We start from the raw sequence: 57,258 nt of genomic DNA, 5'->3' as shown, positions 1-57,258 counted from the left end.
CGAACTTCTGCGAGCCGGATTGGTCGGCACTGTAGGCCTCGCACGGCTGGCCCTCCAGCATCAGGGTGGCGGTCTGCCATGCGCCGACCTTCAGCAGGTCGTGCCAGGCGTTGAGATCGCCGTTGCCGGCCTTGTCGGCCTGAAACTGTGACCAGATGTTCCACAGGCTCCACTCGACCGCGACCGTCGTCTTCTTACCAGGAACCGCGACACCATCTTCTTGGTCCACCGTGAACTGCATGCGTTCCGGTGCGCCTGGGGCCTTCGTCAGCGGCACCCAGCTGTCATCGGCCGCCGCGACCCCTGGAGCGATGACCCCGCCGGCCAGGGCTGCGCCGAGCGTGGTGACCGCAGCCACACGCATGAGGGACTTCAGGCCCCCGCGCTTCCGTTTCCCGTTACTCATGGAGTGAATCTCCCACTTTTATCTCGACAGCCCCCTTACCTCGGGGATCGAGAATTACTATGACTAAATCGAGTAGCCACAACAAGCGGACACGAAAAGGATCGCCCTAGTGGGGTGTATTCGAATTCACGGTCGCAGAGTGAAAAAATAAACACCAACGCAGGTGGGGCCGATTTTCCCGAATGGCCGGTCGGGCAGGCATTACGGACAGCGGACGGGATGGTCAGGACAACGGACGATCGGGCTCCGACGCACCGGCGGTCCGGATCTGGTCACTCAGGGTCACCGAGTCGGCGATCAGGCGGGTGAGGTCCGCGACCGGAACTCCGGCAACCGCCGACAGGTTGCCGCCCCAGAAGCGAGCAGCGCGTGATGCGGCCAGTACCGCCGCCCGTTCCGTGCACACCACGTCACTCTCGATTCCCCAGGACCGCATCAACACGGAGATCCCCGCCGCCGGGTCCTCCGGCAGATCCACGGACCCCGCAGCCCGAATCCGTTCCCATGCCTCCCGAAGCCGCTCCCGGTCACCGAATCGCCGGTCACCGTCCTCGATCCGCCGCCAGAGCGACGGCACCACAGCGGCCAGCGCGGTCACCGGGCGGACGTCCAGCACCCCCATCAACTCGGCCGCGATGACCCAGGTCATACTCACATAAGGGTGTCGTCCGGCGAAAACCAGACCGCTCTGCGCGGCGTTCAGATAACAGGCGAGCAAGCGATCGGACGCCGAGAGCTCGGCGTCCTTCGCGCGGAAGCCGAGTGAGGCCAGTATGCTCGCGGCGGCCCTGACGGCCGCCGTCATCAGCACGCCACGGTCGCCACCCTCCACATGTGGTTCCACGAATCGCGTCAGGGACAACAGCAGCCCGTCCAGAATCGACTGCCTCGCCAAGGACTCGGTGAAACCGCTGTCGATGATCGCGTGCGGAGGCGGGAGTGCGGGGCCGTACACGAGGCGTTGATGCCCGCGAAGCCGCACCGCGGCATAGGGACGTATCTCCGCGGCGGGACCGATCGTGGTGGGCACCAGTACCTGCCTGACTCGCTCGGGCGCCTCGAAGGGTAATGCGATCACACCCCGGCGCGCTCCACGGGCGCGCACGATCGGCAGTGTTCGCTCGTCTGCGAACTGGTGACAGGCGAGCTTCGTCACGTCCAGTACGGAGCTGCCTCCGATCGCCACCACGTTCTCCGCGGAACCACGGGCCAGCACCGCGGCGAGGGACTCGACCTGATCCACGGTGGCAGGCGCCTTGACCAGATGGACCAGCTCGGACGGCACGTCGAGCGTGCGCCGGATGTCCTCTACGAGACCGAAGTTCGCCGCCGCGAATCCGGCACCGAGGACCAGCACGCTCCGCGGCCGGAGAATGCCCCCGGATGCCGCCAGGTTCCAGGCGTCCTCACCGGCATGAACCCGCGTCCGGCACTCCCACTGCACGACGGCACTCGCCTTTCCCATCACGATGACGCCTACCTCCGCACACACGACCGGGAACCATTCCCCTGGAAGCCCGGCACAGAGAGAAGGGCTGGTGCTCCGCGGGAAGCACTCCGCGTCCCGAAAAGCACCAGCCCAATGTCACTGTTCTAACTCTCGACGCCCTGATACCAGGCTATCCGGCCCCAACCGTCTCCTCGGCCGGCACATCGCCGATCTGCTGCCGCAGCAACGGCGAGTATCTGGACACGTCGGCATAGATCCCGGCGGTACCCGCGGCTGCGCAATCGTGTCCCCACGACACCACACCGGCGAGCTTTCCGTCGACGATCAACGGCCCACCCGAGTCGCCCTGGCAGGTGTCGACACCCCCCTCGGGGAACCCCGCGCAGAACTGCCCGTTCCTCGGCTTGTCGTCGGGATAGTCGTTGCTGCACATCTCCTCCGAGTAGACCGAGACCTGGGCAGCACGCAGCTCGCCCGAACCACGCCCTTCATGGCGGACTGCTCCCCAACCGGCGACGGTCGCATGCTGTCCCTCGGTGTACAGATCCCTGTCCTCAGCTGAGGCGATCGGCAGGTAGGGCCCAGGCAGCGACTCTCGCAGGGTCAGCACGGCGACGTCGTACCCGTGTTGGGTGAGTCCGTCGAACTTCGGATGGGACCAGATGCTGTCCACCTTCACGGTCTTACCCTCACGCGACGAGGTCTTGTCACGGCCCTGGACGACACGTGCCTGGTCCGGGGCCAGCCCCGGCACACAGTGCGCGGCCGTGACCGCCTTGTTGGGGCCCACCAGCGTCGCACCGCACCCGTGACGCCAGCTGGCCACGGTGTCGATGGAAGTCTTAATGATCTGTTCGAAGCTGAGCAACCACGGGTAGTCCTTGGTGGACGCGGGGTTCCCGCCCACGATCGCCTGCGCGGTGCCTGTCGTGGTCGTGAGGCCATCGCGGCCGTGGCCGCTGCGACGGCCAGAGCATGCATCCGCCACTTTCGATTACGCATTACCTACTCATCTCGTTCTCGGTCCGCGGCACCGTCGGGTACCGCGAAGGCAGACAACCGAAGAAACACTTCTCGTACGGAAACGTGCCCGAAGAAGCCGGGGCATGGATTGACTTTCCGCGAACGGAAAGTATTCCCACCCTTACGTGCCGTCAAGGGCCCGAGAAGACAACTACCTCCAAGCGGGGAATACGAAAGTTGGACCCGAGGCCTAACTCACCCGGTGAGCGTCCAGAACACCGCGCGCATAGGCCACCGTGACCGCATGCGCCCTGTTCTTCACGTCGAGAATCCGGTAGAGGTTCTTCACGTGCGTGCGAACCGTCTCCGGCGAGATGGTCAACGTAGCGGCGATTTCGTTGTTACTGAGACCGAAGCTGATCAGCTGCAGGATTCGCAGCTGCCGGCCGGTCAGTGCCGCGTCGGACCGATCGCCCTGCCTGCCCCACTCTTGATTGGCCTGGTGGTCCCGAATCTGGCGGGGAACAAGGGGAACAAGGGCGCCACCGTAATGTGCCCGCCTGAGCAGGTCTGCGAAGTCGGTCGGATGAACCGCTCGGGAGATCATGTAACGGATTCCGAGTTTCAGCAGCTTCTGCACGTGGTGCGCTTCGCTCACCAGGGCGACCACAGTGTCGGCCAGCCGATCCGCTGTCTTGGGCTTGAAATACGCACTTCCGACCAGAATGTCCGATTCAACAGCCACGACGTCGGGCCGACGAGCCATTGACTGCCGTATCGCCGAATCGAGATCCGCACACGACCAGGCCCAGCAGAGATCGTCAGCACCGTCCAGCAGGACCTTCACCGACATGTGCACGAGGGGCACCCGGTCCAGCAGCGCGACCGTGATAGGCCGGGTCGCCAACCGGACGGACTGGGACACAGACGTGTTGACCGAGCTACGCATTGGTAGAACTCCAAGAATAGAGCGTTCACATACGTTCCCGACGGACATCGGTTCGTCGGCCTGCACCGGACGGGAGCCGGCGCCGGGCGCCGGCTCCCGTCCGGTCCTAACCTCGGGGCTGGGCCTGCTTGTTGATCGTTCCGGCCAGCACACCCGGGCGCGCGGATCCGACCGTCACGGTGCCGTCGGCATGGGTACCGGCGTCTGCCGTCCTGGTCGATACCCGCACTACGACCGTCCGGTGGTCGGCGGAGCTTCGGTTGCCCTCGTCGACGTTCAGCCGGATCGGATCGAGTACGACCAGCACCCGGCCGTCGTCTTCCACCCGGGTCCTCAGGGCGCTTCCCTGGCCGCCACCGTCGAGCACGTGCGTGGCCACCCCGGTGAACCGGAACCCGGTCGGCGCGACGAACCGTTGCTCAGCCGAGGCCAGCACCGGCATCCCGGCCGGCGCGGAGAACGTCACCGTCATCGTGGCGTCCTGCCCTGGCGTCGCGTTCGGCGTGTGCGTCTGCTTGATCTCGAGGGCGGAGGCATCCGCCGCTTCGATCGTGAACTCGACCGGTGCCGACTCCGCGGCCCGTCCGCCCGCCGAGTCCGTGAACGACGCCGACAGCTTGTGTCGTCCGACGGCGAGATTCTCCGGGAGCTTCGCCCGCCACTTGCCGTCCGCGGATGTCTTGACGGTCTGCACCTGCTGCCCGTCGACGAGCATCGAAACGGTCCGAGTTTCGGCGACCGGCGCGACATCCCCTTCCCGTCGCAGCTCACCGGTGACCTCGGCACCTGGTTTCACCGTCGCGTCCGGCTGTGGCGACAGCAACACCGGGGCGGCAGGGACCTCGGTCGCCTCCTGCCACTTCGTGATCATCTCCCCGGGATAAACCTTGTCGTCGCCCGGCAACGGGACGCCGGGGCACACGACGTGCGCCAAGGGGCGCTCCCCTCGCTGCAGGTACCGGTACGCGATCACGTCCGAACACGGATTGTTTCCACGGAACACCCCGTGCGTGCCGGACCCCTGGATCGCGACCAGCTTCGAGTTCGGCAGCAACTCCAGCGTGGCCAGTCCCTCCTCCCAGGTCGTGGCGGGGTCATACTCGGCCTGCAGCATCAACGCGAAGGGGAAGTTGTCGCTGTTCCTGATGTCGCTGATCCCCGGGACCATCCGAAGCTCGCCGTCGCCGAATGGCGTGATATCCGCCAGGCTGCCGGCGGACATCAGTGCGCGTCTCCATTTCCCTTGACTGTTCTCTTTCCTGCTGTCGGCGAACACCTGGGGGAGCATCCAGTCGGAGTTGACGGCAAGCTCTCCCCAATCCGCCATCCGCACCAGGATTCCTCCGGCGCCGTCCTCATAGAAGCTGTGGATATCCCTCTGGGCGGAGGCGGAAAAGAGCTTGTCACGAACCTGGATCAACGTGACGTTCCGATCGCCGGCCAGGTAACGCTTGGCGTCGGCAAGCCCTTCGGCGAACCCGGAGAAAGCCAAGTCGGCGTAGGAGGCAGATTCCCACGCTTCGTCGATGTCATCCTTCGACAGTCCTCCCAGCCTGCCCGCGGCGGCTCCCGCGAGGATCGCGGCGTAGGACTCCTCGACCGACTTCTGGGACTCGCCCAGGCCGTACTTGTCGTCGTGCCTCGCCAACCAGGCCTTCAGCTGTTCTGCTCGCCGGGGGAAATTGTGGGCCTGGCTATCCCTGGCGCCCTGCACCGCCGAGTTGCTGTCCAGGATGAACCGCCCCGACCTCGTCGGGAAGAGTGCCTGATAGACCCGGCCGAGCTCGGTACCATAGGAGGCCCCGTAGTAGTCGATCGCCGGCTCACCGAGCAGGTGACGCACCAGGTCGAAGTCCCGCGCGACGTTCTCCGTCCCGAGGAAAGCAGCCTGTCGGTACTTGATCACACACGACCAGTCGGTTCCGTCGTCAACCCGCGCGCTGGGCCGGTAGTTCTCCGGATCGAGCTTCTTGCTGCTGCAGGGGACCGGACTGGACTGGCCGATTCCCCGTGGATCGATTCCGATGATGTCGTGCGTTTCCGACAGCGCGGGCAACCTGTCGGCGACTTGCATGGCATAGTCGGATGCCGTTCCGCCAGGGCCGCCCCGGTTCACGAACAGCGGCCGTGCCCGCTCCCCCTCCGACATGGCCGCACGCACCCGCAACGCGTAGAGTTCGAGCGTGTAGCGATCCGGCTCCAGATAGTTGAGCGGAACGGTGATCTTCGCGCACTCCACTTTCCGGTAGGCGATCTCGGCGAAGGCCGGATCCTTACGCCTGTCCTTGTCCGCTTCGCTGCAGTTGTCCTCACTCCATTTCAGCTCCTGCCCCAGATACTTCTTCGAGAGCTTCTCCGTACCGACGAAAGTCAGCTTCTCCGTCGACGGTTCCCGCTCCTCGGCCGCACCCGGCAGCGCCACTCCACTGATGACAAGCACGAAAGACGACACCGTCACCAGGCGTTTCAGCGTACGCGACTTCATGGTTTCTCCAGATACACTCGCCGATCCCGGCCGAACTATCTCACAACAATCCCCCGCCAAAAAGGGATGCAAAAATTCACGAAACGGCCGTGAAAGTCGCCGCGAAGAAAGGTGAGTTTTTCGTCCTGCCCGGCCGGCATGATCACCGTTACCATCGAGGTTCACGCGGAATCCGGCCGACAGCGACGACAGCTGGAAGGGACTCTTGCCAACATATACGTTGCGCGGTGAGAGTGTCTCGTGGCCGATGGCACCAGGAATCTCGGTGGCACGACCGGCACCGCGGGCACCACACTCGGTCACCCCCTTACGACCGGGGGTCCGCCCGGAGGAGAAGGACCGGCCACGTCCCGTCACGCGCCCCGCCCCGGCGCGGATGTGGCCACATGAGCCGGTCGTGTCGGAGCTTCCCAACCCGAGCACTCCGACACGACCGGCTTCCTGGCTGGGCTGACCATCGGACCTCGCCCCATGGCGTCACCGGCCTTCATGATCCGAGCTACTCGCGCCGCCGTGTCTGAACGGTCTTGCCTCATTCTCTCTTCGGTCGCGGCTGACCCGAATCAGGAGACCGGAAATGCCCATACCGAAGAGACGGATCGTGGTTGCGTCCGTGGCGGCGGTTGCCGCGATCGTGGGGACAGCGGCCATTCCAGCGACCGCGGAGCCACACCGGCCGGCTGTGACCTGGGAACCCTGCCGACGCGACGACGTGGCCGACGGTGTGGAGTGCGGAAGAATCACCGTGCCGGTGAACTGGTCTCGGCCGCACGGTGAGACGACGACGGTACGGGTGTACCGGCGCAAGGCGGTCGGTCACACGACGGCCGGGACGATAGCGAGCCTTCCATCCGGCCCCGGCAACACCGGCGACATCAGTCTCACCGGGCTGCCCGCTGTCGCGCCCGAATTCGACCTGATCTCGCTGGATCCGCGGGGCGTGGGCGAGTCCGGTCCACTGACCTGCGACGTTCAGGGCTTCATCCTGCCTCCGCGGATCCCGCCGACCAGTCAGGCCGGGCTGCACCAGCTCAAGGCCGACCAGAAGCTGTCGCGCGCGGCATGCGCGACCGCTCCGGCCGACCTGCTCGACCACCTGAGCGCCACCGACACCGCCCGCGACCTGGACTATCTCCGCGAAGCCCTGGGCCTCGACCAGATCAACATCTACGGATTCTCCTACGGCACCCTGATCGCCCATCGGTATCTGGCACGGTTCGGCCAGCACGTGCGCGCATCGGTGCTGGAAGGGACGATGGACCCTGCGGCAGACCGCAGGCAGTTTGTCACCGCCGCGGCCGCGACCGGCGAGGCCGTGTTCGAAACGTTCACCCGTTGGTGTGCCTCCACCAGCTCCTGCGCGCTCCATGGCCAAGACCCGGTCGAGGTGCTGCGCCGGGCCCAGGCCAACGCCGACTCCGGCCGGATCCCCGGCGACTACTTCGGCAATAAATGGGACTCAGCCTCTGTTGTCGGCGCGTTCGAGACCACGGCTGGACAGAACCGGATGCACCAAGTCGCCCAGCAGCTGAACGAACTCGCCCACGGGCGCAATCCCTTCGGCACCTCCGGTGACACCACCACGGGCCCGGCCGCTCCACAGACGTTCAAATTTGCTGACCCGATCGTCTGCCAGGATTTCGACCTGGCCATCCGCACAGTGGACGACGCCGTCGGTGACCTGGCGGCCGCCCGCCGTGTCGCACCGACGGTGGGCTACAACACCAACGCGAGTGTGTACACGTCCTCGTGCGTCGGCTGGCCGGGCCCGGCTCCAGGATCCGGGGGGCCCGCCGCGTCCCGCAGCGCCCATCCCACCCTGCTGGTGAGCAACACTCTGGATATAGCGACTCCGCTCGCGTGGGCCCAGTCCGTGCAGCGTCAGCTCGGTGACAGAGCCACCCTGCTGGTCATCGACAAGATCGGACACGGCGGCGCCCTGAGCACCCCAGGACACGACAGAGACGCCATCGTCGACTACCTACGGACACTCAGGACGCCGGCGACACCCCCGTACCGCACGACGACGCAGCCCCACGCGACCACGAAGACCGACAAGACCTCGGTGACCGCTGCCCCAGCCACGACAGGCGAGCCCGGCCTTACCGCCGACGCGGAGGTGGTGGCCGCCGGCCAGCACCGATCGCTGGCCGCAACCGGATTCGCGCCGGCGAGCCTGATCGCGCTGGGGCTTGGCCTGCTCGTGCTAGGGGTCAGCCTGGTACTCATGCCACGGATCGCCCCTCGCGGCCGAGAGTGACCAAGCCCGGCGGCACCCCCGCGGCCGGAAGCGCGGGTGGGCCGCCGAGGTTCCTCGGCGGCCCACCCGTCGGTGAAATCCGGTCAGGTCGCGGCTTGGCCGCGAGCTGTCACCTGGCCACGGGCAGGTCGAGCAGCTGCCTCGGCTGGACGCCGTCCCGCTGCGCCACGCGGGCGACGACCGCGGTGTTCGCCGGCGCCTCGGCGTTCACCTGGCCGCCGACAATCGGAACCCGCAATGAGGTCTGCCCGAGCGAGACCGTGTACCGGCCGGCGCCTCCTGGGACGTCATCGTCCGATCCCGCGATGACGATCCCAAGCCGATGGCCGGCCGGGACGATGTGATCGACGGTGTAGAGCGGAATGTTCACGGTGTAGGTCTCCCCCGCCTTGACCGTGCCGCCCTTGGTACGGTCGTTCGCGTGGCGCAGGTCGCCATGTCCGCCCGAGAACACCGTGGCGTCGGTATCCTGGCTGGTCGCGGTCGCGTCCTCGAAACATCCGGTGTCGTACGAGGTGTAGGCACCCCAGCAACTGGTAGTCGTCGAGCTGCCGAGTTCGTTGATTCCGCCCGCGTTGGTGGGGCCGGTACGAATCGTGGCCGGGCCATAGTCGACCAGGTAGGCGCTCACCGGCGCCGCATCCTCCTTGGCGATGTCCTTCGACGGGCGCACGGTGACGGTCACGCTCGGCGTGCCGGACACCCGCAGATCGCTGGTCAGTTTGCCGGTGGCGTACACCAGCCGGTTCAGCTGCCCGTTCTCGTTCTTCAGCTCGGTCTCGGGGCCCGGCTTCGCCAAGCCGACAAGCCCGCTACCGGAGGCGGCTTCGATCGTCACGCTCTCCTGGGGTGCGGAGTTCTCGCCGAGTCCGCCGATCCCAGGGGTCTCCGACAATGTCGGAGACAGGATTCGAGTCTGCACACGCGGGTCACGAATCGCGGCGTAGTCGGCCCAGCGATCCGGTGCCTGCTCCACGCTGAGGGCAGGCTCGTTGTCGATGCCGTTGTCGATGTCGTACAGGTACCTGTCGAACCAGCGGTTGAGGGTCGTAACCCACTCCGCCCTGCGGAAGTCGAACGGGTCGACGTGACCGGCCTGGGACAACCACATCTTCTTCGGCACGTCGGCCGGAAGCTGGTCGAACCAGGTCCCGTAGTGCAGCGGTGTCACGTTCCAGTCGGCTTGACCATGCACGATGAAAACGCTCGCCCGCACGTTCTTCGCGGTCGGGTTGGCATCCTGTTCGGCCCACCCCGGCGAGTAGTCCCCGGAGACGTAACCCGGGGGTTCGATCCGCCTTTTCAGGTCCGCCAGGAACTCGCGGCATTTCGGCAGCTGCGCCGGGCTGGAGAAATCGCGAGCGTACTCGTAGGGTGTCCGCTTCCTCGGCTGGTGAGCGCCGGTGTTCTCGTAGGTCCAGGTGTATTGCGAGCTGACAGCCGCGATCGGCACCACGGTCTTGAGCCCTTCGACGCCGCTGCCCGCGGCTCGGATGGCCGCCGCGCCGTCCCAGGACTTGCCGATCATGCCCACCGCCCCCGAGGACCATTCGGCTGTCCGTTCGATGTCTCCGTCCACACTGGCATAGCCCTTGGTGCGCCCGTTCAGCCAGTCGATGACAGCGGTGCTGCTCGCCGTGTTGTTCGGGCCGTTGTTATCGTTGCAGCCGGTGGATCGGTTGGTACCGGCCATGTCGACCTGCGCCACCGCATATCCGCGTGGAACGAAGTAGTTGTCGTAGTACAACGGCGACAGCAGCATGTTTCCGTGGCTGTCGTAGGTCTTCAACTGCGACTCGCGCCCCCTGCCAAGGTTGCCGTAGTAGCCGCTGGTGTCCATGATGATCGGAATCTTCTGGCTTCGAGTGGACGGCTCGTGTGGCCGGACGATATCCACCGCTACCCGGTCCGTCCTGCCATCCCGGTCGTCGTCCCGTCCGATCGGCACCCACACCGACTCCCGGATGGCGTCGCTGTAGGAGTAGATCGGCGCGGTCATTCCGCCGTTGAGCTGATACGGCACGGGCGAGGCCGCGGCGACGCCGGGGGCGAGCCCGAGCACCACCACCGCGCCCATACCCGTGCTCACTGCACGAAGGGCACCGTTGATCATTTATTCACCTCCGCTACTGGTTGATTACGCTGGATCATCGGCGCGGAGATGTGCGTTCGCCAGCCGTCGGGAATCGATTGCGCCGCGAAACACGTCTCGACAGGGGAGAAGTTCAATTTTTCACAATCAAGCAGTTAATTACTATATACCCCGACCGGGGGGTTGGCGTCGAGTTTTCTTGCCGTTCCGCAATTCGTTGACCATAGTGACCCGAAACGTATGCCTATCGTAACGATCAAGGAAGTGGGTGGTTCTCGCCGATCCTTTGATGAGAAAATTCATTCCGATAACATGATCTCCTGCATGAGGCTATTGTCACACTTGCCTGTCTGCGCCTACTCTCCCACCAGAGTTTACGAAAACTCGAATTTCATGTCGGTCGCACAGCGTCGTGGGAGTGGCAAATGTCTTTCAGGAAATGCGCCCGGTTCACCCTGGTGATGTCAATTTTGCTGACAAGCTGGAACACGTCAGCGACGGAAGCAAGTGCAGATTCAACACCTGCTCAGGTCTGCTCTGAACCCGGGGACACGTGGGAGCGCGTCCCCGCCGCGAGTGCGGGAATGAATCAAGACAAGGTCGACGAGGCGACCACGTACGCGATGGAGAACGATTCGGAGGCGGTTCTCATTTTTCGGAACGGATGCCTTGTCGCCGGGAACGCCGAAGATTCGAAAGACACCTACCAGAGCTGGTCGATCGCGAAATCGGTGACCTCCCTTGCCTTCGGCCGGGCTTGGGCGCTGGGCCTGATCAGCCCCGACGATCCCGTCGGGGCATTCTTCGGGAAAGCCGACGCCGAGCATGGGGCCGTGACCATGCGACACCTGCTCACGATGACGGCCGGTAACGAGGTGCAACACCTGCGCGATTTGAACATCGTGGCCGATGTCGATCGGGTCCACGACGCCCTGGCCGTCGACTTGGTCGATGAGCCGGGAAAGACGTGGAAATACTGGCAGTCCGGTGTGGCACTCCTCGCCGAGGCGATCGGCATCGCGGCCGACATGGATTTCCAGCAGTTCGTGCAGGAAAAATTGTTCACTCCGATCGGAATCGCCCCGGAAACCTGGCAGTGGGGGCGCGACTACGAAGGTCGTACTCAGGGATTCTACGACCTGCACCTGACCGCCGAGGCATACGGCCGACTCGGCGAACTGATGCGCCGTGGGGGAATGTGGAAAGGCGAGCAACTTCTGTCGAAGGAATACGTGGAAAACGCTTTGCGACCGGTGGATGTCTATCCTTGTTACGGCTTCCTCATCTGGCGATCGGCCGTGAAGGCCTGCAACGACAAGGACAAGCTCGGTCTTCCGGAAGACATGTTCCAGTACGCGGGACGGATGGGGCAACTGGTGACCGTCTTCCCCACTCAGGGGCTGGTTACGGTGCGCACCGGCAGCGGTTTCGGCTCCAACAGCAGCGATGGCAGCGTCAGCAACGACTTCGCGATCGAACGAAGGTTTCACGATCTCGTCCTCGACGCGATCGAGGACGAGCCTGTCGAGTCTCCGCACCTCCCCGCCGATCCAACCTTCGAGTACGCCGTGTACGCGCCCTGGGAGTTCACTGCGGAGGCCAGGGGTGTTGCGCGCCCCTGGTTCCCCGCGGGCCTCGGGCCTGCTGGACCATGGCGTTCCCGCGCAGTGATCATCGGGCCCGCCGAGGTGACGCCGAACGGTCTCAACGTCTATCTCGAGCTCAAATGTCCACCGGTGGGCCATGGGCCGGTGGCTTCGTGCAAAGGGACCGCAAGCCTGGATCACGGCACGGAACAGCATTTTGAGATCGCACGCGGCGAGAAAGCTGACGTCTGGTTCCCGCTCGACCAACCGGTGACCGACGAGCGTCGGTTCACGGCTCGTGCACGCACTCACGACCATACCGACGAAGGAACGGTATCCACGAAGGAAGTCGCGGTGACGCGGTCGTGAGAAGTTCGTTCCCGCGCAGGCGCGCGATCGCATTCGCGGTGGCGGCTGTTCTCGGTGTAGCCGGAACCGGTTTCGGAAGTGGCTGGTATTACAGCGGTGAAATCCTGAGCGCGTCTGATGGCGGCCGCGTATCGTACGACGAGAAGGTGCTCGGCTCCACCGCCGAGACGATCACTCTGACGCCGTCCTCGGAGACCGTCCGCCCCGGCAGATTCAAGTTGCTGTGGGAGGGAGGTCATCACCTGGAGATGGGGGCGATCGTCCGGAACGACCCGGACCGGGTCGAGCGGGTCGTGCTGTCGGGTACCCCTCCACCGGCCGGGACCCAGGTCGCCGTGGCCAACCGGGCACCGACGGATGACCCGAGCACGATCGGGCTCGAGTTCGACGAGGTACAGGTACCGACCGAGCTCGGCGAGGCGCCGGCCTGGCATGTGCCAGGCCGGGGCGACACCTGGGTCATCAAGGTACATGGTCGCATTCATGTTCCGGGTGCCCGAAGCGAAGGGCTTCGCGTGATGCCTGCCGTGCATCGGCTGTCGTTACCTATCCTGGCCATCACCTACCGGAACGACCACGGTGCGCCGGCCTCACCCGACAGCTTCGGTCATCTCGGAGAGTCGGAATGGCGCGATCTGGAAGCTGCCATGGAGTTCGCCAGGACCAAGGGGGCTCGTCGGTTCATCCTGATCGGCTGGTCCATGGGCGGGATGATCATCACCCAGCTGCTCACGAAGTCGAAGCTGGCTGATGCCGTGGACGCGGTGGTGCTCGACTCGCCCGCTCTCGATCTGCGTGCCGCGGTCGACCTGGAGGCGAATCACCGCGGAGTACCTACGTTCCTCACCCCTCTCGCGGAGATGTTCGTCGACGCACGCGCGGGGGTCGACTTCGATCGGATGAAGCCGGTCGATCACCCGCCGCGGGTGCGGCCGCCGACGTTGCTGATACACGGCGACGAGGACACGGTCGTGCCCGTGGAAAGCTCCCGGGCCCTCGCCAACGCGGCAGGCCGATTGAACTGGCCCGTTCAGTACGAGGAATTCGCGGGTGCGGAGCACACCGGCTCGTGGAATGTCGACCCAACCCGTTACGAGGACCTGCTGGTGACCTTTTTGACCGGATCGGTCCGACGGTGAGCGGCGCGACAGCCGACCCGGGAGGCCGGACCGGGCCGAGCGGAAAGGTCAGATCGGCGCGAGTTGGCGTACGACTCGCAGTCGAAACCCGACCAACCCGGTCCGGGTCAGATCCAGCCCTGCCTGACCGCAACGCGTACGGATTCGGTGACGTTTCGCGCAGCGAGCTTACCGATGATCCGGGTGATGTGGTTGCGTACCGTTCCCTCGGCCAGATACAGCTGGCGTGCGATGTCCGGAGGCGGCGTGCCGTCGGCGACGAGCTGGAGAATCTGTCGCTCCCGAGCGGTCAACGGGTTGTCACCGACCGACAGCGCATCGGACATCAGCTCAGAGGAGATGACGCGGCGTCCGGCATGTATCTGACGTATCGCCGTGATCAGCTCCTGACTCGAAACACCCTTCGGCAGGAAGCCGTTCACCCCCAGGGTCAGCGCCTCGCGCACGGTTCCCGGTTTGTCCAACGAGGTCAGGAGGAGGACCCGGATGGCGGGATGCCCCTCCCGGAGTTGCGCGACCACGGTGAGTCCGCTGACGTCCGGAAGCCCGATGTCGAGAACGACCACGTGCGGGTCGGTGGCAGCCACCAGTCCGGGTACTTCGTCACCCCGCTCCGTGGTGCCGACGACCTTGATGTCGTCCTCCAGGGAGAGCAGGGCGACCAAGGCTTCCCTGAGTACTCGCTGATCCTCCACGAGCAGGATTCTGATCATGTCGCCGTCCTTTCTCGTTCCCAGAGTAAGGACGGGCGAGGAACGGAGAACCGCCGTTGCCGCTCGCAGGTTGCTATTTCACCCGATCAGGTTGCAAGTTATCTGGGTGAATGTCGTCACCGCAGTTACGAGACGCATCGCAGACCAATGAAAGTACAACTCGAATGGCGACACCGCCTGCCGATCGGGCGGCCGGGTCTTACTGCGACTCCCAGGTTTCACTCTGTAGGGGGGTTTGTGCCCCGTGAGCTGGGTTACCAGATGGGGGTTTGCTTGCCGGAGCGTACCCTCACCCACGACCGCGTCCGGCGGTCACCCTGACTTCGAGGTTTTTGGGGAACGCCGTGTATCGCTCGTCTCTGGCCAAAGGTTGGCGCAGGCGTACCTGGTCGAACAGTCTCCGGAGCCAGGCAGCCATTGTGGGTATCGTCCTGGCAGGCGAACTCTTCCCCGTCACACAGTGGGCATTCCGCCTCTATGGGGTACTGCACGGTGTTCTCACACTCCTCGTGTTCACGCTCATGCTGGGTGTGCTATTGCTCGGGCTGACCGAGAAGGCGGCGACGGGTACCCGCTGGCTGCAGATCTCTTTGCTGGGCAGCCAGGCTTTACTGGTTGCCGTCGCGAAGCTATGGCTGTACCCATACGCCCATCCGACTGAGTTTATGCTTGGCTGGTTATTTCTGATTTTATGGCCCGGCTTTCGACCATGGCTCGGATATGCGGCGATACTCGTTGTTTACTGCTTTCATTACGCCAACGGCCCGGATGCACCGTCGCAACTCACGTTCATCATCGACACCAGTCAAATGTCCGTTTTCAGTGTGATTGTTGTCGTCTCGCTGATGTGGTTTGTCGTGGGAGTCGCCGTACACGCGCTTGCCGGCGTGGTCGCCGTGACCCGTGAGCTGCACAGCGCACGCAACGAGGTGACGCGCCTCACCGCCGCCGAGGAACGGCGTAAGATGTCGCAGTTGCTTCATGATCAAGTCGGTCAGAGCATGGTCGCCATCATGCTGCGGACCGAGCTGGCTCAACGACTCATGCCGACGGATCCGGAAGGTGCGCACAAGGAGATGTGTGGCGTCTTCGACGCCGCCAAGGATACATTGCGAAGCATCCGCTCGATCGCACACGACAATCTCGGCACCGAATTCGAACGGGAACTGGGCAGCGCGATCACTTTGCTGGAAGCCGCGGGAGTCAACTGTCGTCTCCACCTCGCTGTCGCACCGTCCGGCCCCGCAGCCGAAATTCTGGCATGGACCCTGCGCGAGGCCGCCACGAATATTCTGAAGCACAGTGACGCGACGGTGTGCGAAATTGTTCTGCGCGACGAGGAGCGACTGTATCACTTCGCGATACGTAACAACGGCGCCAAACAGGAGGCGCCTATCAGCGGTGGCTCAGGGCTCATCATGATCCAGGAGCGCGCAGCGAGGGCGGGCGGAAAGGCCACCCTGAAACAGGCTGGCGATGTCTTCACACTGGCTCTGATCGTACCCCACGGCCCAACGGACGGCGAAGAACCCGGGGCATCGGACGCACATCAGCAAGCCACGGCATGACGTCATGGGCGCGGGTCACGGCGGGACTGCCATCCCTGGTATTCCGGGCTGGATAGTCACCGCCGCGCACCGCGTCAGCCACCCGCCCGCGGCCGCGCCGGTCAGGTCGGCAGCGAGGCCGCACCTGTGACGCGCCCTCGCTCTCCTCGGGACTGGCGTTCACCCACCGGGATTCCGACCTGCGCCTCCTGGCGGACTTCCGAGCGAACGGCTCAGTCAGTGACGAGCACCTGACGTTGGCCGCCGGCCCGGTAGACGTCGACGACAGCGCCCCTGCCCGACGACTTCACCGCCCCCGCCGCCACCATCTCCGACGACGCACCACCAGGCCTGATCGTCCTCGTCGAACGAGACTGGCCAGACGGCACATGCTCACCCGCGAGCAACTCAAAGCCGCACGCGATAGGTGAAGTGAACCCACCGACCTGCGCTGTCACCGCTCACCCAACTCCTCGACAGAGTGGAAACGTGAACTGGAACATCACTCTGGATGCTCGGCCCGCAGCTCACCGGCGTAACGCTCGAAGTAGAAGCGCTGTAACGAGAGCGGCCCTCCTGTGCAGTCAGCAACCGCCCCCCTCCCTCAGATGCGCGAAGGCATCCCGCTCATCACGCTTGCGCGCATCAACGGCGATCACCCCGTCCCGCCGGACACTGCACAGCGGCTCCCCGCAATCCCGCACCGGAACCGCCGCGACCCGCACATCCGACATCAGCACAACGCCATCCACCCGAACACCTCCCAGTAGGTCCTCCAGCCCCCAGCGGTGCCCCCACCTACTGAACAGTAACTAAAGTACAGTCCATGGTGGACAAATTCGGCAAGCCAAAAAACAACGTCCGACCTGCGGCAACACGCAGATCGGGCGATCATGAAAGCTGTGGACCTTAGGGGGCTTACTCGAACACCGACCAGATCAACGCAACCACGCGTGGGGGTTCGGGGGCTTGCCCCCGAGCGGGGTGTGGGGGCTGCGCCCCCACAAGACACGCGGAACAGAAAAGGCTCGCGCTCTCCGCGAGCACGAGCCTGCCATCTGTGGAGCTAAGGGGACTCGAACCCCTGACCCCCTCACTGCCAGGGCTAGGCAGCAGGTCCAGCAAGGAGTGTTTACGCAGGTCACTGGGTCATGATGATCAGTCAGGACCATCGGAGGTCAGGCACGTTGCTGTACTTTGCTGCTGTACCCCCGAGCTGCCGCACTAGGGCTGCCACCGGTTCAAGTCCCGTTACTCAAGCCCAGCGCTCGCGACATGTTGATCTTCTGACATGTCCCCGCGAGGGCCGTTACTGTCCCCAATGGGGACACGTCTGCCAGCCATCGAGGACGGTTCCCACCACTCGGTTCCTGACGAGGCGAGTAACGGGACCTGAACCCGTTACTCATCGCATTTGCAAATCGCCGTCGCGTCGCCATCGCCGCTGTCCTTGCCGCGCCTTAACGGGGACGGTCGGTGTCAACCCGGAACCCCGATCGCGCTGGGTGAGCATTTGCCACCTGAACCGTTGCACAGAGAGTGACCACCGGCGCGATCGGGCGCGAAGCGGGGTTGATGCCGGCCGTTCCCGTAAGACACTTGCGGCCAGCGGGGATGATTCCGTGAGATCGACATCAACACAAGATGATCTTTCAACGGTTCTGCCTGCTCCTACATGGAGCGGCGCGTTCGCCGTAGGCCGCCAGAGGGCTCGATCCCGAAGCGAAGCGGAGGGTCGAGCTCGTGCCTGTTCGGCGCGCGTCCGCCCCGCGACCTGTGGGAGCGGCTTGAAGACGTATAGAAAGTCATCACACCCTCGGGTAGTACGGTGAGAGGGTGAGCATGAAGCCTGACGACTTGGTAGCGAGCGCAATGGGACAAGCGGCACATCTTGTCGCCCCGCTAGGGCGTCGCTGGCTTCATGTCCAAGCCGTAGCACGTGCAGCCATCCGTCTTGCCGCCACGGTTCCGGAGAGCGATCGTTCTGACCTCGTGAGCGCTGCCTGGCTTCACGATATCGGTTACTCGCCAAAGCTAGCGGAGACCGGTTTTCACCCGCTGGATGGGGCTCGTTACCTTCGGGACATTGGCTGGCCGCGCAGAATCGTCAACCTGGTAGCACATCACTCCGGCGCTCGCTTCGAAGCTCAAGAGCGCGGCCTGATTGACGAGCTTTCTGAATTCGAGCTCGAAGAAAGCCCAGTGATGGACGCACTTGTGACAGCCGATCTGACAACCGGTCCCAGTGGTGAATCGTTGACCTTCCAGGAACGTATAGCGGAGATCTTTGCACGCTATCCGTCCACCGACCCCGTTCACCGTACGTGGCTAAAAGCCGCAGGCCCGATGGAAGTCTGCGTTCAGCGCGCACTTGTGCGCGAGCATTAGTTCTTTAGATTCAGCCAATGTAGGGCTGGCTGCGATTCTCCAAGAAGTGATCAATACGCAGACGCATTGATGGATGGATATTGAGCTCATCTAGCTTGTTCACGTCGACCCACCTAACGGCTTTTGTCTCGCTTCCATCCTCTCGGGCTTCGCCGCCTATCAGCTCGGCACTGAAGCACATAGAGAACTGCTGACGAACTTCGCCATCGTCATACCTCATCACGTGATTCGGATTCGTGTACAACCCCACCAGGCCGGTTACCTTTACCTGGATACCCGTTTCTTCCAAGACCTCCCTCACAGCCGTATCGGCAATGTACTCCCCTGCGTCATGTCCACCACCAGGCAAAGCCCAAAGATCATTATCAACTTTGTGGATTAGCAAAATTTTACCGTCATTGTTCAAAACTGCGACCGTCACCGACGGAACCACACTGTTTGCCTTTGGCGCCTTTGGGTCGTTAAAGTAATCAATGCGAGCCATTGTCGCTCCAATTCACCTGGTCGCTTCGTAAGGTTTTCCAGTTTCCCACACGCGCTCGAAACTTTCCTGATAGTGGTCAAACATGCGCCCACCAGGAACGCGCTGCAGATGCATAACCGGGTTAAAAGGGGCGCCGAACCCGTAGACATGCGGGTTTACCAGCATCGTAGAATCGCTACGATAGATCGAATTGTATAGAATAGTCGAGTGCAAACGAACTTCGATACCAGGGACTTCGGTCACCTTAGACAGGTAGCTTAATGACGTGTTGATTCGCCCCGGAAGACCGGCGCGCCCGATTCCTTCCTCTTCGCTTCGCCTTATCACTTCGTCAGATTCCGGATCTCCGAAAAGGATTCGAATCCGCGCACCATCGACAGCCTTTGTCGCGAGGACTTCTGTGATGTCGGGTCTGGTGTCGAGAAGAAAGAGGCCAGAGTAAACCAGTATGTCAAGACCATCCGTCAGGTCGTCCACCAGCTTCTTCCACATATCGTGCGGCACGGCACCACGATGTGGAAACAACTGAACGAACTCAGCTTGCGAAGCAAGCTGGACTTGAGGATCTTTCTGCAGTTCGGGCCACAGGTACGTCTCATCCTGCCCCAGCAGGGTTGCCGCCTTCCATCGATGTCCCCGGTGAGGTAGCCGGCCAGTACTGATCCAACGTTCGACTGTCTTCTGGTTGACGCCAATCCTTGCTGCTACAGCTTCGATGGTGAGCCCGGAAGCCGAGATGCAGCCGCGCAGTCGCTCGTTCGCCACCGGGACACCTCCAGGACGGATCGGGACGTTTTGACAAGCCTAAGACGTCCCGAAGTGTCCCGTCAAGCCGTGATGTGTCCCGGTTCACTGCGGTTTCCTTGGTGTTGTTCCCGCTGACGGGGATCAACCGAAGAAACCGATTCACCTCAACTGGAGGAAGCATCATGGATCTGATCATTGACACGTCTGGTGTGGATTTTCAGGTGGCGAAGCCTTTTGAGCCACGTTTTGACAGGGAAGGGAATCAGCGTCGAGACAAGCAGGGTGGGACTAATCTGCCTCTGCACGCCGTTCAGCTCGTTGCCTGGACAAAGGACGGATCTGAGACTGTGCTGGTCACTGTGGCGACTGATAACCCGCCCGAGTTGACTCAGCGGCAGTCGGTGACGATCGAGGGTCTGCAGGCTATGCCGTGGGTTTCGGACGGAAGGCCGAAGGTCGCGTTTCGTGCGCGTGCCGTGAACGCTGTTCCTACTGCTGCGACTTCGCGGTCGGGTAAGGCTGACTCCTGATCATTTGGACTGGTACTCGATAGGAGTAGCCATGGATGACCGTCAGATCGTTCTCAGCGCTAAGGGTTTGTCGGCTGAGGAACTGTTGGAGCAAAGCGATATTCAGTTCGCTGCGATGACCAACTTGGGCAAGTTAGTTGATCAGGTTGGGCAGTGGTGCCGTGAGGCCACCACGTTCGAAGAGAAGGCGAATCTGTGGGCTCAGTATGAGGGGTTGTGCCGAGACTATCGCGTCCTGATGGCCTGGTACAGCATCACGTATTCCGCGTATGTCTTCTCGGAGTCTGGTAGTGAACTGAAGACCGTCACTATTGAGGGTCTTCAACTAACCGGAGCGATCCTGACCGATCATTAGAGGTTTCGTCGGTGGACACAGGGCCGAGAATTTTGATCTTGGCGGATTGAACTTCGGCCCTGTGCCACCTCTCTTTTCACACATACTCACTGGAGGTGAGTTATGGCTAAGTCTAGCCGTATGCGTCGCCGTGGCGCGCGTGTCCACCAAACCGCCCGTACAGGCGGCTTCGAATTCATCATGCACCCTCGCGGAACCTGGTTGGGTTCCCTGGTCGGCCGGATCGTGCGGGCTCGTGCCGAGCTGTTCGTCCTGACCCTGGTGGTGCTGGTCTACCTGTGGTTGACAGCTCACCTACCCGAATGGGCGCTGTGGGCCACCCTCTTCGGGGTGATCGTGCTGGTTGTCGGGGTTGCCCCGGTTCGCCGGTATGTCACCCGACGCTGTTGGTGTGTGCTGTCCCGGCATCGCACCCGAGCGTGCTTCCGGTCCACCTGGACGATGACCTATGACGGCACTCTGCCGTATCTGCTGTGGTCACGACCTACCCCGGTCGGGGAGCGCATCCGAGTATGGCTGCCCGCTGGCTTAGCGGTCAACGACATCGAACAGGTGTCGAGCAAGCTCGCCGCTGCTTGTTGGGCACGGGAGTGCCGGATCGAACCCAGCCGCAAGCGTGCCGCGCTGGTGGTCCTGCACATCATCCGTCGAGACCCTCTGGAGTCCGCTCAGCTCGCTCCGGACGTGCTTGATCACATCGACCCGGCAACCACCGTCGATGACGGTCGGGTCGTTCCACTGCCCCGACGTGATGCTGTCGCCTCCGAGGTCCGACAAGCCACGGCCACTCAGCCCCGTGCTGAGCGTGGGCAGGCACAGAAATCCAAGAACACCAACAACAGCACCGGTTCAACCCCTGCTGTGGAGGGGTTCGGTGGAATGGATGTGACTGACTATGTTTAACCGACGTGGACCCCGCCGCACTGGCGGGGCCACCCCCACTATCCCGGTATCGGGACTATCTATCTATGACCCGATGCACTTCGGGATCGATGAGAACGGCCGGCAAGTCCGGGTCAGGCTGGCGTACAAGAACATCATCGCTGGTGGTGAACCCGGCTCGGGCAAGTCCTCGCTGGTCAACACCATCGTGGCCCACGGTGCGTTGTCCACCGACTGCCGTCTGTGGCTGTTCGACGGCAAGCAAGTCGAACTAGACCCGTGGCGCCCCGTGGCTGATGTGTTTGTCGGCAACGACATGGAACGAGCCCTGTATCGATTGGCTCAGCTACAGCACGAGCTCGACATCCGTTACGCGATGCTCCGCAAAGCCGGTCGACGCAAGATCACCCGTGATGACGGCCTGGACGTCATCTTGTTCGTCATCGACGAACTCGCCCTGTTCTCCGCCACCTACGGCACCAAGGAACAGCGCGAAGACTTCATCCGCATCCTGCGCGACATCGTTGCGAGGGGTCGAGCCGCGGGGATCATCACCGTCGCCGCGACCCAACGACCGAGCGCCGACATCATCCCGACCAGCCTGCGGGACCTGTTCGGCTACCGCGTGGCGTTCCGCTGCACCACCGACTCATCGTCGGACATCATCCTGTCGGTCGGCTGGGCCGGTGAAGGCTACTCCGCCAAAACCATCGATCCCCTGTCCGTCGGCGTGGGCTGGCTACTCGCCGAAGGCGGGATACCACAACGGTTCAAAGCGGCCTACCTCACCGACGCTGATATCCGCGCCATCGTCGCGCACGCACGCAGCATCCGCACGCACTACCCGGATGACGACGGAACAGCCGGAGTCCCCGCGCTCGTCACCGTCTAAATTCAGTCCCATAACCAATTACCGCTAACGGCGAATAGAACCGCTATTCGTCGCACAGAAGGAGTGTGCCCAAAATGGACCGAAATGTCAGCGATAGGACCATTTTCATCATCGTCGTAGCCATCGGATGCGCACTCGGTGTTCTGTCCGCTGTGGTTCCCGAGGTCAACACCATCCTCACCATCCTGCTCACCCTCGCTGCCGTCATCGGCATCACCGTCATCGTCGCAGGGCTCATCGAAATTAACCGCATGGGCGTCAACCCCATGCGTCCCACACAGGACACTACCGAGCAGGCTGCGGGAGGCGACGACGATGACCGTCCGCATCACCGATGAGTACTTCCGCTATGCCACAAACCAGATCCGGCTCGGCAAACGTCACCACATGCCCGGCATCCGCCGATGCACCGACTGCCGAGTCTTCTATCGGCAAGACGGCACCGGACTCACTACCTGTCCACAGTGCCGCACCAAGCACGACCGCATCTGCGTCCACTGCACGGTCCGGTTCTCCTGTGACGAGTACGGCACCCGGCTGTGCAAAAGCTGCCGCGACCAGACCTCACTGTTCTGAACCCTTCGTTCGTGACTCTCACCACCAGAGCCCGATCACGAGCCCTGGTGGTGGGGGTGGCGGCCGAACCAACCGTCATACCGAACCCAGCTAGATGGGAGACCACAATGGACAAACTAGCTATCGACCAGTTGACGCAAGCCCGTGACCTGATCCGAAAGGCCATCCACGGCCTTGTTCGCCCGGCTTCATCCATTCCGGACATCTATTACCCGATCATGGCGCTCATCGATGTCATCAGTGCCGTCCGCGACTTCCTGGACACAGTGCCTGTTCTCACGGAGTTCGATCCCACCGAGTACTACGACTCACAGGGTTCCAACCCGGGAGAGTCCATTGAACGTGCGGAAAACGCCTTGCACGATGCCCGCAACGACCTCATCAACGTGTTCTCAGAACTCAGCAAAGCCGAAGGCGAAATCAACCGCCTCAGACTGATCGAAGACTTGCCGCAATGGGAACGAGACCTGTTGAGGCTCGCTCCGAAAACCACGGAAGAGAATCCGATGGATCTTGACAACACAACTAACTGCCCTCTCGGCGCACAGTGTCAGCTCTGCCACTCAGTCGACAACCTAGGCGTTGCCACGTTCACCACACCACTGGGAGTGCTCTGTTGCACTGTCTGTGCTGACTGTGTGAACAGCGACATTCGGATCAGCGTAGCTCTGCCTGTCATCGTCGCCATGACCTACGTCGCCGAACACTGCGAACACCTCGGCATCGGTATCGACGACATGGCTTCGGCCCTCGCAGAGGAAGAGGGGAAGTCATGACCACCTAGGTAGCCACGTTCGCCCTGGTCTGCCTCACCGTTGCCTCAGATGTCACCCCAACCTTCTAGCACCCGAAAGGAACTGACGATCATGGAAACCGTTCGTGATCGTGTACGTACCGCTCTCGCCATTGCTGACCAAAATGGACAGCCACGTCCCGACCGCGCCGAACTTGCCCGACAGACCAGGGCCACTGAGCGCGCCGTCTATGAAGCACTTGTCGAACTGGACAAGGAGAAGGCCAACAACAACGGCACACCTGCCCACGTCAACGGCAACAAGGCAGAGCCGTCGAGCTCGAACCCGGTGAAGCGCAAAGCCGCCACGGTCAAGCAGAAGCTCACCACCACCCGGAAGCCCACATCGAAGCGTCCACATAGACCATGGCCACTGCTCATCATCGGACTTGGTGCCGCAGTAGCCGTGTGGTCCGGATGGGTCGGACTCGGTCAGATGGCCGGATTCGGCGTGATCCAGCTCCTGCCGGGCATCTGGGATGACCTTCGCCTGAACACCGCGATAGTCCTCCCCTTGTCCGTGGAAGCCTACGCCGCGTACGCACTCCACGTCTGGCTCGGGATCACCCCAGCCACCAAGTCACGTTCCACCAAGACGAAACCACGTAGCAACAGAACACTCCGATTCGCCCGGACCTCCGCCATCGCCAGCCTGGCTATCGGCGCTGTTGCCCAAGTGGCTTACCACCTCATGTCGGCAGCGGGATACACCCGCGCACCGTGGCCCATCGTCATGCTCGTCGCCATCATCCCCGTCGTTGTCCTGGGGCTCGCCTCAGCACTGGCGAAGCTCGTCAGCAACGACATCCACCGATAGCACAAGCTTGCCGGCCGATTCCCAAGCCACTTGATCATCTCTCTGGTCACCAGGACACCCGCAACGCCTGCCCTGGTGATCGGAGTGTTGGTCAAGCCCAACAACAACACTAGGAAGGAAATCCCATGCATAGCAAGCGAATCCTCCCCAAACTCGTTGCAGCCTTCGTCGCACTCCTGTTGTTGGTCTTCGTGATCAAGCAGCCGTTGCAAGCCGCAGACACCACGTCCGACATCGGAACGTGGCTCGGGGACGCCGGAAGTGCCGTCGGCTCCTTCCTTTCGTCACTCCTCAACTGACACACCACTGTCGAGAAAGGACACCACCATGACCGCGACACTAACCACACTGGCCCCTGCCGGTACCGCACTCCCAAGCGAGCCCGTGTTCCTGTGGGGACCTGGATATGACCTCACCGCCCGACAGATCGTCGACGCCCTCGGTTCCTACCTCGCGGCCTTCGGCGACAACTTCGAGCCCGGACAGGTCAGCCCCATGGACGCGATCCACGCCGAAGTGGCCTTCAACGGAGACCTCACCAGTTGGCAGACCCGCCGCACCGCCGATGAAGTCGCCGTGATCCGAGCCCGCGCCGAAGCCATCGCACGCGACTACTTCCACGGGCATTTCCCCGCACTCGCCTGGTAACCCGGAACGGAGAGAACAGCTAGTCGTGAGCACCATGCAGGCCGAGCCCACCCTCACCGGCGTCCTCGACGCGCTACGCCCTATCGCGGCACTGCGCACCGAGGTTGTTGGTGAGGGTGATCGGTCTGCCCGCACCACCGCGACCGACCGAGCCGCACGCGACGATTACCACCAGTGGCAACACCACGTCAGCACCGTCAACGGCTGCATCCGGCCCATCCGGCTCACCGGTCAGCTCCACACCATCGACACCACCACCGGCGAAGTTCTCGCCAGTCGCTCCACCGGCACCATGCCCGATGGAGTGCTGTATATCCCCTGCGGAAACCGACGCGCCGAAGTCTGCCCCGCCTGCGCAGAGCTCTACCGCGCCGACACCTTCCACATGATCAAAGCCGGACTCGTCGGCGGCAAAGGCACCCCGGACACCGTTGCCCACCACCCCGCCGTGTTCGCCACCTTCACCGCTCCATCCTTCGGCGCCGTCCACTCCCGCGCCGTCGACAAGAAGACCGGACGCGTCAAACCCTGCCGCATGCGCCGCTCCATGACCCTCTGCCCCCACGGACGGCCCACCTGGTGCTCACAGCGACACACAGAAGGCTCCCACGCCATCGGCAAGCCCCTGTGCTCCGAGTGCTACGACTACGCCGGACACGCCGTCTGGAACGCCTTCGCCCCCGAACTCTGGCGACGCACCACACAGACCATGCGCCGTCTTGCCTCCCGCCTGGGCAAACAGCACGGCGTTAAACTCGACATCAGCTTCGGCAAAGTAGCTGAGTACCAGGAACGCGGACTCGTCCACTTCCATGCCATCATCCGGCTCGACCAACGAGACCCGGGCAACCCGGACGCCATCCTTCCCCCGCCGGCCACTCTCACCGCCGCCCACCTCGACCAGCTCATCGCCCAAGCCGCGGCTACCACCGCCTTCCGCACACCCCCGCACCCCGGAAGCCGGTTCTACCCCGCCAACCCCGAGGGCTGGACCATCACGTGGGGCACCCAACTCGTCAACCGCCCCCTCGCTCGCGTCGACGGCGCCGACATCACCGAAAGCATGGTCGCCGGATACGTCGCCAAGTACGCCACCAAATCCACCGAAACAACCGGCTTCATCGCCCGCCGGATCACCCCCGACACCATCGCCCGCTACGCCGACTACCAAACCCACATCGGCACCCTCATCGCCCACTGCTGGGACATCGGCGCCAACCCACACAACCGCGACACCCACCCCGACGAACACGACGACTGGACCAACACCTACGGCAAACTCCGCCGCTGGGCGCACATGCTCGGATTCGGCGGACACTTCACCACCCGATCCCGCCGCTACGGGCCGACTCGTAAAGCGCTCAAGAACATCCGGCGCGTCCACCAACGCAGTCAACAGTTACTTCGACAGTCCGGCCACCGCACCACCGAACACCTCGATGAGGACACCACCCTCGTCATCGGCGAACTCGCCTACGCCGGTACCGGCTGGCTCACCCTCGGAGACGCCGAACTCGCCGCAAGCGCAGCGGCCAAAGCACGCGAGTACCGCAACACTCGCAAGCAAGAATTCGCGTTGCAGCAGACTGCCTGACAAAACTACAGAAAGGAGGTCAGTCACCATGACTACGCGAATCCTGGAAAGGAAGTGGTACACAGCGACCGAGGTAGCCGCATTGCTCGGTTTCGGTCTCTCCAAAACTAAGATGCTGATCGCTCAAGGTGATATTCGATCAGTCAAAGATGGGCGCCATCGACGCATACTACCCAGATGGGTTGACGAGTACATAGAAAGACGAGTGCAGGAACAGGGGCTGGACGATGAGTAAGTCTCGCGGCCGATCGAACGGCGAAGGGTCCATCTACCCGTACAAGAATGGCTATGCCGCCTACGCTTGGGTGACAACACCCGAGGGGCTTTCCCGACGCAAATACGTCTACGGAGCCACATGGGATGATGTTCACGAGAAGTGGATTAAGCTGAAAGACCAGGCTACCAAGGGGCCGATGGTTACCAGCACTCCACTGTTCGGCGCGTATTTGGACTACTACATCCGGGAGATTGTCCGACCTAATCTTGCACCAAAATCTGTTGAAGACTACGAACGCTTTGCGCGTATCTACTTCACGCCTGGGCTCGGCAAGAAGAAGCTCAAGATGACCACGCGTGATCTACAGCAGTGGTTCAATAGTACAGCTCGCACCTGTCAGTGTTGCGCACAGGGAAAAGACGCGGCTCGCTCCAAGAAAAAGCAGCGATGCTGCGCAAAGGGTTCGTGCTGTGAAGACTATCCAACAGCGTCCACGTTGTACGAGCTGAAACGGCGCCTCCGCATCATTTTCAACTGCGCTATTGACGAAGAGCTGATCAGCCGCAACCCGGCAACCGCCGTGAAGATTCCCCAGGTGCGACGCAAGAGGCGACGCCGCTGGACCAGCGAACACGCTCGTCAATTCTTGGCGTCGGCGAAAGAGGATGATGACCCGCTGTACGCGGCGTACGTGCTGGTCCTGGTCGAAGCTCTTCGCAAGGGTGAAGCGCTCGGGTTGCCAAAGGACGCGCCGAACTTTGATGATCAGCTACTCGACATCGGCTGGCAGTTACAGCGCGTAGGTGGCAAGTTACTCCATCGAGAAACCAAGACCGCAGAGTCCGACAACCCCTCGTTGCCGTTCCCCTCGATCGTGGGCAGTGCGCTCCAGCATCGTCTGGCCCAGCGCGAGCGTGACAGGCAGGCCGCCGGTGACGCGTGGGAAGAACACGGCCTGATGTTCACCACCAGGCTGGGCAGCCCAATCGAGCCCCGCAACTTCAACCGCGCATGGGATGCTCGGATCGTCAAGGCTGGGGTTCCGAAGATCAGTGTGCACGACGGTCGGCGTACCTGCGGGTCGCTACTGGCCGATCTTGACGTGCACCCTCGGGTGGCCATGGCCATTCTCCGGCATGCCCAGTTCGGTCTCACGATGGAGATCTACACCGAGGTGTCGGATGAGGCTACCCGTGCCGGACTCAAGAAGCTGGGAGATGCCCTCGGATGAGCCCTACTGCTGTACTTTGCTGCTGTACGGGTAGCAGAAAGGCCCTCTCCGAGAGTCGGAAAGGGCCTCTGACCTGCGGTGGAGCTAAGGGGACTCGAACCCCTGACCCCCTCACTGCCAGTGAGGTGCGCTACCAGCTGCGCCATAGCCCCTAGGTTGTACCGCTCCGGACCGGGAGGTGAACTCCCCGGCTCGGACATGTACACGGTACATGACCCCCGTCCCGCCCTCACGGCGGGGGTGGGTCAGCGGTCGGACCGCAGGGAGGCCGGGTCGAACGAGTACAGGTCGTCGTCCTCCTCCTGGACAGGCTCCCGCCGCGCGGGCTGCGGCGCCTGCCTGGCCAGCCGCTCCTCCCGGCGCCGCTGGAACTCCTCGACGGTGATCCCCGGGTCGTCGTCGTCCCTGCGGGCCGGCGCACGCTGGCCGGAGATCTGCTCGATCATCAGCGTCATGTCGTCGCCCAGGGCCAGCGCGACCTTGTTGTAGCTGTCCTGGACGGCCTCGGTGTGCGCGATCTCGGCCACCTCGACGATCAGCTCACCCAGCCGGGGCGCACCCCAGCTCGCCGCGGTGGGCGCCAGCCACAGGTCGACCAGCTTGCCGAGCGCGTCGACGGTGACCTCGATCGTGTTGTCCACGTCGTGTGCCTTGCCCCGTGCCTGCGACATCAGCTGCTCGACCTGGGCGACGGCCTCCCGCCGCGCCCGCGTCTGCTCGATGAGCTGCTGGGTGGTGTTGTGGATGGGTATCTCGTCGACCACCGTGGTCACCTTCCGCCGTAGCCGCGCTCGTCGTCGTCGGGCAGCGGCTCGAAGCCCATCGTCTTCAGCTGCCGGTCCGCGTCCCTGCCCAGCACGGGCGCCAGCGTCCGGTACATCCGGTCGCTGGCGCGCCGGGTGGCCCGGTCGGACAGCTCCACGATCTGCCGCGCGATCACCTCGGGAGCGCTGCGCAGGGCGAACGGCGTGAGCTTGACGCTCTTCAGCCGCCCGCCCGGGTACACCTCGACGGCGAACGCGCCGTCACCGGTCTCCGCCCTGCCCACGATCGGGCCGCTGCGCGCGATCGCGCCGCCGGCCTGCTCCCCCACCCGGTCCATCTCCCGCGACAACCGGTCGGCCTCCTGGCCGATATCGAACTCCGCCACCAGCGGCCCTCCCAACAGTTCCTTCCGGCAGATTAGCGTCAGCCCGTCGGGCGGTAGAACCCGATGAACGACTGCCCGGCGTTGGTGGTCCGGATCGGGCCGACCTGGACCGGGTCGCCTGCCTCGATCATCTGGCCGTTGCCGATGACCATGGCCACGTGCCCGGACCACACGACGAGGTCACCGGGCAGCAGCTGGTCCATCGACGGCACCTCCGCCCCGACCGTCTGCTGGTTGGACTTGCGCGGGATCTCCAGCCCGGCCTCGCCGTAGGAAGTCATCGTCAGGCCACTGCAGTCCAGCCCGACGCCGGGCGACGTGCCGCCCCAGACGTAGGGCACCCCCAGGTTGGACAACGCCGCGCGGACGGCCTTCGCCGCCGTCTCGTTGGGCGCCTTCACCGTGCTGCCGTCGGGCAGGTTGACGTCGACACCGGTGCCCGGCTGCGGCGGGATGGCCACCGGCAGCCGCGGCTTGCGCGCACCGCCGCCACCTCCGCCGCCACCACCGCCACCGCGGCGGCCGCCACCCCTGCTGTTGAACGATCCGCCGACGACCGTGCCACCGGAACCGCCGTTGTTGCCGCCGGTACCCGGGTTGCTGGCGGGCGGGGCCAGCTTCGTCGCGGTCGTGGTGAGGTCGGTCTGGGCGCTGGCCGCGACGGTCGCGGACTCGCCGTTCTTTTCCTCCACGAACGCCACCAGCGCAGCCATGATCTTGGCGATCTGCCCCTTCGCGTCCTCCTTGTTGGAGGCCCGCAGGGCGGCGATCGCCTTCATGTCGGTGTTGATCCGCTGGATGATCTCCTCGCGGAGCTGCTGGTTCTTGATGTCGGCGACGTCGAGGATCTCGGCGGCCTCGGCGACGGCCTTCTCGATCTCGGCGCTTTCCTGGAGCAGGTCGGTGACCTCCTTCTCCAGGCTCACCGAGGTGTTGGTGGCGTTGTCGGTGGCGTGGCCGGAGCTGTTCGCCGCCAGGTTGGCACGCTGCGCCGAGACGTTGCCGTGCACGCCGTCCAGCTGGGTCCGCAACGCGGCCTGACCGTCGACGGCGCTCGTCATGCCCGCGGTGTTGCGCGCGACCTTGCTGGCGAACTGGGTGTTGGTGTCCAGGCCCGTCCGCAGAACCTGTTCGGTCTCGTAGGTCACTGGATGTCCCTGCCGATCCGGTTCACCGTCTCGGCCTGGTCGTCCTCGACGCCCTGGTAGTTGACCGCGGTCTGCCTGGCCGCGTCACCCATCTCGCCCCATTTGCCCGCGACCCTGCCCAGCCGCTCCTGCAGCGACTGCATACGGCTGGCGTAGGCGCTGCTGAAACCGGTCTCGTCCCCCAGTGCGGAGAAGCCGTCGCCGCCGACGCTGGCGTTGGGTGCGACGTGCTTCGAACTCGCGCCGCGGATCTCCTCGCCCGCCGGGTCGATCTGGCGTGCGTAGTTCTCGTAGGTCCCCTCGTTGACGTGGAACCCTCTGTGTGGTGTGCCGTCCACGATCCCTCCTCGTAGCCCGCGTTCAGCCTAGCCGACGCGGGGTACCCGGAGGGGCGAAACCGGCAGGTCACGGCTGGGGTGCGGCGAGCACCTTCGTCAGCCAGTCCTGGTCGAGCGTGATGGCCTTGCCGGCCACCGCGACGGTCGGCGTGCCGAAGCCGCGACGGCCGTTCGGGAAGTCCCGCTGCAGGCCCGGGTCGTTCTGCGCCCTGGCCAGTTCGGCGGTCAGCTGCTGGTTGTAGGTGCCTGCGTTGACGCAGGCCGGGAAGGCCGCGTTGGTGATGCCCAGGTCCTGCCCCAGCTTGATCAGCTGGGCCTTGTCGTAGCCGCGCTTGCCCTCCTCGGGCTGCGAGTGGAACAGCGCGTCGTGGAACTGGGTGAACTTGCCGTCGTCGGCGGCACACAAGGCGGCGTTGGCGGAGTCCAGCGAGTAGCCCGGCGGGTCGGACTGCTCGACCAGCATCGGCAGCATGTGCGTGCGCACCCGCAGCGCACCGGCCTCGACCTGCTCGTGGATCTGCGGGCCGTAGGTCTTCTCGAACTGGCCGCACGCCGGGCACAGGAAGTCGGCGTAGACGTCGATGGTGGCCTTCGCGTCCGGCTTGCCGGTGACCACGACGACGCCTTCCCTGACCGAGGCGACGTTGCCCGCCGGCTGGCCGGTGGCGATGGTCTGGCCCTCGGTCTCGTTCTTCGACGAGTTGGTCCAGATCACGCCACCGATGACGGCGGCGGCCAGCACGACGACACCGACGACGGCCGCGACCATCCGCGTGTTGACACCGCCGCCACGCGCCTTCGAGACAGCCTTCGCACCGGCCGATCGCTGCTGCTGCTCCTGCTTGCGCTTGCGAGCGTTGCGCTCCGCTCCACCCACCGGTCTCAGGTCCTTTCCGTCTTCACAGGTTCGTCGGCCGGCTCCGGCTCGGCGCGTCCCTTCCGTATCCAGCCGTCGGCCGACGCCCAGGTCCTCGGCCGGACGGTCAGCCACGCGGCCAGCGCGAGGAAACCGACGTCGCGCGCGATCTCCTCCGGGTAGCGGGTCTCGCCCTGCGCCACCTCGCCACCGCCGCCGAAGCAGCCGCAGTCGATGGACAGCCCGCGTGCCCAGGACTGCACGACCCCGGCGATGAACACCACGAGCACCACCGCCGACGCCACGGCGACCCACCTGGTGAACAGCCCGGCCAGCACCAGCAGCCCGAGCACCAGCTCCACCAGCGGCAACGCCGTGGCCACCGGCCCGACCAGGCCCGCCGGCAGGACGTCGAAGGCCTTCACGGCGATGTAGGTCTGCCCGGGGTCGGACACCTTGATGGCACCGGACACCAGCCACACGGCGGCCAGCCCCAGCCGCACGACGGTGCCCGCTCCGTCGAGCACTCGGGGGGTCGGTCGCCGCACGCACCTAGGCTAGCCAGCGCCCCTGAGAAGACAGCGTGAGGTGGGAGTCCCTATGCGGGTGATCCACGTCATCACCGGAGTGATCCTGCTCGCCGTGGCCGCCTGCTCGCCCTCGGCCGACCCGGAGTCCGTGGTCGGCCGTGCCCGGGACAGCGGCACGCTGGTCATCGGCACGCGCTTCGACCAGCCCGGCATCTCCCAGCGCACGCTGGACGGGCGGCTGGTCGGCTTCGACGTGGACGTGGCCACCTACGTCGCGGGCGAGCTCGGCGTGGACGCCGACGACATCACCTGGCGGGAGATCCCCACCGTCCGGCGCGAGACCGACCTCGCCGAGCGGGTGGTGGACCTGGTCGTGGCGACGTACTCGATCACCGACGCGCGCAAGCAGCAGGTCACGTTCGCCGGGCCGTACTTCGACACCGGCCAGGACCTGCTGGTCCGCACCACGTCCCCGGACATCACCGGGCCGGAGACGCTGGCAGGCCGCAAGCTCTGCGCGGTGCCGAACACCACGTCGGCCCAGATGGTCAAGGACCGGTTCGCGCAGACGGCCGAGCTGGTGGAGTACCCGCGTTACCCGGACTGCGTGACGGCCCTGCTCGCCGGCCAGGTCGACGCCGTGTCCACCGACGGGGTGATCCTCGCCGGGTTCGCCGCGGACCATCCGGAGCTGCTGCGCGTGGTGGGCAAGCCGTTCGCAGGCGAGCGGTACGGCGTCGGCCTGCGCAAGGGCGACACCGACGGGCAGCGGGCGGTCAACGACGCCATCCGCAAGATGATCAGCAGCGGCGCCTGGCACGACTCCCTGCAGCGCAACATCGGCCCGTCCGGCTACCAGCTGCCGCCTCCCCCGGCGGTGACCGAGCAGTGACGCTGCCGGTCACCGAGGTACTCGGCGAGCTGACCGCCGCACTCGACGCCCACGGCACCGCGGTGCTGGTCGCTCCGCCCGGCACAGGCAAGACGACGCTCGTGCCGCCGGCGCTGGTGACCGGCGCGGGCCGCGTGGTGGTCGCCGAGCCGCGCCGGCTGGCCGCACGGGCCGCCGCCGCACGCATGGCCGCCCAGCTGGGTGAACCGGTGGGACGGACGGTCGGCTACGCGGTGCGCGGCGACCGGAAGGTGTCCGCGGACACCCGGATCGAGGTGGTCACCTCGGGGCTGCTGGTACGCAGGCTGCAGGGCGACCCGGAGCTGCCCGGCGTGTCGACGGTGCTGCTCGACGAGTGCCACGAGCGCCACCTCGACGCCGACCTGCTGCTCGCCCTGCTGCTGGACGTGCGCGAGGGCCTGCGGCCCGACCTGCGGCTGCTGGCGACCTCGGCCACCGTCGCGGCCGACCGGCTCGCGGCGCTGCTCGGCGGGGCGCCGGTGGTGACCGCGCACGCGCGCACGTTCGACGTGGAGCACCGGCATCTGCCGCCCGCCCGGGGCGAGCGGATCGAGGCGTGCGTGGCCAGGGCGGTGCGGGCGGCGCTGGCCGGGGACGAGGGTGACGTGCTGGCGTTCCTGCCCGGCGCGGGCGAGATCGCTCGTACCGCAAGCCTGCTGGCCGGGGTGTCCGATGTGGACGTACTGCCGCTGCACGGGCGGCTGCCCGCGGCACGGCAGGACGCGGCGCTGCGGCCGGGGCCGCGGCGGCGGGTGGTGCTGGCCACCGCGGTGGCCGAATCGAGCCTGACCGTGCCGGGGGTGCGGGTCGTCGTCGACTCCGGCCTGGCCAGGGTGCCGAGAGTGGACCATCGCAGGGGGCTGCCGGGCCTGGCGACCGTGCGGGTGTCGGCGGCCGTGGCGGCCCAGCGGGCCGGGCGCGCGGGCCGGGAGGCGCCGGGCGTCGCCTACCGCTGCTGGCCCGCTGCCGAGCACGCGACGCTGCCCGCGTACCCGGAGCCGGAAATCCGCACCGCCGAGCTGGGCAGGCTGGCGCTGGAGCTGGCCTGCTGGTCCACTCCGGACGGTGGCGGGCTGAGCTGGTGGGACCCGCCTGCCGAGGGCCCGCTGGCAGCGGCGCGGGCCCTGCTGCACGACCTCGGTGCGACCGGCGCCGACGGCAGGATCACCGAACGCGGCGGGCGCATGGCCGGGCTCGGCCTGCATCCCCGGCTGGCCAGGGCGCTGCTCGACGGCGCGGAACGGGCGGGCAGCCGCTGCGCCGCCGAGGTGGTGGCCCTGCTCGACGGCGGCGCCCAGCTCACCGACGTCGAGGCCGAGCTGCGCAGGCTGCGGTCAGCCGGTGACGAGCAGGCCAGGCGGTGGCGACGCGAGGCCGGCCGGCTGGAGCGGCTCGTGTCGGTGTCTGGCCGGCCAGACACCGCGGCCGTCGTCGCGCTGGCCTATCCGGAGCGGCTCGCCCGGCGGCGGGCGGCCGGGTCGGCGGTGTACCTGATGGCCGGTGGCACGGCCGCGGTGCTGCCGCAGGGCAGCGGGCTCGCCGACGCCGAGTGGCTGGCGGTGGCCGAGGCCACCCGCGACCCCGGTCGCAGCGAGGCGGTGATCCGGCTCGCCGCCAGGGCCGACGCGGAGCTGGCCGTCGCCGCCGCACCGAGTCTGGTATCCCAGACCGACGAGGTGACCTGGGTGGACGGTGGCGTCCGGGCCCGGTCGGTCCGCCGGCTGGGCGCGATCACGCTGACCGAGCGGCCTCTCGCCCGGCCGGCGCCGGAGCTGGTGCGGGCCGCCGTCGTCGACGGCCTGCGGCGGGAAGGTCTGGGGCTGCTGCGCTGGCCTGCCGAGGCGGTCTCGCTGCGGCAGCGCATGGCCTTCCTGCACGACGTCCTCGGCCCACCGTGGCCGCCGGTCGACGATACCGCCCTACTGTCCACTGTGGACGAGTGGCTGGAGTCTGGGATACCAGACCCCGGCCAGGTGGACGCGACGGCTGTGCTGCGCACCCGGCTCCCGTGGCCGGAGGCGAGCGGGCTGGACGAGCTGGCGCCGGAGCGGATCACCGTGCCGTCCGGCTCGCGGATCCGGGTGGACTACGCGGACGGTCCGGTGCTGGCGGTGAAACTGCAGGAGACGTTCGGCTGGACCGCGACGCCGCGGGTGGCGGGCGGCCGGGTCCCGGTCGTGCTGCACCTGCTGTCACCGGCCGGCCGTCCCGCCGCGGTCACCGCGGACCTGGAATCGTTCTGGCGCAACGGTTATCCGGCGGTCCGGGCGGAACTACGCGGGCGTTACCCGAAGCACCCGTGGCCGGAGGACCCGCTGACGGCCGAGCCGACACACCGGACGAAACGGCGTTAACGCACGGCGCCGAGCGGCGGTGCCGGTAGTTCCTCGCGCACCTTCTCGTCGGACTCGTCCTCCTCGTGCAGCCCGAGCTGCACCGCGTGCCGGATCTGCTCGCGGTTCTCCCGTACCACGTGGGCGAAGAAGTCGTCGATGCGTGGATCGGTGAGCACGTCCAGCGTGATCCGCATGACCGTGTCCACCACGGAACGCACGATCTCGTCGTGGAACGGCAGGCGGGACAGCCTGCCCGCGGCGGGGTCGGCCTTCATCTTCTCGGTGATGATGCTGCGCAGCATTTCCCGGTTCTCGCCGAGGGAACGGGCGAGGTTCTGCGGGTAGTTGCCGGTTTCCAGCACCTTGACGACCTCGTCCATGACCGCGATGGTGATGGGTTTCTTGATCGCCAGCACGATGGGCCGCGACATGCGTTCCACCATGCGCTGGGTGAACCGCTCGCCGAACGCGCGGTCCGCGGTGCGGGCCAGCCGCACGATCAGGACCACGAGGCGCAGCAGCCGGAATCCGCGCAGCGCCGGGTGCGCGATCGGGATCATGCCGAGGATCTCGTACCAGTTGCGCAGCGGGAACTTGCCTTCCCAGCCCGCCTTGTGCCAGCGCCACAGGAACTCCAGCGCGAAGACTCCGCAGATCGCCGCGTCGATGACGAAGATCCGGTGGGCGGTGGCGTCGGAGTGCGGCCAGAAGGTGACGTAGACCAGCAGCACCACGGAAAACACCGCGAGCGCGAGCATGAACCAGTCCAGGAGGTTGACGCGCCGTGTCGCGGTAGTGCCCATGCCCGCATTCTGCCGTCCGGTGACCCGCGCCGCACGAAGGCGGTAACGAAAGTCGGGGGTAACCGTCGCCTTTAGGCGAATGTGCGGGCGGCTCGCGGTTCGTAGCGTCGAGGTCATGGAGAGCAGGAGCCACCGTGATCAAGCTACGTGAACTGACGAAACGGTACGGGGATCGCACGGCGGTCGACGGGCTGACGGTCGACATCCCGCCCGGGACGGTGACGGGTTTTCTCGGGCCCAACGGTTCGGGCAAGTCCACCACCATGCGGATGGTGCTGGGTCTGGACCGGCCCGACACCGGAACGGCGACGGTGAACGGCAGGCACTATGCCGGGCTCGCCTGCCCGCTGCGGGAGGTCGGTGCCCTGCTGGACGCCGCGGCGGTGCACCCGGGGCGCAGCGGGGCCAGGCACCTGCTGGCGATGGCCCGCAGCAACGGCCTGGCCGACACCCGGGTCGACGAGGTGCTGGCGACCGTGGGGCTGTCCGACGTCGCGGGCAAGCGGGTGGGCACCTACTCGCTGGGCATGCGGCAGCGGCTGGGCATCGCCGGTGCCCTGCTCGGCGACCCGCCCGTGCTGCTGTTCGACGAGCCGGTGAACGGCCTGGACCCGGACGGGGTGCGCTGGGTGCGGCAGCTGATGCGGTCGCTGGCCGGTGAGGGGCGGACGGTGCTGGTGTCCAGCCACCTGATGAGCGAGATGCAGCTGACGGCCGACCGGCTGGTGGTGATCGGAAGGGGAAGGCTGCTGGCCGACTCGACCGTCGCGGAGTTCATCGCGGCCAACTCGGCGGCCGAGGTGCGGGTGCGGCTGCCGCGGGCAGCCGACCGTGAGGTCCTGGCGGCCCGGCTGCGGGCGGCCGGCGCGCTGGTCACCGCGCACGGCGACGAGCTGGCCGTGCGTGGCGCGGGCGTGGAGTCGGTCGGCGAGGCCGCACACGGCTCCGGCGTGCTGCTGCACGGGCTGGCCGAGCACAGCGCGTCGCTGGAGCAGGCCTACCTGGAGCTGACGGCGGACGAGACCGAGTACGCGGGGGTGCACTGATGGCAGGGGCGACGACGATGAACGCGGTGCGATCGGAGTGGACGAAGCAGTTCTCGCTGCGGTCCACCTGGTGGTGCCTGGTGGCCGCGGTGGTGCTCGTGCTCGGGTACGCGGCCATGGCCGCACTGACCGTCCGGATCAACGGCGACGACGATCTGTCGGCGCAGGGCATCGCGGTCGGCGCGGTGTTCTACCTCGGCCAGTTCGCGGTCGTGTCGCTGGCGACCCTCGCGATCACGACCGAGTACGCCAGCGGTTCGATCCGGTCGACGCTGCAGTGGGTCCCGGTCCGCCGGCGGATGCTGGCCGCCAAGGGCGGTGTGCTGGCGGCGGTGCTGGCCGTGCTCGGTGTCGCGGTCACGCTCGTGGCGCAGGGACTGTCGGTGCCGCTGATGGGCGGCAACGGCGTGCCGGTGTCCGCCGGGTCGGTGCTGACCACGTCCCTGGCCGCCGGTGCGTACTTCGCGCTGCTCGGCCTGCTGTGCCTGGGGCTGGGCACGGCGTTGCGCAGCACGGCCGGGACGATCACGGCGGTGTTCCTGCTGCTGATGATGCTGCCGATGTTGGCCGGTGCGATGGGGATGCCCGAGCTGGCGCACGGGTTTCCCGGCATCGGCGGGATGAACGCGATGATCGACGCCGGAGCACCCAACCCGCTCTTCGGCGGTGTGGCGCCCTACCCGCCGCCGGTGGGCCTGCTGGTCGCGGGCGGCTGGGCGGTACTGGCACTGGCGGTGGGCCATACGGTGCTGAACCGCCGTGACGCCTGACCGGTGCGGGCGGCCGTCAGTCCTCGACGAGCCCCGCCTCGTGGGCCAGGACGGCCGCCTGCACCCGGTTACGCAGCCCGAGCCGGCCCAGGATCGCGCTGACGTAGGCCTTGACCGTGCCCTCCACCACGTGCATCCGCCCGGCGATGTCCGCATTGGACAGACCGGAGCCCAGCAGTGCCAGCACTTCCCGCTCGCGTTCGGTCAGCTGCCCGACCTGCTCCCGTGCCTTCGCGCCGCGGCTCATCCGGCCGGCGGGCAGGTGCTCGATGACCCGCTTGGCCACCTTGGGCGACAGGAACGCCGCCCCCTCGGCGGCGGCACGCACGCCGGTGATCAGCTCTCGCGGGTCGCCGGCCTTCAACAGGAAGCCGCTCGCGCCGTCGGTCAGCGCACGGGCGATGTAGTCGTCCTCGCCGAACGTCGTCAGGATGATCACCGCGACGTCCGGCAGCACCCGGCGCAGCTCGGCCAGCGCGGCGAGCCCGTCCAGCCGCGGCATGCGGATGTCCAGCAGCACCACGTCCGGCCGGTTCGCCGTCGCGGCCTCGACCGCCGCCCGCCCGTCGTCGGCCTCGGCCACCACCTCGATGCCGGGGTCCGCGCCGAGGATGGCGGCCACCCCGGCCCTGATCATCGGCTCGTCGTCGGCCACCAGTACCCGGATCACCCTTGCGTGTCCCTTCGCCCGTCGATGTGGTCCCTGCTCACCAGCCGGCCGTCGAGGAAGCACAACCGGTAGCTGAACTCGCTGAACTCGAACAACCCCGCCCCGGTGCCGTAGTACTCGCAGACCGCTCCCGGCGGCGGCACCGGCGCGACGTCCCGTGGCCGGTACCGCTGCTGCCGGTCCGGCAGGACGGGCGCGAGCTCGGCCCGCGGCTGTCCCGGCCGCAGCCGGTCGAACTGCGCGGGGTCCAGCCTGGTCGTGACGTAGTCGTAGGTGTAGGCCACGACGCTCACGCCGGTCAGCACACCGAGCGCCGCCACCGGCACCGCGACCATGACGGCCAGTGTGCGGCGTGCCCGCCGCTGGACGTCGGCCCGCTCGGCCGCCGACCGCGACGGCTCCGACGGCTCCTCCTCGGCCGGGGCGGCGGCGTGCGGCAGGCGGGCCAGGACCCGGAAACCGCCGTCGGCCGGTCCGGCCTCGAACGTGCCGCCGAGCAGGCGCACCCGCTCCCGCAGCCCGATCAGCCCCCGCCTGCCGCCGCCCGCGCCCGGCAGCGGCCCCGCGGGCGGCGGCGGGTTGTCCACGGTCACCACGGTCTCGTCGTCGTCCCCGGCGAGCGTCACGGTCACCGCCGCGCCCGGCGCGTGCTTGGCCGCGTTGGTCAGCGCCTCCTGCACCACCCGGTACGCCGCGCGGCGCACCATCGCCGGCGCCCGCCCGGGCAGCTCGCCGTCCAGGCGCACGACCAGCCCGGACGCGGCCGCCCGGCCGACGAGATCGCCGACGGCGCCGTCCGCCGGGTCGGTCGGCGCGGCGTCGTCGGCCTCCCGCAGCACGCCGATGATGTCGTGCAGCCGTTCGGTGGCGGCCGCCGCACTGCGCCGCAGCTCGGCCGCCGCCCCCCGGTACCGTTCGTCCAGATCGGGCGCGACCTCCAGCGCACCCGCCCGCAACGCGATGAGGCTCAGCTCGTGCCCGAGCGAGTCGTGCATGTCCCCGGCGATCCGGGCCCGCTCCCGCAGCCGCGCCTCACCGGCGATCATCCGCTGCTGGACCTCGTACTGCTCGGCCCGTTCCCAGCCGGTGCGGGCCAGTTCCTCCCGCAGCCGCACGTAGCGGCCCAGCTGCCAGGGCAGCGCGGCCGCGAACGAGACGTACCCGACCAGCGCGGCCCAGTCCGTACCGCCACCGGCCAGCAGCGTCACCGGCAACCCGACCACCACCACACCGCCGAACACCGCCAGCGCCGGCCCGACCCGGTCCAGCCTGCGCCCGGCGAGGAACGACGTCAGCACCATCAGGCCGACCGGCCACAGCGGCACCCGGCCCCCGTAGTCGAACACCATCGCCAGGCCGGACGCCGTCGCCGCGCCCAGCGCCAGCAGGGGCGCGCGCCGGATCGTGGCCACCGCGACGGTGATGGTCACCAGCCCGGCCAGCAGCTCCCACGGTGCCGGGTTGCGGTGGCTCTCGTAGGCCGTCAAGGCGATCAGCGCGACCCCGGCCAGCACCTCGGCCAGCCGCCCCCATCCGCCACGCATTCGCACGACGCGCAACGCTACCCAGCCGCCGCCGGGCCGCAACACTGCCGAAAGTCAAGATCCGCCCGCCCGGTGAGGCATCATGACCGGTATGGCCAAGCGGACCCTCGCCGAGCAACTGCCCGGGCCCCTCCCGCCGGGGATCGACGCCCTGAGCGAGGAGGACAAACAGCGCCTGGCCGACGCCCTGCGCTCGGCCCGGCACCAGCAGGCGGCCGCACTGGCCGCGGCCGGCGAGGAGGGGTTGCGGTACGTGCCCGCGCTGCTGCGGGGCGTGGTCCGCAAGGCGGTGGGCCTGTGACGAGCCTGGCCACCAGGGCCGAGCTGCTCAAGCTCGCCAGGGTCCTGCGCACCGAACCCGGACGGCTGGACTTCCTGGCCCACGTCGACCCGGCCGACCTGCGGAAACTGCGCGAACAGGTCACCGACGTGCTGTTCGACGCGAACAAGGCGATGCTCGAACGGATGGCCGCCGCCAGCAGGCTGCTGCCGACCGCCGTCCTGGCGACCATCGCCGAGCGGACCTTCGGCCCGATGCTGTGCGCCCGGGTGGCCGGTGTCATGGAGACCGGCCGGGGTGTGGAGGTCGCCAAGCGCCTGTCCCCGGCGTTCCTCGCCGACGTCGCCGCCGAGCTGGACCCGCGCCGCGCCACCGGGATCATCGTGCGGATCCCGACGCCGACGGTGGTCCGCGTGGCCGAGGAGCTGGTGTCGCGGGAGGACTGGATCACCGTCGGCCGGTTCGTGGGCCACCTTCCCGACCCGACCGTCGCCGCGAGCCTCGCCGTCATCCACGACGCCGCCCTGCTGCAGATCGCGTTCGTGCTCGACGACAAGGACCACGTCGGCAACGTCATCCGGCTGCTGCCGGAGGCCCGCTTCGGCGGGCTGGCCAGGGCCGCCGCCGAGCACGACCTGTGGGCGGCGACGTTCGACCTGCTCGATCACGTCGGCCCGGCCCACCGGGCCCGGCTGGTGGCCGCGGTGGCCGAGCTTCCCGCCGAGCACCGCGACCGCGCCGCCGAGCAGGCCAGGGAACACGGCCGCGAGGACCTGCTCGCCGGCTGAGCGCCGTCTGGGATCTCAGACCACGCGGATTCCCTTACGCCACACCGCATGCGTGAGCGGAACCCCCGGCCGGTAGGCCAGGTGGGTCACCGACGGCGCGTCCAGCACCTGCAGGTCGGCCCGGGCTCCGGCACGGAGCACGCCGACGTCGTCGCGGCGCAGCGCGGCCGCTCCGCCCGCCGTCGCCGCCCACACCGCCTCGGCGACCGACAGGCCCATCTGCAGCACGGCGGTGGCCACGCAGAACGCCATCGACGTGGTGTAGGAGCTGCCCGGGTTGGCGTTGCTGGCCAGCGCGACCGTCGCCCCGGCGTCGAGCAGCCGCCGCCCCGGCGCCAGTGGCTGCCGGGTGGACAGATCGCAGGCGGGCAGCAGCGTGGCCACGGTGTCCGAGCCGGCCAGCGCCGCCACGTCGTCGTCGGACAGGTACGTGCAGTGGTCGACGCTGGCGGCGCCGTGCCGCACCGCCAGCTGGACACCCGGGCCCTCGCCGAGCTGGTTGCCGTGCACCCGCAGGCCGAGGCCCCGCTGGGCGGCCGCCGCGAGCACCCTGCCCGACTGTTCCTCGTCGAACGCCCCGGTCTCGCAGAAGACGTCCGCCCAGCGCACCGAACCGGCCACGGCGTCGAGCATCGGCCCGCACACCAGGTCCACATAGGACTCCGCGTCGGCGCCCGGGGGCACCAGATGCGCGCCCAGGAAGGTGACCTCGTCGGCCACCTCCGCGGCGATGGTCGCCGAGCGGGCCTCGTCGGCGACGTTGAGCCCGTACCCTGTCTTGGTCTCCAGACACGTCGTGCCCTGCCGCAGCGCCTCGCTGACGTGCCTGGCCAGGTTCGCCGCCAGCTCGGCATCGGTGGCATCGCGGGTGGCGTTCACGGTGACCGCGATCCCGCCGGCCGTGTAGGGCTGGCCTGCCATGCGGGCCTCGAACTCGGCGGTCCGGTCGCCCGCGAACACCAGGTGGCTGTGGCTGTCCACCCAGCCGGGCAGCACGGCCCGGCCCTCGACGTCGACGCGCTCGTCGGCGTCCGGCGCCCCGGCGGCGGGCCCGGCCCACGCCACCCGGTCGCCGTCGAGCACGACGGCGGCGTCGGTGAGCACGCCGTGTGCGGGATCGTTGGTGGTCAGCTCGCCGATGCCGGTGATCAGGGTTGTCAGTGCTGCCACAGTCGCTCGATCTCCTCCGCCAGAACGGTTTCCGGACGTTCCATCAGCTGGTGTACCCGGTCGGCGACGACCCGGCGGCCGCCGGCCACCACATCGGTGACGTCGGCGGCGGTCGCGGCGAACACCGCCCCGGCCGGCTCGACGCCCGCGGTCCGTGGCGTGGCCAGGTCCACCGTGACCAGGTCGGCCAGCGCGCCGGGTTCGATCCGGCCGGCCTCCGGCCAGCCAATGGCCGCGTGGTCGGCTGCCGCCGCCATGAGCTCGGCGACGTCGAAGCGGCCACGCGACTCGCTCGCCAGCCGCTCGTCGAGTTCCAGCGCCGCGGTCTCGGCGAACGCGTCCACCACGGCGTGGCTGTCGGTTCCCAGGCACAGCCCGACACCGGCGTCGGCCAGCGCCCTGGCCGGGCCGATGCCGTCGCCGAGGTCGCGTTCGGTCGTCGGGCAGAAGCAGGCCCGGGTCCGCATGCGGCCCAGCAGCCCGATGTCGGTGTCGGTGAGGTGGGTCGCGTGCACGGCCACGGTGTTCTCGCCGAGCACGCCGTGCTCGGACAGCAGCGTCGCCGGGGTGCGGCCGTGTGCGGCGAGACAGTCGGCGTTCTCGGCCCGCTGCTCGGAGAGGTGGACGTGCAGCGGGCGGCCCGCCGCCCAGTCCGCCACCGTGGACAGCTGCTCGGCGGGCACGGCCCGCACCGAGTGGACGGCGGCACCGATCCGGGCGTGCGTGCCCTCCGGCCGGAACTCCCCCGCCCGCTGTGCCCACCGGTCGGCGTCACCGTCGCCGAAACGCAGCTGTGGCCCGGCCAGTTCGGCGCCGAACCCGCCGGCCAGGTAACAGGTGTCGAGCAGGGTGATCCGGATACCGGCGTCGGCGGCGGCCCGCACCAGCGCGGCACTCATCGCGTTGGGGTCGGCGTAGCGCGTTCCCCCGGCGGCGTGGTGCAGGTAGTGGAACTCCCCGACCCCGGTGAACCCGGCGCACACCATCTCCGCGAACACACCGCGGGCCAGCCGGTAGTAGGAGTCCGGGTCGAGCCGCTGGGCCAGCGTGTACATCCGCTCGCGCCAGGTCCAGAACGTGCCGCGCTCGTGGTGGGTGCGCCCGCGCAGCGCGCGGTGGAACGCGTGCGAGTGCCCGTTCGCGAACCCGGGCACGGTCAGCCCGGACAGCACGGTGCCCGCCCGCGCCGCTCCCGGCGTCACGGCCGTGACCGTGTCGCCGTCGGTCTCGACCAGGACCGCGTCGGCCACTCCGCCGGGCAGCCAGGCGTGCTCGCACCAGTAGGTGGTCATCGGGCCAGGTCCCGCAGCACCGCGGCCAGCGCCCGGCCGCCTTCGTCCACATCGGAGGGTTCGGCGAACTCCTCCGGCGCGTGGCTGATGCCGGTCGGGTTACGCACGTAGAGCATTCCCGCCGGGACGTGGGCGGCGAGGATCGCCGCGTCGTGCCCGGCGCCGGTCGGCAGGGCGGGAACGCCGCCGAGCAGCCCGGACATCCGGTCCCGCAGCCCGCTGTCGAACGTGACGGTGCCGGAGTAGGACTCCTCGGTGACCGTCAGCTCGCAGCCCTCCTCGGCCGCCGCCTCGCGCGCGGCGCCGGTGATGTCGGCGACCAGCGCGGGGGTCAGCGCCTCGCCGGGTACCCGCGCGTCCAGCCAGAGGTCCACTGTGGACGCGATGACGTTGGTGCCACCAGGGTTGGGCACCAGCCGCCCGACCGTCGCCCGGGCGTCTGGCATCCCAGACGCCAGTCTGCGTGCCGCCGCGACGGTGGCCGCGGCCGGCAGCATCGGGTCACTGCGGTCGCCGATCCGCGTCGCACCGGCGTGGTTTCCCTGCCCGCGGAAGGAGAACCGCCACCGCCCGTGGGCGATGACCGTGCTGCCGACGGCGACCGCGCTGTTCTGGTCGATCAGACCGCGCCCCTGCTCCACGTGCAGCTCGATGAAGTGCCCGATGTTCCCCAGCGTCTCGGGGTCGGGACCGAACCGCTCCGGATCGTGGCCTGCCCGCCGGGCCGCGTCGGCGAAAGTCACCCCGTCGGGATCGGTCAGCCGCCGGGCCCGGTCCGGGTCGATGGCACCGGTCAGCAGGCGGGATCCCAGGCAGGGCACACCGAACCGGCCACCCTCCTCCTCCGCGAACACCACGACCGCCAGCGGCCTGGCCGGGGTGAATCCTCCGGCCTTCAGCGAGGCGAGCGCGTCCAGCGCGCTGACCACGCCGAGCGGCCCGTCGAACGCGCCGCCGCCGGGAACCGAGTCGAGGTGGCTGCCGGTGACAACCGCGTCCGGCCCCGGCGTTCCCCACCAGGCCCACAGGTTGCCGTTCCGGTCTGTCTGGACGTCCAGACCCCGGCGAGCCGCCCGGTCGGTGAACCACTCGCGCAGCTCGGCCTCGGCGGAGTCGAACACGTGCCGCGAGTAGCCGCCCCGGGCGGCGTCCCTGCCGACGCCCTCGATCTGGGCCAGCAGCGCCGACGCCGTCACTCGGCCTCCTTCATCGGCACCCGCACGCCGCGCTCGGCGGCGACGTCGGCCGCCCGCTCGTAACCGGCGTCGACATGCCGGATCACGCCCATGCCGGGGTCGTTGGTGAGCACCCGCTCGATCTTGGCACCGGCCAGCTCGCTGCCGTCGGCGACACAGACCTGCCCGGCGTGGATGGACCTGCCCATGCCGACTCCGCCGCCGTGGTGGATCGACACCCAGCTGGCGCCGGACGCGGTGTTGACCAATGCGTTGAGCAGTGGCCAGTCGGCGATGGCGTCGGAGCCGTCGGCCATGCCCTCGGTCTCCCGGTACGGCGAGGCGACGCTGCCCGAGTCGAGGTGGTCCCGGCCGATCACCACCGGTGCGCTCAGCTCGCCGCTGGCGACCATCTCGTTGAACCGCAACCCGGCCAGGTGCCGCTCGCCGTAGCCGAGCCAGCAGATGCGGGCGGGCAGTCCCTGGTAGGCGACCCGGTCGCCGGCGAGCCGGATCCAGCGGGCCAGCGACTCGTTCTCCGGGAACAACTCCAGCATCGCCCGGTCGGTGGCCGCGATGTCGTCTGGGTTCCCAGACAGCGCCGCCCAGCGGAACGGCCCCTGCCCCTCGCAGAACAACGGCCGGATGTAGGCGGGGACGAACCCGGGGAAGTCGAAGGCCCGCTCGCAGCCACCCAGCTTCGCCTCACCGCGCAGCGAGTTGCCGTAGTCGAACACCTCGGCGCCGCGGTCGAGGAAGCCCAGCATGGCGCCGACGTGTTCGGCCATCGACTCGCGTGAGCGGTCGGTGAACTCGTCGGGCTTCTTGGCCGCGTAGTCGTGCCAGTCCTCCACCGCGATGCCGGCCGGCAGGTAGGCCAGCGGGTCGTGTGCCGAGGTCTGGTCGGTCACGATGTCGACCTCGACCTCGCGGCGCAGCAGTTCCGGCAGCACCTCGGCGGCGTTGCCGATCACGCCGACGGACAGCGCGCGCCGCTCCCGCTTCGCGGCGGTGACCCGGCGGATCGCGTCGTCCAGGTCATCGGCGACCTCGTCCAGATAGCGGGTCTCCACCCGCCGGTGCGCCCGCTCCGGGTCGCACTCGATCACCAGCGCGACACCGTCGTTCATGGTGACCGCGAGCGGTTGCGCGCCACCCATTCCGCCGAGGCCCGCGGTGACGGTCAGCGTGCCGGCGAGCGTGCCGCCGAACCGCTTGCGGGCCACGGCGGCGAAGGTCTCGTAGGTGCCCTGCAGGATGCCCTGGGTGCCGATGTAGATCCACGAGCCCGCGGTCATCTGGCCGTACATGGTCAACCCCAGCGACTCCAGCCGCCGGAACTCCGGCCAGGTCGCCCAGTCACCGACCAGGTTGGAGTTGGCGATGAGCACGCGAGGTGCCCACTCGTGCGTGCGGAACGCGCCGACCGGCCGTCCGGACTGGACCAGCAGGGTCTCGTCGGCGTCGAGGGTGGTCAGGCAGCGGGTGATGGCGTCGAAGCTGGCCCAGTCGCGGGCGGCCTTGCCGGTGCCGCCGTAGACGACGAGGTCCTGCGGGCGTTCGGCGACCTCGGGATCGAGGTTGTTGTGGAACATCCGCAGCGCGGCCTCGGTCTGCCAGTTGCGGGCGGTCAGCGTCGTGCCGCGGGCGGCGCGAACGGTCCTGCTCATCGGGCGTCCTCCAGGTGTTCGGCGATGACGTTGCGGACGGCACCGGACCGGATCAGGTCCTCGGTGGCGGCGATCTCGGGGGCGAGGTGGCGGTCCGGCCCCGGGCCGTCGACCCGGGTGCGCAGCAGGTCCCGCACGGCCGCGGTGACCGGTGCGGGCCGCAGCGGTGCGCGCAGGTCGAGCGCACGCGCCGCGGTGAGCAGTTCGATCGCCAGCACGGTGGTCAGCCCGTCGACGGCGGTGCGCAGCTTGCGCGCGGCCGACCAGCCCATGGACACGTGGTCCTCCTGCATGGCGCTGCTCGGGATGGAGTCGACCGAGGCGGGCGCGGCCAGCCGCTTGAGTTCGCTGACGATCGCCGCCTGGGTGTACTGGGCGATCATGTGCCCCGAGTCGACACCGGGGTCGTGCGCCAGGAACGCGGGCAGGCCGTGCGAGCGGGCGATGTCGAGCATCCGGTCGGTGCGCCGCTCGGCGATGCTGGCCACGTCGGCGACGCCGATGGCGAGGAAGTCCAGCACGTAGGCCACCGGTGCCCCGTGGAAGTTGCCGTTGGACTCGACGCGGCCGTCGGCCAGCACCACCGGATTGTCGACGGCAGCGGCCAGTTCGCGGTCGGCGACCAGCTCCGCGTGGGTGAGAGTGTCCCTGGCTGCGCCGTGCACCTGCGGCGCGCAACGCAGCGAGTAGGCGTCCTGTACGCGGGTGCAGTCCGGGCCGCGGTGGCTGGCCACGATCTCCGAACCGGCCAGCGCGGAGTGGATCCGCCCGGCCGAGACGGCCTGACCGGGGTGCGGGCGCAGCGCCTGCAGGTCGGCGGCGAACGGCCGGTCGGTGCCCAGCAGCGCCTCGACGGTCATCGCGGCGGTGATGTCGGCGAGGTCGAGCAGGTCGTGCAGGTCGCGGGCGGCGAGCACCAGCATGCCGAGCATGCCGTCGGTGCCGTTGGTCAGCGCGAGGCCTTCCTTCTCGGCCAGCACGACGGGTTCGATCCCGGCCCGCTCCAGTGCCCGCGCCGCGGGAACCGGGGTGTCCGAACCGTCGTACACCTCACCCTCGCCCATCAGCGCCAGCGCGACCGCGGCCAGCGGCGCGAGGTCACCCGAGCAGCCGAGCGAGCCGTACTCGTGCACGACCGGGACGATGCCGGCGTTGAGCATGGCCGCCAGTGCCTGCGCGGTCTTCGGCCGCACGCCGGTGTGCCCCGAGGCCAGGGTGCGCAGCCGCAGCAGCATGAGCGCGCGGACCACCTCCGGCTCGACCGGCCGGCCCGCGCCCGCGGCGTGCGAGCGGATCAGCGAGCGTTGCAGTGCCGTGCGCAGGTCGGGCGGGATGTGGCGGACGGCGAGCGCCCCGAACCCGGTGGACACCCCGTAGGTGGGAGCGCTCGCCTCGGCGAGTGCCTCGATGTGCTTGCGGGTGCCGGCGAGCCGTTCGATGGCGGCGCCGGTGAGCGCCACCGGGGCCGCGCCCCTGGCCACGCCAATCACCTGATCGCGTCGTAGCGGGTCGGTGCCGAGCAGGACGGTGTCTGGCATGTTCCTTATTGGACCTTGCCGACGGCGAGCGCAAAATCGGAGGCGGAGTGGTTGTGTCTGGGATCCAAGACAGGAGGAATCGTGGGTGACAGCAGCGACGTACCCGCCCTCCGGCGCGGTCTGGCCGTCCTCCGGGTGCTGGCCTCGCACGCGGGTCCGATGACGGCGGTGGCGGTCGCGCGTGAGCTGGATCTGCCCAGGTCGACCACCTACCACCTGCTGTCCGAGCTGGAGGCGGCCGGTTTCGTGGTGCACCTGCCGGCCGAGCGGCGGTACGGCCTCGGCATCGCCGCGTTCGAGCTGGGCTCGGCGTACCTGCGGCACGAGCCGCTGGAGCGGCTGGCCGCGCCCCTGCTGCGCCGTCTGGTGGACCAGACAGGGCACAACGCCCACCTCGGCGTGCTGCACGGCAACGAGTCGCTGTACCTGCTCAAGGAACGTCCCGCGAAGCCGGAGACGCTGGTCACCGACGTCGGCGTGCGGCTGCCCGCCCAGTTGACCGCGTCCGGCAGGGCCATCCTCGCCAACCTCCCGACCCCGCAGGTGCGGGCGCTGTTCCCCCGGGCGTCCTCGTTCGTGCGGCGCACCGACCGGGGGCCACGCAACCTCGTCCTGCTGCGCGCCACACTCTCCGCCGAGTCACAGCGGGGCTGGGCGGTCGAGGACGGTCACGTGACGCCAGGCTTCGCCTCGGTGGCCCTGCCGGTCTTCGACCACGGCGACCGGCCGCTGGCCGCCATCAGCGTCACCTTCCGGCACATCTGCCTCGACGAACCGCGGGAATGCGGCCTGACCTGGCCGGAACTCGCCGAGAAGGTCCAGGAGACCGCCAACGAGCTCACCCGGCAGGTGGGCGGCCGGCCCTCACCTCCGCTCCCCCCACGGCGATAGTGGTCCGACGACGAGCCGGACGCCCCCTGCCGGTCAAGAAACGGACGGCAGATACCAGGGCGGGGTATCATTGGCCGACCAGGAACTTCCGGGAGGCAGGACGAGATGGCGATCCACGACGGGGACAAAGAGGCCCACCTCAAGCGGCTCCGCCGAATCGAGGGGCAGATCCGCGGGCTGCAGCGGATGGTCGAGGAGGAGAAATACTGCATCGACATCCTGACCCAGGTGTCGGCGGCCACGAAGGCGCTGCAGTCGTTCTCGCTCCAGCTGCTCGACGAGCACCTGTCCACCTGCGTGGTCGACGCCGCCAAGACCGGCGGCCGCGAAGCCGAGGTCAAGGTGAAGGAGGCGTCCGAGGCCATCGCGCGACTGGTCCGTTCGTAAGCCCCGGCAACCGCGAGCAAGGGAGCTTTACTACCCAAAGACGGGAGTAAAGCTCCCTTGCTTCGTTTCCGGGCTGGTCAGCGACCCGGGTTGCTACCCTACCCCCCTGGGGTATATCCTTCGGTCAAGGACGACCCGAAGGAGCGCATCGAGATGACCACGACCACCTACCCGGTGACCGGAATGACCTGCGAGCACTGCGCCCGCTCGGTGACCGAGGAGGTCAGCAGGATCGACGGCGTCACCGGCGTCGACGTCGACCTCGCCGGCGGTTCGGTGACCATCACCAGCACGTCCGAGCTCGCCGAGGCCGACGTGCGGGCCGCCGTCGACGAGGCCGGCTACACGCTGGGTACCCGGTAGCCGCCATGAACACCGTGACCAAGCTCGGCGCCTACGCCGCCGCCCTCGCCCTGGTGGCGGGCGGCGGCTGGGCGCTCGGCGCCGCGGCCGGTCCGGCACCCACGCCGGAGCCCAAGCCCGCGGGCCACGCCGACTCCCACGCGGGCGGCACCGACGCCGGCCACACCGCGACCCCGGTGAGCGACCAGCCGAGCGGGCTGGCCAGCACGGCGAACGGTTACATGTTCGCTCCCGGCACGAGCACACTGCCCGCCGGGACCACGCAGCCGTTCACCTTCCGGATCCTCGGCCCCACCGGCGCCCCGGTGACCGCGTTCGACGTCGCGCACGAGAAGCGCATGCACCTCATCGTCGTCCGCCGCGACACCGCCGACTACCAGCACCTTCACCCGGAGCTGGCCGCCGACGGCACATGGTGGGTGAACCTGCGGCTGCCGCAGGCGGGCAGCTACCGGCTCTTCGCCGACTTCGCGCCGACCGGCGGCACACCGACCACGCTGGGCACCGACCTCGCCGCCCCGGGCGAGTTCACCCCGCGGCACCACCCGGCCTCCCGCGAGGCCACGGTGGACGGCTACCAGGTGCGCCTCGACGGCGACCTGCTGCCCGGGCAGTCGTCGCCGTTGCGGCTGACCGTTCGCAAGGACGGCCGCGACGTCACCGACCTGCAGCCCTACCTCGGCGCGTACGGCCACCTGGTCGCGCTGCGTACCAGCGACCTCGCCTACCTGCACGTTCACCCGGACGGCAACCCCGGCGACGGCCGCACCCCGGCGGGCCCCACGGTCACCTTCCACACCGAGGTGCCCTCGGCGGGCAGCTACCGGCTCTTCCTCGACTTCCAGCACGCCGGCACCGTGCGCACGGCCGAGTTCACGGTGGACACCGGAACCGGTACCGCCGCGCCGCACGACGCCGACGGACACACGCACAACTAAGGACGACATGACCACCGAAGCAGGGCCGCAGTCGACCGCCGAGGTCGAGCTGGCCATCAGCGGAATGACCTGCGCGTCCTGCGCGGCGCGCATCGAACGCAAGCTCAACAAACTCGACGGTGTCACCGCCACGGTGAACTATGCGACCGAGAAGGCCAGGGTCAGCTACCCCGCCGGGCTCGACCCGGTGGACCTGGTCGGCCAGGTCGAGGCCGCCGGCTACCAGGCGGCGCTGCCCGCGCCCCCGAAGGCCGCGGACGAGACCACCGAACCCGAGGACGACCCGACGCTCCCGCTGCGTCAGCGGCTGATCGGCGCCATCGTGCTCAGCGTCCCGGTGATCGCACTGGCGATGGTCCCGGCCTGGCAGTTCACCTACTGGCAGTGGATCTCGCTGACGCTGGCCGCGCCCGTGGTCGTCTGGGCGGCCTGGCCGTTCCACCGCGCCGCCTGGGCCAACCTGCGGCACGGCGCGGCCACGATGGACACGCTGATCTCGATGGGCACGCTGGCCGCGTTCGGCTGGTCGCTGTACGCGCTGCTGTTCGGCACGGCCGGTACCCCGGGAATGACGCATCCGTTCGAGTTCACCATCGAGCGGATGACCGGCGGTGACGCCATCTACCTCGAGGTCGCCGCCGGGGTCACGACGTTCCTGCTCGCCGGGCGCTACTTCGAAGCCCGCTCGAAGCGCCGGGCCGGCGCGGCGTTGCGGGCGCTGCTCGAACTGGGCGCGAAGGACGTCGCCGTACTGCGCGGCGGCACCGAGCACCGCGTGCCGGTGGAGGAACTCGCGGTCGGCGACCTGTTCGTCGTCCGGCCCGGGGAGAAGATCGCCACCGACGGCGAGGTCACCGAGGGCGGCTCCGCCGTCGACATGAGCATGCTCACCGGCGAGTCCGTCCCGGTCGAGGTCGGCGCCGGGGACACCGTGCCGGGCGGCGCGGTCAACGCCGGCGGCAGGCTGGTCGTGCGGGCCACCCGGGTCGGCGCCGACACCCAGCTGGCCAGGATGGCCAAGCTCGTCGAGGACGCCCAGAGCGGCAAGGCCGCCGTGCAGCGCCTGGCCGACCGGATCTCGGCTGTGTTCGTCCCGATCGTCATCGCGCTGGCCGTGGGCACGCTCGCGTTCTGGCTGGGCAGCGGGGCGGCCACCGCCACCGCGTTCACCGCCGCCGTCGCGGTGCTGATCATCGCCTGCCCGTGTGCGCTCGGCCTGGCGACGCCCACGGCGCTGCTGGTCGGCACCGGCCGTGGCGCGCAGCTGGGCATCCTGATCAAGGGGCCGGAGGTGCTGGAGTCGACGCGCGTGGTCGACACCATCGTGCTCGACAAGACCGGCACGGTCACCACCGGCCAGATGGAGCTGACCGCCGTCCACGTCGCCGACGGCGTGGACGAGGCCGACGCCCTGCGCCGCGCCGGCGCGGTGGAGAACGCGTCGGAACACCCGATCGCGCGAGCCATCGCCGCGGCCGTGCCGGGCGACCTTCCCGCGGTGCGGGACTTCACCAACCTCGCCGGGCACGGCGTGCGCGGCACGGTTGACGACGTCGAGGTGACGGTCGGCAGGGCGGCGCTGAGCGGTGACCTGCCCGCCGAGCTGGCCGAGGCGAAGTCCGCGGCGGAAGCCCGCGGGGACACGGCCGTCGTGGTCGGCTGGGACGGTGCCGCCCGTGCGGTGCTCACCGTCGCCGACGCGATCAAGGACACCTCCGCCGAGGCCGTCGCCCGGTTCCGTTCGCTCGGCCTCACCCCGGTGCTGCTGACCGGCGACAACGAGACGGTCGCCCGGACGGTGGCCGCCGAGGTCGGCATCGACGAGGTCATCGCGGAGGTGCTGCCCGAGGACAAGGTCGCGGTGGTCCGGCGCCTGCAGGAGCAGGGCAAGGTCGTGGCGATGGTCGGTGACGGGGTCAACGACGCCGCCGCACTGGCAGCCGCCGACCTCGGGCTGGCCATGGGCACCGGCACCGACGTCGCCATCGAGGCGGGCGACCTCACCCTGGTGCGGGGCGACCTGCGCGTGGCGGCCGACGCCATCCGGCTGGCCCGCAAGACACTGCGGACCATCAAGGGCAACCTGTTCTGGGCGTTCGCCTACAACGTCGCCGCATTGCCGCTGGCCGCCGCCGGGCTGCTCAACCCGATGCTCGCCGGTGCCGCGATGGCACTCAGCTCGGTGTTCGTGGTGACCAACAGCCTGCGGCTACGCCGCTTCCGCGCGGCGGACAGGGCACAATCGGCCGCATGACGGGCAAGCGCAGCGCCGGAATCCTGCTCTACCGCACCACGACGGGCCGCACCGAAGTCCTGCTCGGACACATGGGCGGCCCGTTCTGGGCACGCAAGGACGACGGCGCCTGGTCGATCCCCAAGGGCGAGTACGAATCCGGCGAGCAGCCCCAGGCCGCCGCGCGCAGGGAGTTCACCGAGGAACTCGGCCTCCCGGTACCCGACGGCGAACTCGTCGACCTCGGCGAGGTGCGCCAGTCCGGCAAGACGGTGACCGTCTGGGCACTGCACGGCGATCTCGACCCCGCCGACGTGGTGCCCGGGACGTTCGACCTCGAATGGCCGCCGAGATCCGGCCGGATCCAGCGGTTTCCGGAGATCGACCGCGCCGCGTGGTTCGACCTGACGGCCGCCGAGACCAAGCTGGTCAAGGGCCAGCGGCCGTTCCTGGCCAGGCTCGCCGAATGGCTGAGTGGCTGAGTGGTCTGTCCACTCAGCCACTCGGCCACTCAGCCACCAGGCCAGTGAGCCACTCGCTCAGCCGGCCACCAGCGCGTAGTCCGCGTCGGTCGCCGCCGTCTCGACGTGGCCGTCGGCGTTGACCTGGCTGGCCAGCACCTCGACCGTCCAGGTACCCGCGGCCGGACGCTCCAGCTGCACGTTCTCCACGGTGTCCACGGTGTTGGGCGAACCTCCCGGCGTGGACCACATCCCCGCGGTGAGCCCGTTGTTGCCGTAGTAGACGGTGCCGTCGGGTGCGGTGACCTTCAGCGTCAGGTCGTTGACCCTGGCGACGGCCGCGTTCGGCGAACCGGCCGGGTCGGTGTAGACCAGCGTGGCCTTCAGCGGCTTGCTGCCGTCGACGTTGAGCGTGTAGCGCTTGCTCTGCCCCGTCGTGAGCAGGTCTGTCTCGTTGACCAGAATCGGCAGCTTCCAGCCACCGGCCTTCGCCCGCTCGTACAGGCCACGCACGCTGGCCGTGCCCCAGCCCTGGTGGGTACGGGTCAGGTCGTGGCCGGTTCCGCTGAACTGCAGCTGTTCGGCGGAGTTGATCAGCAGGGCCTTGGCCGTCGCCGCGTGCGGCCTGCTGGCGAACACGTCGCGGGCCTTGCCGGGGCCGCCGTCGAACACGCCGTCGGCCCACATCTGGAATACCAGACCCGCGTTGCCGCAGGTGATCGGTGTGGCACCGCTGGTTCCGCCGAACGACGTGGTGTACGAGGTGTCGCTTGTGGACGATGTGGTGTCGATGCGGTCGTAGTAGTGCGACAGCTCGGGCTTGATCCGGCCGTCGGCGGCCGGGCCGATGCTGGCGCCGCGGTTCCACTTGTCGTCGGCGCGGTCGGCGGTGTTGTAGTGGTAGTGCCCGCCGACCGAGAGCACGTTCTTCGACCACGCCTGCGGACGCGAGCGCTGCGAACCGGCGTTGCTCTGCGACTGGCAGATCAGCAGGTCGTGGTCGAACACGATCCGGTCCAGCTCGGCCGAGATCGAGGTGTACCCGGTGGTCAGCGCGTCACCCCAGCTGTTGGTCTGGAAGACCGCGCGGTAGCGGCCTGCCGGATCCACCAGCTCGCGGGTGTGCGCGTACCGGTCGGGCTTGTTGTAGGTGGCGAAGATGCCCTGTCCCTCCGGCAGCAGGCCGCGGTGGGCCGGGCTCACCCCGGAGGCGAAGATCTCGCCGTAGGTCGAGGTCCCGTGGCTGGTGCTGGTCGAGTTGGGACCGTGTGCCAGCGGTGCGCGGGCCGCGAACTCGCGGTGCGTGACCCGCAGGCCGCTGTCCATGACCTCGCCCCGCACGCCCTGCCCGCGGTAGCCGCCCGCGGCCTCGATGTGGTTGGCCCCGGTGGTGTCCCTGGCGATCGCCATGTCGGTCTCCGGCGCCGATCGCGCCCCGATGGCCAGCACCTCGGGCAGTTCGGCGAGTTCGGCGACCCGCTCGGGGCTCAGCGTGGCGGTCAGGTGCTGACCGCTCGCCGAGACGACCTCGACCTTCCCGCCGAGCGCGTGGATCCGCTTCGCGACGTCCCGCTGATCGGCCACGCTGGATTCGACGAGCGTCACCAGGTAGCTGCCGGCCGACGCGGCGGATATCGCCTGCGGTTCCACCTTCACGTCCGGCCGGTATTCGGTCACGCCGCGGACGAAGTCCAATTTCTCGACTTCTTTCTTCTTTTCCGGCGCGATTCTGGCGACATATCCGAGGTCCTGGACGTAGGTGCCCAGCCGGACGTCGAGCTGCCGGAGTACCGCGCGCTGGGCGTCCGACACCACGGTGTCGAACGTCACCACGTAGGCACCCGGTTCCGCCGGTACGGCGGGCGCGGCCGCGCCCGCCGTACCGGCCGTGAGAATTAGTGCACCGAGCAGGGATCCCGCGACCAACCCGCGCCGGGAACGCAGCATGAATTACCTCCGAGAACGCAGGGAATAAGTCACGCTAGCCCGCACCGCGGTCGTGATCAGCCACCGAACGGCCTACGGCATTCGGCCCACCGTGGCTGAACGGAGCATTAACTGTGAAATAGTCTGTGCGTTTACCGGGTCGCGGGATTGATGTCGATGTGGAAACGCTGGTGCGAGTGGTCACCACACGGCTGCTGGACGATCTCCGCTCCGGGCACCGTTTCCCCGTCGTGCACCCCGAGGCAGTGCTCGGTGCCGGCCCGGCGGACGCGGTACGCGTCGGCCCCGGCGTGCTCCAGCCGGAACAGCTGGGATCCGCCGAGGCGGCACTCGTCGCGCGGTTCCACCAGGTTCGCGGCGGGGCCGTCGTCGAGGACCGTGAGGCAGCCCAGCGTCGCGTCGACCGGGTGCTCCCACCGGATGCTGGTCAGCTCGTCACCGGCGGGCTGCAACAGCGTCCGCGGGCCGGGTTCACCGCAGGGACGCTGGACGGCGACTTCCGACCGGTACCGCCCGGTCCGCTCGATCCCCGCGGAAAGGCACAGTCGCGGCGCCGGGACGGGCCGGATGCGTGCCCAGGTTCCGGCGGACGCGACCGCGAGTACCGGCGCCGCGGACCGGGGCTTCTCCGGTCCGGCGCCGGCCGTGACGACCAGGGTGGCGCCGAGGGCCGCGCAGGCCGCCAGGACGAGCACGGTGGTGATCGCGCGAGCCGCGGGCAGCCGGTCCGGCTCGGCGGGCCGCGCGGCCCGCCGGTAAGCCGCCATCCACTCCCCCAGGCGGTCCTGCTCACCGCACGCGCGGACGAACGCGGCCACGAGTTCCGGCCGCGGCAGCGTCTGCCGGCGGGGAATGTCGGCGACCGTGCTGCGGGGCAGGACGTCCCCACAGGCCGCGGCACGGCCTTCCAGCTGCCGGAGGGTGTACCCGGACCGCAGGCGGAGATCCTGCATCGCCGCGACGAAACCGGTGGCGTCGCGGACCGTGGCGAGATCGTCGTCGGTTCGCACCCATCAGGTGTACTAGCCCGCCGCGAAGCCGGTCCAGAGCCCGCGAACGGCTGTCCGGACGGCCCGTTCGGCGTCCCGGACAGGCCGGGCTGTTGTCAGGTGCGGTGGTGCGTGGGCACCGTCGCCTCCATCGGTACCACCACTGGGAGGAGCATTCATGTCACCGAGACTTCTGTCCGCCGTCGGGGCCGTCGCGGTCGCCGCGTTGCTGGGGACCGCCACACCGGTGAGCGCCGAGAGCGAGCTGCGTGACGAGTTTCCCGCGCTGACCGCGGCCGCCGACCTCGCCGCGAGCCGCAGCGAGGTCGTCCGGATCGCCAACGGCGAGGTGGGCTACCGCGAGCGGGCGGGCAACTGCACGAAGTACAGCAAGGACTGTGCTGCCTGGTGTGGCATGTTCACCCGCTGGGTGTGGAACAAGGCCGGCGTCTCGAAGCTGCCTCCTGCGGGCTACGGCAAGGCGTGGGTGGCGACGTACTGGGCGTCCTGGGGCGCGGGCAAGGGCCTGCTCAAGCGCCGGCCCGCCGGCACCAGGAAGGGCGACCCCGCGGCGGGCGACGTCATCGTCTACGGCGTGCCGGGCAGCCTGGCCGGTCACGTCGCGATCGTGGCCAAGGTCCACGCCGACGGCAAGCTGACCACGATCGACGGCAACCTCTCGAACAAGGTGGTCAAGCGGACCATCGACCCGAAGACGACGACCACCAACGGCGGTTCCGTCTACGGCTACGTCCGTCCCGCCTTCTGAGCCCGTTGCCCGCCGGCGGGACAACCGCGAACGCGCTCCGGTAGGTGAGCAAGGGAGCTTTACTACCCTTCTTCCTGGATCCACCGACGATGATGACGAATTGATCGTGTCGTAGACACGCAGATGCCCTCTGACCTGGGATTGTTGTTC

55 protein-coding genes and 1 tRNA gene (1 of these 56 only partly in view) are annotated in these 57,258 nt (G+C 67.9%); 30 read left to right on the top strand and 26 right to left on the bottom strand.

The features are described from left to right. The 5 genes from EWH70_RS18480 to EWH70_RS18460 all read right to left on the bottom strand — a co-directional run. A protein-coding gene (locus EWH70_RS18480) for an Ig-like domain-containing protein (RefSeq protein ID WP_130476697.1) crosses the window boundary here: on the bottom strand, positions 1-364 show its 5' portion. It extends 1,277 nt beyond the left edge of the window; only the first 364 of its 1,641 coding nucleotides appear in the window; the start codon lies at positions 362-364; its stop codon lies off the left edge, out of view. 265 nt (positions 365-629) lie between these two features. Continuing rightward, positions 630-1,871 carry an iron-containing alcohol dehydrogenase gene (locus EWH70_RS18475; RefSeq protein WP_420809078.1) on the bottom strand — a complete coding sequence of 414 codons (1,242 nt, stop codon included), beginning with the start codon at positions 1,869-1,871 and terminating at the stop codon, positions 630-632. Between the two features lie 154 nt (positions 1,872-2,025). Then, on the bottom strand, positions 2,026-2,763 hold the full coding sequence (locus tag EWH70_RS18470) for a S1 family peptidase (protein ID WP_165436324.1): 738 nt from the start codon (positions 2,761-2,763) through the stop codon (positions 2,026-2,028). Between the two features lie 306 nt (positions 2,764-3,069). Further along, on the bottom strand, positions 3,070-3,666 hold the full coding sequence (locus tag EWH70_RS18465) for a helix-turn-helix transcriptional regulator (protein WP_165436323.1): 597 nt from the start codon (positions 3,664-3,666) through the stop codon (positions 3,070-3,072). 208 nt (positions 3,667-3,874) lie between these two features. Then, the gene (locus tag EWH70_RS18460) at positions 3,875-6,253 is read right to left on the bottom strand and encodes an alpha/beta fold hydrolase (protein ID WP_130476693.1); all 2,379 of its coding nucleotides are present in this window, start codon (positions 6,251-6,253) and stop codon (positions 3,875-3,877) included. A gap of 682 nt (positions 6,254-6,935) precedes the next feature. Here EWH70_RS18460 and EWH70_RS18455 point away from each other — a divergent pair. Beyond that, on the top strand, positions 6,936-8,513 hold the full coding sequence (locus EWH70_RS18455; RefSeq protein ID WP_165436322.1) for an alpha/beta fold hydrolase: 1,578 nt from the start codon (positions 6,936-6,938) through the stop codon (positions 8,511-8,513). 109 nt (positions 8,514-8,622) lie between these two features. Here EWH70_RS18455 and EWH70_RS18450 read toward each other — a convergent pair whose 3' ends face one another. Then, positions 8,623-10,626: a CocE/NonD family hydrolase gene (locus EWH70_RS18450; protein ID WP_130476691.1), complete on the bottom strand. Its 2,004-nt coding sequence runs from the start codon at positions 10,624-10,626 to the stop codon at positions 8,623-8,625. Positions 10,627-11,189: 563 nt separating this feature from the next. Here EWH70_RS18450 and EWH70_RS18445 point away from each other — a divergent pair. Both EWH70_RS18445 and EWH70_RS18440 read left to right on the top strand, forming a co-directional pair. Then, positions 11,190-12,560: a serine hydrolase domain-containing protein gene (locus EWH70_RS18445; RefSeq protein ID WP_165436321.1), complete on the top strand. Its 1,371-nt coding sequence runs from the start codon at positions 11,190-11,192 to the stop codon at positions 12,558-12,560. Then, on the top strand, positions 12,557-13,699 hold the full coding sequence (locus EWH70_RS18440; RefSeq protein WP_130476689.1) for an alpha/beta hydrolase family protein: 1,143 nt from the start codon (positions 12,557-12,559) through the stop codon (positions 13,697-13,699). The genes EWH70_RS18445 and EWH70_RS18440 overlap by 4 nt, the downstream gene beginning before the upstream one ends. Before the next feature lie 107 nt (positions 13,700-13,806). Here the strand turns inward: EWH70_RS18440 and EWH70_RS18435 are convergent, their stop codons facing one another. After that, entirely contained in the window at positions 13,807-14,412 is a 606-nt protein-coding gene (locus tag EWH70_RS18435; RefSeq protein ID WP_130476688.1) for a response regulator, read from the bottom strand. Between the two features lie 419 nt (positions 14,413-14,831). Between EWH70_RS18435 and EWH70_RS18430 the strand changes: the two genes are divergently transcribed. Together EWH70_RS18430 and EWH70_RS18425 are read left to right on the top strand one after the other, a co-directional pair. Continuing rightward, complete coding sequence (locus EWH70_RS18430) at positions 14,832-15,980, top strand: sensor histidine kinase (protein ID WP_130476687.1); 1,149 nt, start codon at positions 14,832-14,834, stop codon at positions 15,978-15,980. A gap of 1,821 nt (positions 15,981-17,801) precedes the next feature. Beyond that, a complete protein-coding gene (locus EWH70_RS18425) occupies positions 17,802-18,347 on the top strand; it encodes an HD domain-containing protein (protein ID WP_205669179.1) in 546 nt (181 codons plus the stop codon). A 10-nt stretch (positions 18,348-18,357) separates the two neighbouring features. Here the strand turns inward: EWH70_RS18425 and EWH70_RS18420 are convergent, their stop codons facing one another. Together EWH70_RS18420 and EWH70_RS18415 are read right to left on the bottom strand one after the other, a co-directional pair. Continuing rightward, entirely contained in the window at positions 18,358-18,831 is a 474-nt protein-coding gene (locus tag EWH70_RS18420) for an NUDIX hydrolase (RefSeq protein ID WP_130476686.1), read from the bottom strand. A gap of 12 nt (positions 18,832-18,843) precedes the next feature. Then, complete coding sequence (locus EWH70_RS18415) at positions 18,844-19,596, bottom strand: helix-turn-helix domain-containing protein (RefSeq protein ID WP_130476685.1); 753 nt, start codon at positions 19,594-19,596, stop codon at positions 18,844-18,846. Positions 19,597-19,760: 164 nt separating this feature from the next. Between EWH70_RS18415 and EWH70_RS18410 the strand changes: the two genes are divergently transcribed. The 12 genes from EWH70_RS18410 (at position 19,761) to EWH70_RS18355 (ending at position 28,113) form a co-directional block, all read left to right on the top strand. After that, a complete protein-coding gene (locus tag EWH70_RS18410) occupies positions 19,761-20,108 on the top strand; it encodes a hypothetical protein (RefSeq protein ID WP_130476684.1) in 348 nt (115 codons plus the stop codon). 31 nt (positions 20,109-20,139) lie between these two features. Then, positions 20,140-20,463: a hypothetical protein gene (locus EWH70_RS18405; protein ID WP_130476683.1), complete on the top strand. Its 324-nt coding sequence runs from the start codon at positions 20,140-20,142 to the stop codon at positions 20,461-20,463. Between the two features lie 201 nt (positions 20,464-20,664). Continuing rightward, positions 20,665-21,366, top strand: coding sequence for a hypothetical protein (locus EWH70_RS18400; RefSeq protein WP_130476682.1), 702 nt, complete (start codon positions 20,665-20,667; stop codon positions 21,364-21,366). Positions 21,367-21,439: 73 nt separating this feature from the next. Next, positions 21,440-22,237 carry an FtsK/SpoIIIE domain-containing protein gene (locus EWH70_RS18395; RefSeq protein WP_240687055.1) on the top strand — a complete coding sequence of 266 codons (798 nt, stop codon included), beginning with the start codon at positions 21,440-21,442 and terminating at the stop codon, positions 22,235-22,237. A 74-nt stretch (positions 22,238-22,311) separates the two neighbouring features. After that, positions 22,312-22,575: a hypothetical protein gene (locus EWH70_RS18390; RefSeq protein ID WP_130476680.1), complete on the top strand. Its 264-nt coding sequence runs from the start codon at positions 22,312-22,314 to the stop codon at positions 22,573-22,575. Then, positions 22,553-22,813, top strand: a complete 261-nt coding sequence (locus tag EWH70_RS18385) for a hypothetical protein (RefSeq protein WP_130476679.1) — start codon at positions 22,553-22,555, stop codon at positions 22,811-22,813. Before EWH70_RS18390 ends, EWH70_RS18385 begins: the two co-directional genes overlap by 23 nt. A 107-nt stretch (positions 22,814-22,920) precedes the next feature. Next, entirely contained in the window at positions 22,921-23,589 is a 669-nt protein-coding gene (locus tag EWH70_RS18380) for a hypothetical protein (RefSeq protein ID WP_130476678.1), read from the top strand. A gap of 90 nt (positions 23,590-23,679) precedes the next feature. After that, entirely contained in the window at positions 23,680-24,423 is a 744-nt protein-coding gene (locus EWH70_RS18375) for a hypothetical protein (RefSeq protein ID WP_130476677.1), read from the top strand. A 327-nt stretch (positions 24,424-24,750) separates the two neighbouring features. Further along, the gene (locus tag EWH70_RS18370) at positions 24,751-25,071 is read left to right on the top strand and encodes a hypothetical protein (RefSeq protein ID WP_130476676.1); all 321 of its coding nucleotides are present in this window, start codon (positions 24,751-24,753) and stop codon (positions 25,069-25,071) included. 34 nt (positions 25,072-25,105) lie between these two features. Beyond that, a complete protein-coding gene (locus EWH70_RS18365) occupies positions 25,106-26,665 on the top strand; it encodes a replication initiator (protein ID WP_338078590.1) in 1,560 nt (519 codons plus the stop codon). Positions 26,666-26,693: 28 nt separating this feature from the next. Beyond that, complete coding sequence (locus EWH70_RS36505) at positions 26,694-26,900, top strand: excisionase family DNA-binding protein (protein WP_130476675.1); 207 nt, start codon at positions 26,694-26,696, stop codon at positions 26,898-26,900. Next, on the top strand, positions 26,893-28,113 hold the full coding sequence (locus EWH70_RS18355) for a site-specific integrase (protein ID WP_130476674.1): 1,221 nt from the start codon (positions 26,893-26,895) through the stop codon (positions 28,111-28,113). The genes EWH70_RS36505 and EWH70_RS18355 overlap by 8 nt, the downstream gene beginning before the upstream one ends. A gap of 79 nt (positions 28,114-28,192) precedes the next feature. On the opposite strand, the gene EWH70_RS18350 is transcribed toward EWH70_RS18355, so the two are convergent. From EWH70_RS18350 to EWH70_RS18320, 7 genes are all read right to left on the bottom strand, one after another. Beyond that, positions 28,193-28,265: transfer RNA gene (locus EWH70_RS18350), tRNA-Ala, on the bottom strand. Positions 28,266-28,358: 93 nt separating this feature from the next. Continuing rightward, a complete protein-coding gene (locus EWH70_RS18345) occupies positions 28,359-28,877 on the bottom strand; it encodes a YbaB/EbfC family DNA-binding protein (RefSeq protein WP_130476673.1) in 519 nt (172 codons plus the stop codon). 5 nt (positions 28,878-28,882) lie between these two features. Further along, the gene (locus tag EWH70_RS18340; protein WP_240687054.1) at positions 28,883-29,263 is read right to left on the bottom strand and encodes a YbaB/EbfC family DNA-binding protein; all 381 of its coding nucleotides are present in this window, start codon (positions 29,261-29,263) and stop codon (positions 28,883-28,885) included. A 38-nt stretch (positions 29,264-29,301) separates the two neighbouring features. After that, complete coding sequence (locus EWH70_RS18335; RefSeq protein WP_240687053.1) at positions 29,302-30,411, bottom strand: NlpC/P60 family protein; 1,110 nt, start codon at positions 30,409-30,411, stop codon at positions 29,302-29,304. Next, a complete protein-coding gene (locus EWH70_RS18330) occupies positions 30,408-30,749 on the bottom strand; it encodes a hypothetical protein (RefSeq protein WP_130476672.1) in 342 nt (113 codons plus the stop codon). Before EWH70_RS18330 ends, EWH70_RS18335 begins: the two co-directional genes overlap by 4 nt. 67 nt (positions 30,750-30,816) lie before the next feature. Continuing rightward, entirely contained in the window at positions 30,817-31,626 is an 810-nt protein-coding gene (locus EWH70_RS18325) for a DsbA family protein (protein WP_130476671.1), read from the bottom strand. Positions 31,627-31,631: 5 nt separating this feature from the next. After that, entirely contained in the window at positions 31,632-32,153 is a 522-nt protein-coding gene (locus EWH70_RS18320; protein ID WP_130476670.1) for a MauE/DoxX family redox-associated membrane protein, read from the bottom strand. 52 nt (positions 32,154-32,205) lie between these two features. Between EWH70_RS18320 and EWH70_RS18315 the strand changes: the two genes are divergently transcribed. Further along, complete coding sequence (locus EWH70_RS18315) at positions 32,206-33,027, top strand: glutamate ABC transporter substrate-binding protein (protein WP_130476669.1); 822 nt, start codon at positions 32,206-32,208, stop codon at positions 33,025-33,027. Beyond that, positions 33,024-35,402, top strand: a complete 2,379-nt coding sequence (gene hrpB, locus EWH70_RS18310) for an ATP-dependent helicase HrpB (protein WP_130476668.1) — start codon at positions 33,024-33,026, stop codon at positions 35,400-35,402. The genes EWH70_RS18315 and hrpB overlap by 4 nt, the downstream gene beginning before the upstream one ends. Here the strand turns inward: hrpB and EWH70_RS18305 are convergent. Beyond that, the gene (locus EWH70_RS18305; RefSeq protein WP_130476667.1) at positions 35,399-36,187 is read right to left on the bottom strand and encodes an ion transporter; all 789 of its coding nucleotides are present in this window, start codon (positions 36,185-36,187) and stop codon (positions 35,399-35,401) included. The two genes, hrpB and EWH70_RS18305, sit on opposite strands and share 4 nt — an antisense overlap. Before the next feature lie 134 nt (positions 36,188-36,321). On the opposite strand from EWH70_RS18305, the gene EWH70_RS18300 reads away from it, so the two are divergent. Beyond that, positions 36,322-37,233, top strand: a complete 912-nt coding sequence (locus EWH70_RS18300) for an ABC transporter ATP-binding protein (RefSeq protein WP_130476666.1) — start codon at positions 36,322-36,324, stop codon at positions 37,231-37,233. Further along, entirely contained in the window at positions 37,233-38,003 is a 771-nt protein-coding gene (locus EWH70_RS18295; RefSeq protein WP_240687052.1) for an ABC transporter permease, read from the top strand. The genes EWH70_RS18300 and EWH70_RS18295 overlap by 1 nt, the downstream gene beginning before the upstream one ends. Positions 38,004-38,019: 16 nt before the next feature. Here EWH70_RS18295 and EWH70_RS18290 read toward each other — a convergent pair whose 3' ends face one another. Both EWH70_RS18290 and EWH70_RS36500 read right to left on the bottom strand, forming a co-directional pair. Then, on the bottom strand, positions 38,020-38,673 hold the full coding sequence (locus tag EWH70_RS18290) for a response regulator (protein WP_130476665.1): 654 nt from the start codon (positions 38,671-38,673) through the stop codon (positions 38,020-38,022). Further along, positions 38,670-40,217: a sensor histidine kinase gene (locus tag EWH70_RS36500; RefSeq protein WP_205669164.1), complete on the bottom strand. Its 1,548-nt coding sequence runs from the start codon at positions 40,215-40,217 to the stop codon at positions 38,670-38,672. The genes EWH70_RS18290 and EWH70_RS36500 overlap by 4 nt, the downstream gene beginning before the upstream one ends. Before the next feature lie 91 nt (positions 40,218-40,308). On the opposite strand from EWH70_RS36500, the gene EWH70_RS18280 reads away from it, so the two are divergent. Both EWH70_RS18280 and EWH70_RS18275 read left to right on the top strand, forming a co-directional pair. Then, entirely contained in the window at positions 40,309-40,518 is a 210-nt protein-coding gene (locus tag EWH70_RS18280) for a hypothetical protein (RefSeq protein ID WP_130476663.1), read from the top strand. Then, complete coding sequence (locus EWH70_RS18275) at positions 40,515-41,285, top strand: hypothetical protein (RefSeq protein ID WP_130476662.1); 771 nt, start codon at positions 40,515-40,517, stop codon at positions 41,283-41,285. The genes EWH70_RS18280 and EWH70_RS18275 overlap by 4 nt, the downstream gene beginning before the upstream one ends. Before the next feature lie 15 nt (positions 41,286-41,300). On the opposite strand, the gene hutI is transcribed toward EWH70_RS18275, so the two are convergent. Genes hutI through hutH form a run of 5 tightly spaced genes read right to left on the bottom strand, consistent with a single transcriptional unit; the run spans position 41,301 to position 48,130 of the window. Beyond that, a complete protein-coding gene (gene hutI, locus EWH70_RS18270) occupies positions 41,301-42,446 on the bottom strand; it encodes an imidazolonepropionase (RefSeq protein WP_130476949.1) in 1,146 nt (381 codons plus the stop codon). Beyond that, the gene (locus tag EWH70_RS18265) at positions 42,443-43,747 is read right to left on the bottom strand and encodes a formimidoylglutamate deiminase (protein WP_130476661.1); all 1,305 of its coding nucleotides are present in this window, start codon (positions 43,745-43,747) and stop codon (positions 42,443-42,445) included. The genes hutI and EWH70_RS18265 overlap by 4 nt, the downstream gene beginning before the upstream one ends. After that, complete coding sequence (locus EWH70_RS18260; RefSeq protein WP_130476660.1) at positions 43,744-44,943, bottom strand: allantoate amidohydrolase; 1,200 nt, start codon at positions 44,941-44,943, stop codon at positions 43,744-43,746. Before EWH70_RS18260 ends, EWH70_RS18265 begins: the two co-directional genes overlap by 4 nt. Then, positions 44,940-46,592: a urocanate hydratase gene (hutU, locus tag EWH70_RS18255; RefSeq protein WP_130476659.1), complete on the bottom strand. Its 1,653-nt coding sequence runs from the start codon at positions 46,590-46,592 to the stop codon at positions 44,940-44,942. Before hutU ends, EWH70_RS18260 begins: the two co-directional genes overlap by 4 nt. Next, positions 46,589-48,130 (bottom strand): histidine ammonia-lyase, encoded by a 1,542-nt coding sequence (hutH, locus tag EWH70_RS18250; RefSeq protein WP_130476658.1) that lies wholly within the window; start codon positions 48,128-48,130, stop codon positions 46,589-46,591. Before hutH ends, hutU begins: the two co-directional genes overlap by 4 nt. An 81-nt stretch (positions 48,131-48,211) precedes the next feature. On the opposite strand from hutH, the gene EWH70_RS18245 reads away from it, so the two are divergent. The 6 genes from EWH70_RS18245 (at position 48,212) to EWH70_RS18220 (ending at position 53,424) form a co-directional block, all read left to right on the top strand. After that, positions 48,212-49,021 carry an IclR family transcriptional regulator gene (locus EWH70_RS18245; RefSeq protein ID WP_130476657.1) on the top strand — a complete coding sequence of 270 codons (810 nt, stop codon included), beginning with the start codon at positions 48,212-48,214 and terminating at the stop codon, positions 49,019-49,021. A gap of 105 nt (positions 49,022-49,126) precedes the next feature. Further along, on the top strand, positions 49,127-49,408 hold the full coding sequence (locus tag EWH70_RS18240) for a metal-sensitive transcriptional regulator (protein WP_130476656.1): 282 nt from the start codon (positions 49,127-49,129) through the stop codon (positions 49,406-49,408). A gap of 153 nt (positions 49,409-49,561) precedes the next feature. Then, positions 49,562-49,771, top strand: a complete 210-nt coding sequence (locus EWH70_RS18235) for a heavy-metal-associated domain-containing protein (RefSeq protein ID WP_130476655.1) — start codon at positions 49,562-49,564, stop codon at positions 49,769-49,771. A gap of 5 nt (positions 49,772-49,776) precedes the next feature. After that, positions 49,777-50,709 (top strand): hypothetical protein, encoded by a 933-nt coding sequence (locus EWH70_RS18230; RefSeq protein WP_130476654.1) that lies wholly within the window; start codon positions 49,777-49,779, stop codon positions 50,707-50,709. Positions 50,710-50,716: 7 nt separating this feature from the next. Next, the gene (locus tag EWH70_RS18225; protein ID WP_130476653.1) at positions 50,717-52,963 is read left to right on the top strand and encodes a heavy metal translocating P-type ATPase; all 2,247 of its coding nucleotides are present in this window, start codon (positions 50,717-50,719) and stop codon (positions 52,961-52,963) included. Further along, positions 52,960-53,424 carry an NUDIX hydrolase gene (locus EWH70_RS18220; RefSeq protein ID WP_130476652.1) on the top strand — a complete coding sequence of 155 codons (465 nt, stop codon included), beginning with the start codon at positions 52,960-52,962 and terminating at the stop codon, positions 53,422-53,424. Before EWH70_RS18225 ends, EWH70_RS18220 begins: the two co-directional genes overlap by 4 nt. Positions 53,425-53,481: 57 nt before the next feature. Here the strand turns inward: EWH70_RS18220 and EWH70_RS18215 are convergent, their stop codons facing one another. Then, positions 53,482-55,350: a S8 family serine peptidase gene (locus tag EWH70_RS18215; protein ID WP_130476651.1), complete on the bottom strand. Its 1,869-nt coding sequence runs from the start codon at positions 55,348-55,350 to the stop codon at positions 53,482-53,484. A 131-nt stretch (positions 55,351-55,481) separates the two neighbouring features. Further along, positions 55,482-56,360, bottom strand: coding sequence for an RICIN domain-containing protein (locus EWH70_RS18210; protein ID WP_130476650.1), 879 nt, complete (start codon positions 56,358-56,360; stop codon positions 55,482-55,484). Between the two features lie 157 nt (positions 56,361-56,517). Here EWH70_RS18210 and EWH70_RS18205 point away from each other — a divergent pair, with 157 nt between their 5' ends. Beyond that, a complete protein-coding gene (locus EWH70_RS18205; protein ID WP_130476649.1) occupies positions 56,518-57,108 on the top strand; it encodes a CHAP domain-containing protein in 591 nt (196 codons plus the stop codon). The last annotated feature ends 150 nt before the right edge of the window (positions 57,109-57,258 follow it).

Source organism: Amycolatopsis suaedae (genome assembly GCF_004214935.1).
Classification (GTDB): domain Bacteria; phylum Actinomycetota; class Actinomycetes; order Mycobacteriales; family Pseudonocardiaceae; genus Amycolatopsis; species Amycolatopsis suaedae.
This window is presented reverse-complemented; position numbering and strand designations above follow the sequence as displayed.

What these genes read in the sequence shown, in the direction of transcription:
- EWH70_RS18475 (WP_420809078.1), bottom strand. Translation starts at nt 1,871, where the DNA reads ATGGGAAAGGCGAGTGCCGTCGTGCAGTGGGAGTGCCGGACGCGGGTT.
- EWH70_RS18460 (WP_130476693.1), bottom strand. Translation starts at nt 6,253, where the DNA reads ATGAAGTCGCGTACGCTGAAACGCCTGGTGACGGTGTCGTCTTTCGTG.
- EWH70_RS18450 (WP_130476691.1), bottom strand. Translation starts at nt 10,626, where the DNA reads ATGATCAACGGTGCCCTTCGTGCAGTGAGCACGGGTATGGGCGCGGTG.
- EWH70_RS18445 (WP_165436321.1), top strand. Translation starts at nt 11,190, where the DNA reads ATGAATCAAGACAAGGTCGACGAGGCGACCACGTACGCGATGGAGAAC.
- EWH70_RS18435 (WP_130476688.1), bottom strand. Translation starts at nt 14,412, where the DNA reads ATGATCAGAATCCTGCTCGTGGAGGATCAGCGAGTACTCAGGGAAGCC.
- EWH70_RS18425 (WP_205669179.1), top strand. Translation starts at nt 17,802, where the DNA reads ATGAAGCCTGACGACTTGGTAGCGAGCGCAATGGGACAAGCGGCACAT.
- EWH70_RS18420 (WP_130476686.1), bottom strand. Translation starts at nt 18,831, where the DNA reads ATGGCTCGCATTGATTACTTTAACGACCCAAAGGCGCCAAAGGCAAAC.
- EWH70_RS18410 (WP_130476684.1), top strand. Translation starts at nt 19,761, where the DNA reads ATGGATCTGATCATTGACACGTCTGGTGTGGATTTTCAGGTGGCGAAG.
- EWH70_RS18405 (WP_130476683.1), top strand. Translation starts at nt 20,140, where the DNA reads ATGGATGACCGTCAGATCGTTCTCAGCGCTAAGGGTTTGTCGGCTGAG.
- EWH70_RS18395 (WP_240687055.1), top strand. Translation starts at nt 21,440, where the DNA reads ATGCACTTCGGGATCGATGAGAACGGCCGGCAAGTCCGGGTCAGGCTG.
- EWH70_RS18390 (WP_130476680.1), top strand. Translation starts at nt 22,312, where the DNA reads ATGGACCGAAATGTCAGCGATAGGACCATTTTCATCATCGTCGTAGCC.
- EWH70_RS18385 (WP_130476679.1), top strand. Translation starts at nt 22,553, where the DNA reads ATGACCGTCCGCATCACCGATGAGTACTTCCGCTATGCCACAAACCAG.
- EWH70_RS18380 (WP_130476678.1), top strand. Translation starts at nt 22,921, where the DNA reads ATGGACAAACTAGCTATCGACCAGTTGACGCAAGCCCGTGACCTGATC.
- EWH70_RS18375 (WP_130476677.1), top strand. Translation starts at nt 23,680, where the DNA reads ATGGAAACCGTTCGTGATCGTGTACGTACCGCTCTCGCCATTGCTGAC.
- EWH70_RS18370 (WP_130476676.1), top strand. Translation starts at nt 24,751, where the DNA reads ATGACCGCGACACTAACCACACTGGCCCCTGCCGGTACCGCACTCCCA.
- EWH70_RS18365 (WP_338078590.1), top strand. Translation starts at nt 25,106, where the DNA reads ATGCAGGCCGAGCCCACCCTCACCGGCGTCCTCGACGCGCTACGCCCT.
- EWH70_RS36505 (WP_130476675.1), top strand. Translation starts at nt 26,694, where the DNA reads ATGACTACGCGAATCCTGGAAAGGAAGTGGTACACAGCGACCGAGGTA.
- EWH70_RS18355 (WP_130476674.1), top strand. Translation starts at nt 26,893, where the DNA reads ATGAGTAAGTCTCGCGGCCGATCGAACGGCGAAGGGTCCATCTACCCG.
- EWH70_RS18315 (WP_130476669.1), top strand. Translation starts at nt 32,206, where the DNA reads ATGCGGGTGATCCACGTCATCACCGGAGTGATCCTGCTCGCCGTGGCC.
- EWH70_RS18305 (WP_130476667.1), bottom strand. Translation starts at nt 36,187, where the DNA reads ATGGGCACTACCGCGACACGGCGCGTCAACCTCCTGGACTGGTTCATG.
- EWH70_RS18295 (WP_240687052.1), top strand. Translation starts at nt 37,233, where the DNA reads ATGGCAGGGGCGACGACGATGAACGCGGTGCGATCGGAGTGGACGAAG.
- EWH70_RS36500 (WP_205669164.1), bottom strand. Translation starts at nt 40,217, where the DNA reads ATGCGTGGCGGATGGGGGCGGCTGGCCGAGGTGCTGGCCGGGGTCGCG.
- EWH70_RS18280 (WP_130476663.1), top strand. Translation starts at nt 40,309, where the DNA reads ATGGCCAAGCGGACCCTCGCCGAGCAACTGCCCGGGCCCCTCCCGCCG.
- EWH70_RS18265 (WP_130476661.1), bottom strand. Translation starts at nt 43,747, where the DNA reads ATGACCACCTACTGGTGCGAGCACGCCTGGCTGCCCGGCGGAGTGGCC.
- hutU (WP_130476659.1), bottom strand. Translation starts at nt 46,592, where the DNA reads ATGAGCAGGACCGTTCGCGCCGCCCGCGGCACGACGCTGACCGCCCGC.
- hutH (WP_130476658.1), bottom strand. Translation starts at nt 48,130, where the DNA reads ATGCCAGACACCGTCCTGCTCGGCACCGACCCGCTACGACGCGATCAG.
- EWH70_RS18240 (WP_130476656.1), top strand. Translation starts at nt 49,127, where the DNA reads ATGGCGATCCACGACGGGGACAAAGAGGCCCACCTCAAGCGGCTCCGC.
- EWH70_RS18235 (WP_130476655.1), top strand. Translation starts at nt 49,562, where the DNA reads ATGACCACGACCACCTACCCGGTGACCGGAATGACCTGCGAGCACTGC.
- EWH70_RS18230 (WP_130476654.1), top strand. Translation starts at nt 49,777, where the DNA reads ATGAACACCGTGACCAAGCTCGGCGCCTACGCCGCCGCCCTCGCCCTG.
- EWH70_RS18225 (WP_130476653.1), top strand. Translation starts at nt 50,717, where the DNA reads ATGACCACCGAAGCAGGGCCGCAGTCGACCGCCGAGGTCGAGCTGGCC.
- EWH70_RS18220 (WP_130476652.1), top strand. Translation starts at nt 52,960, where the DNA reads ATGACGGGCAAGCGCAGCGCCGGAATCCTGCTCTACCGCACCACGACG.
- EWH70_RS18215 (WP_130476651.1), bottom strand. Translation starts at nt 55,350, where the DNA reads ATGCTGCGTTCCCGGCGCGGGTTGGTCGCGGGATCCCTGCTCGGTGCA.
- EWH70_RS18205 (WP_130476649.1), top strand. Translation starts at nt 56,518, where the DNA reads ATGTCACCGAGACTTCTGTCCGCCGTCGGGGCCGTCGCGGTCGCCGCG.